Below are 57,671 nucleotides of genomic sequence, written 5' to 3'. Positions count from 1 at the left end.
CGGATCGGCGCTGCGTCCGTCGCACTGGCTGCGGCCGGCAGCTCCTCGACCCTGGCCGAGCTGGCCGGCTTCCGCCTGCCCATCCAGACCCGGCCGCTGCAGGCGCTCGTGTCCGAGCTGCACGAGATCGCCCACCCCAATGTCGTCATGAGCAACCACGTCCACGTCTACGTCTCCCAGGCGCAGAAGGGCGAACTCGTCATGGGAGCCGGAGTCGATGCCTACAACGGCTACGGTCAGCGCGGCTCCTTCCACGTCATCGAACGCCAGATGGCGGCCGCCGTCGAGCTGTTCCCCATCTTCGCCCGCGCCCACCTGCTGCGCGCCTGGGGCGGCAATGTCGACGTCACGGTGGACGCCTCCCCGGTCGTGGGCCTGAGCCCTGTCGAGCAGCTCTACGTCAACTGCGGCTGGGGCACCGGCGGCTTCAAAGCCACCCCCGGCGCCGGCTTCGTCTACGCCCACACGATCGCCACCGGCCAGCCGCACCCGCTCGCCGCTCCCTTCAGCCTCGAGCGCTTCACCACCGGCGCACTCGTCGACGAACACGGTGCCGCCGGCGTCGCCCACTGACCGGCGTCCAGACTTCAGGAGATCTCATGCTCATCATCGAATGTCCCCACTGCGGGCCCAGGATGGAGACCGAGTTCCACTACGGCGGCCAAGCCGATATCGCCTACCCGGCCGATGCTGCCGAGCTGACCGACGCCGAGTGGGGCCGCTTCCTCTTCTACCGCGACAACCCCCGCGGTCAGTTCCGCGAACGCTGGGTGCACACCGCCGGCTGCCGCAGATGGCTCACCATCACCCGCGACACCCTGAGCAATGAGTTCACCACCGCACCCGAGGCGGTCGGCACCTCGGGCACGGAGAACGCCCGGGAGGACGACCGCAGCCCTCGAGGCGTCGCCCACAGCCCCCGAAAGGAGGACCAGCCGTGACCTGCGACCCCCGCCTGCCGGCGACCGGCATCGACCCGGATGCCCCGATCACCTTCGAACTCGACGGCGAGACGCTCACCGGTGTCGCCGGCGACACTCTCGCCTCGGCTCTCATCGCCAACGGCCGGCTGCGCTGCGGCGACTCGCTGTACCGGTCCCGCCCGCGCGGCATCATCGCCTGCGGCACCGCCGAACCCAATGCCTTCGTCGAGACGAGAATCGACGGGGCGACCGAGACGATGCGTCAGGCCACCATGGTCGAGCTCGCCCCGGGCATCACCGCCCGGACGCTCACCGGTCTGGGCCGGCTGCTCGACGCCCCGCAGCCCGGCGAGCCCGCCGATCCGGGGGCGCGCACCATGGCCCGCTACGACAAGCGCAACACCTTCACCGATGTGCTCATCGTCGGCGCCGGCCCGGCCGGACTCGCCGCCGCGCGGGAAGCGGTGCGCACAGGAGCGCGGGTGATCCTGGCCGAACAGGACTTCCGCCTCGGCGGCCGCGCACTCGCCTCGCAGGAGACGATCGAAGGTCAGCCGGCAGCGGAGTGGATCGCCGAGGTGCGCGACGAACTCGACGCCGCCCCGGAATGCCGGATCCTGCTGCGCACCATGGTCGCCGGATCCTTCGACTCGAACTACCTCGCCGCCGTCGAGTCCCGCCGCGACCACCTGCGCGAACCGCACCCGGGCATCTCCAGGCAGCGGCTGTGGCACATCACCGCTGATCAGCTGGTGCTCGCCACCGGTGCGCTGGAGCGCCCGCTCGTCTTCGCCGACAACGACCGGCCCGGCATCATGCTCGCCTCGGCGGCGGCGAGCTGGCTGCACCGCTATGGCATCCTGCCCGGCCGGCAGATCGTCATCGCCACGACCAATGATGCGCCCTACGGCCTCGCCCTGGCACTCTCGCAGGCCGGCGCCGAGGTGACGGTCATCGATTCTCGGACCGCACCTGCCGCCGCCGAGGCGGTCGAAGCGGCCGGGAACACCGTGCACCGCGGGTGCGCGGTCACCGCCTCGCTGGCGGACGCAGGCGGCGCCGTTGGCGACCTTGCAGCCCCAGGCGAGACCGACGGCCGGGTGACCGGCGTGCGCTTCGGCCCCTTCGACGGCACCCTGGTCGCGGCTGCAGGGCAGCAGGAGACCGGCTGCGATCTGCTGCTCATGGCAGGAGGCTGGACACCGACCGTGCACCTGCACTCGCAGCGACGCGGACAGCTGCACTGGGATGAGGCGCTCAGCGGCTTCGTGCCGAGCGCTCCGGTGCGCGACCAGCATCTGGCCGGTGCCGTGCGCGGCACCTATGCCACCGCGCTGTGCCTGGCCGAAGGCGCCCGGGCCGGCGCGGCCGCTGCCGCAGCGACTGCCTGGGTGCGTGCACACGGCAGCCCGGCCGGCGCCTCGGGAGCGGTGCTCGCGGAGCCCACGGACGCTGACCGGTACGCCGCCTGCGGGGAGATCCGGCCGGTGTGGCTGGGCGCGACCCGCTTGCCGAGCAGCGACCGGGCCGATGACAACGCCGCCTTCGACACCTGCTTCCTCGACCTGCAGCGCGACGAATCGGTGAGCAACGCCATCCGGGCGGTCAATGCCGGCATGTGCAGCGTCGAGCACATCAAGCGCTACACCTCGATCGCCACCGGCGCCGAACAGGGCCGCCTGTCCTCGGTCGTGACGAACGGGGTCATCGCCCAGGCGCTCGGCGCCGAGATGGGAGCGCTCGGCGTCACGACCTTCCGCGCACCCTACTCGCCGGTGTCCTTCGCAGCCCTGGCCGGGCGCTCGCACGGGGAGCTCTACGACCCGGTGCGCCTGACGCCCACCCATTTCTGGGCGGTGGAGCGCGGGGCGGTGTTCGAAGATGTCGGCCAGTGGAAGCGCGCCCGCTACTTCGCCCAGCACGGTGAGGACATGGATGCGGCGGTCGCCCGTGAATGCGCTGCCGTGCGAGAGCGGGTCGGCTTCCAGGACGCCTCGACGCTGGGCAAGATCGAGATCCGCGGCGCGGACGCCCCGGAGTTCCTCAACCGCATGTACACCAACGGGTTTCTCAAACTCGCCGTCGGCAAGGGCCGCTACGGGCTCATGTGCGGGGCCGATGGGATGGTCATCGACGACGGCGTGTCGCTGCGCCTGGCCGAGAACCGCTACTTCATGTCGACGACGACCGGCAACGCGGCTGCGGTCCTCGAACACCTCGAGGAGTATGCGCAGACCGAATGGCCCGAACTCGATGTCACCCTCACCTCGGTGACGGAGCAGTGGGCGACGATCGCAGTCGCCGGGCCGTTGTCGCGCAGGGTCGTGGCGAAGCTGTTCCCCGACCTCGATGTCAGCCGGGAGGCCTTCGGGTTCATGGAGTTCCGCACCGCCCGCCTGCATGCACCCGGCACCGGAGCTGCCGGTCAGGATGGCGACTCGATCGAGGCGCGGGTCTGCCGGATCACCTTCTCCGGCGAGCTCGCCTATGAGATCAACGTGCCCGCCTGGTACGGCCGAGCGGTCGCCGAACTCGTCGAGGCCGCCGGCGCCGAACACGGCATCACCCCCTACGGCACCGAGACGATGCACGTGCTGCGCGCGGAGAAGGCCTTCCCGATCGTCGGCCAGGACACCGACGGCACCGTCAGCCCCCACGACCTCGGCATGGGCTGGGCGGTCTCGACGCGCAAGGAGTTCGTCGGCAGCCGCTCCTTCGCCCGCGCCCACAACCACGACCCCAACCGCAAGCACCTCGTCGCCCTGCTGCCGGCCGACCGGGACCTCGTGCTGCCGGAAGGCGCGCAGCTCATCGCTGCCGGTGATGCTCCCGCCGCCGAGGCGGTCGTCGCCTCCCGCGGCCGGGCCGAGGCGTCCGCGCCCATCCCGATGATCGGGCATGTGACCTCCAGCTACATGTCCCAGGCGATCGGCCGCAGCTTCGCGCTCGCCCTCCTCAAAGGCGGCCGCGACCGCATCGGCGAGACGGTCGTGGCGAGCTTCGGAGGCAGATTCGCCCCCGCCGAGGTGGCAGACGCGGTCGTCTTCGACCCTGAGAACACGCGCCGCGACGGCGTCGAAGGAGTGAGCTGAGATGACAGCAGAGATGAACGCTGCCGGCGGGCCAGGCACAGCGCCGCGGCTGCGGCCGGTGAGCCCCGCCGCCCACCGCCGGGCCGACATGGAGGCCGGGTCGAGTGAGCGCGTGCGGCTGCGGGAGATCCCGTTCGCGCAGATGCTCGCGATCCGCGCCGAGCCCGGTTCGCCGATGGCTGCGGCCGTCGAGGCTCACCTCGGGCCGCTGCCGGCTGCCGTCAAGCAGGTGACGGTCAGCGAGGCGGCGACGATCTGCTGGCTGGGTCCGGATGAGTTCCTCGCGGTGCTCAGCGATGCGGTGCTCAGCGATGCGGCGCTCAGCGGCGCTGCGCTGACAGCCGCAGCCGAGGCGGCGGAGACGATCATGGCCGCCGCCGGTGACGCTGCCGGTCACGTCATCGACGTCTCCGCCAACCGCACGATCCTCGAGCTCGACGGACCGGCCGCCCGCGATGTGCTGGAGTCGAGCGCCACGATCGACCTGCACCCGCGCATGTTCCCGACCGGTGCGGCGGTGGCGACGAATGTGGCACAGACCCAGGTGATCCTGCACAAGACGGGGGAGCAGACATGGCGGCTGCTGCCGCGGTCCTCCTTCGCCGACTGCGTCGTGACCTGGCTGCTCGATGCGATGGAGGAGCACCGGAACGCCGCACCCGAGGTGTGAACGAACCACCCGGAGCGCCGCACCCGAGGTGTGAACGAACCGCCCGAGGCGTGATTGAACGCTGCCCCGCACAGTCGGAACTGTGCGGGGCAGCGTCACCGGGCCTGCGCCTCGGGAGCGGCGGTCTGAACAGTCAGCGGTCCATGCCGTCAGCTGTGCTGGACGGTCAGTCGTCCTCGCCGCGCCGGCCCGCCCGGCGGGCGACGTCGGACTCGCCTTCTGCATCGCGGCGGCCGCGGCCGCGCTCCCAGAAGTTCTTCGTCGCCGACAGGCGGTAGTCGATCCGGTTGTCGACGCGGTGATCGACCTGATCGCCGAGCACATCGTCGAACTCCTCGGCCAGGTACTCCGAGACCTGGCGGCTCTCGATCGCACGCCGCAGCGCCTCCTGGCGGACATCTTCCTTGCGGAAGGCCTGCAGGGTGGCCACTGCGATGAGCACGAGGATGATGCTGAAAGGCAGCGCGGTCGCCAAGGATGCCGCCTGCAGCGCCTCCAGGCCGCCGGCCAGCAGCAGGCCGATGGCGATGACGCCCTCGAGCAGCGCGAACAGGACACGCGACCACATCGGCGGGTTCGGGTGGCCGCCGGAGGCGAGCATGTCGACGACGAGCGAACCGGAGTCCGAGGAGGTGATGAAGAAGACCGTCACAAGCAGGACCGCGATGACGGACATGACCGCACCCACCGGCAGACCGGAGAGCATGTCGAACAGCGCACGCTCGGCGACGACGCCTTCGGCCGGGTCGACGAGCTCCGCGTCGCCGAACAGCTGCTGGTGGAGGCCGGTGCCGCCGAGCACCGCGAACCAGAAGAAGCCGACGAGGGTCGGGACGATGAGCACACCGGCGATGAACTCACGCACCGTGCGTCCGCGGGAGATGCGGGCGATGAACACGCCGACGAACGGTGCCCAGGAGATCCACCAGCCCCAATAGAAGATCGTCCAGCCGGCGTTCCACTCTGCGCCCTCGGCGCCGGTGAAGGCAGCGGCGTCGAAGGTGAGGTTGAAGAAGTTCGCCAGGTAGATGCCGAGCGATTCGATGAAGTTCTGGAACAGGAACAGCGTCGGGCCGAAGATGAGGACTGCGATGAGCAGCAGGCCGGCGACCGAGAGGTTGATGTTCGACAGCCACTTGATGCCTGCGCCCACTCCCGAGACCACCGACAGGGTCGCGAGGAAGGTGATGCAGGTGATGAGGATGACGAGGAAGGTCTCGTCGAAGTCGCTGATGACGCCGATCTCGGCCAGGCCCGAGGAGATCTGCTGCACGCCCAGGCCGAGCGAGGTGGCGATGCCGAAGACGGTGCCGCAGACCGCGATGACGTCGATGACGTCACCGACCCAGCCGCGCACCCGGTCGCCGAAGAGCGGTTCGAGTGCCCAGCGGATCGACACCGGGCGGCCGCGGCGGTGGATTGCATAGGCCAAGGCGAGGCCGATGACGGCGTAGATCGACCACGGGTGCAGGCCCCAGTGGATGAAGGTCTGCGCCATCGCAAGGTGCTGCTGCTCGACTCCGCCGGTCGGCCAGCCCGGCTTGGGGCTGGTGGTCGCATAGGTCAGCGGTTCGCCGACGCCGTAGAACACCAGGCCGATGCCCATGCCAGCGGCGAAGAGCATCGAAAACCATGACAGCAGGCCGAACTCGGGCTTCTCATCATCGTTGCCGAGCCGGATCTTGCCGAAGCGCGAGATCCCGATGCCGATCGAGAAGAACACGAACGCGCCGATGACGAGCATGTAGTACCCGCCGAGGTTCTCGACGATCCAGTTCTGCGTGTTCATGAGAACTGTGCTCGTCGAGTCCTGGAACAGGATCGCGAGCGCGGCGACGCCGACGATGAGGATGAGGGACGGCCAGAACACGGCCGGGGCGATGAGGATCTTGGGGCTCAGCCGCACGCCCTGGGCTTTGAGCTTCGCGACGATCCGCGCATCGGCGTCCTCGTCTTCGATCTGCATGTAGTCCGGCAGCCGCAGATCTTCGGCCTCCTCGACCTCCTCGCGCAGATGCTCGGGTGCGGCTGCGACTGCCGCCGGCTGGTCGCTGCTGTGGTCGGGTTCGTTCTCGTGTTGCGTATCGTCAGTGCTCACTGTCGTTCATTCCTAGTGTCAGAGAATCTGCGTGTCGAATTACCGCCCTTTACCCTCCCGGAGTTCATGCCTGGCAGGCAAGTTCCAGCGGCGCTGACGTGAGGTGTCTCACATCTGTCAGCACTCCTCTACCCTAACGGTGCGAGCCGATCTGTTCGCGCTGCGTGGCCGGGCGGCCCCGCTGAAAGGCCCGTCTGCCCCGTCTGCGCGGCCCGTCGGCCCCTACTCCGCGGCCGGACGGCAGGGGGGGAGCCGGGGTGCGCTCGGGTGGTATCAACAGTTGCTGATCTTCCTGAACAGTGTTCGTTGCGGTTTCGTGACCGGTGGTGAAACAGAATCGCAACACTTTCGACACACAGAATCCCTAGACTCAGATTCGCTTCACGCGCCGCATTCCCATGCGGGTCCGTGCACCCATTCCTGGGTCTCGGACAGCAGACCGAATACGTTCCCCGAGGAATTCGCATGCATGTGTTTCGCCGCATCGTCCTGCCCATCAGCTACCTGGTGGTGCTGCTCATCATCGCCGTGACGCTGTCCTGGCTGGCCTTCAAGCCCCAGGAGAACGACTCGGTCGGCGGAGCCGCCACCGGCGAGGTGCTGCCCCAGCAGGCAACAGTCACCCGCGGCGATGTGACCAACACCCTCACCTTCGACGGTTCGATCGAAGTCGAGCCGTCCAAGGAGGTGAAGGCGACGAAGTCCGGCGTCCTCGTCCGCGTGTTCTCGCCCGCCGGCAGCGATGTCAAGAAGGGCGCGAGGCTCTTCCAGATCCGCAGCGAAGGCGAGGCACCCGATGACCCGGGTCCCGCCTCGGGAGCGGACGGTCGTGCCGGAGACAGTTCCGGCGGCGCTGGCGAGGGCGCCCCGGCCGATGTTCCGGCCCCGCGGCCGCGCTTCATCGACGTCGTCGCCCCGGCCGATGGAGTCGTCGCCGACTACGCGATCGAGGAGGGCGATGAGGTGTCCAACGGCGCTGTCGTCACAAGCCTCGAACAGAAGGCCTTCCGCGCGGTCGCCTCGATCGAACCGGTCCAGCTCTACCGCATCCCAGACATGCCCGACACCGCCACCGTCACCATCACCGACGGGCCGCAGCCCTTCGAATGCCGCGGCCTGCGCCTCAACCAGGCCTCCGGCAATCGCGGTGCTGGCGGCGCTGCGGGTGGTTCCGGCGGCTCCAGCGGTTCTGCAGGCGGGGCCACCGAGGAGGCGCCCGTCGATGAGGGCGAAGACGATTCCGGTGGCTCCGGCGGCGGCTCCGGGCCGTCGCTCAGCTGCGAAGTGCCCGATGACGTCACCGTCTACAACGGCCTGAGCATGTCCCTGGAGATCAAGGCGGGATCGGCCACCGATGTGCTCACCGTCCCGGCCACCGCCGTGCGCGGCACCACCGGCGAGGGCAGCGTGTGGGTCATCGACGAGGCCGGTGAGCAGGTCGAGACTAAGGTGGAGATCGGCCTGAGCGACGGCGAGATGGTCGAGATCGTCAAGGGCCTCGACGAGGGCCAGACGATCGCCGCCTACGTCCCCGGCGCGCAGCCGGAGGTCAACCCTGATGAGGGCTTCGATGAGCAGTACGTCGGCGAAGGCCTGTGAGCGCCCGATGACTGAACCAAACCTCGGCCCGACCACACAGCCTCTGCCCAGCGCTGACAGCGCCGGCCCGACCACACAGCCGCTGCCGGCCCCGATCCTGCAGCTGCGCGGCGTCACCCGCTCGGTGCGGCTGCCCAACGACAGCATCCTCGACATCCTCACCGGCGTCGACCTCGATGTCTTCCCCAGCGAGCACGTCGGCATCGTCGGCCGCTCCGGCACCGGCAAGTCGACCCTGCTCAACATCCTCGGCCTGCTCGACCGGCCCTCGTCCGGTGAGATGCACTTCGCCGGGACCGAGGTGTCGCGCATCTCCCAGCGCAAGGCCGCCGGGCTCCGGGGCCGGGACATCGGGTTCGTGTTCCAGCAGTTCAATCTGCTGCCCGGGCGCACCGCGCTGGAGAACGTCGAAGCGCCGCTGCTCTACGGCACGCCGGCGGAGTTCTGGCAGCGCCGCAAGCTCGCCACCGAAGCACTCGAACGGCTGGGCCTGGGCCACCGGCTCAACCAGCTGCCGATCTCCCTGTCCGGAGGTGAGCAGCAGCGGGTCGCGATCGCCCGGGCGATCGTGCGGTCCCCGCGGGTGCTGCTCGCCGATGAGCCCACCGGCGCGCTCGACGTCGACACCGGGCGCTCGGTCATGCGGCTGCTGGAGGAGATCACCGCCGAAGGCGACTGCTCCCTCATCACCATCACCCACGATCCGGCCATCGCCGCGATGGCCGGCCGGCGCTTCCAGCTCGCCGACGGCAGGCTGCACGCACTCGAGGCGAGCACGGCAGCAGAAGTCGCTGCCCACCTCGGCGCCGGCGCCGACCTCGAAACCGGCTCGCACCTCCCGGGAGGTGCGCGATGACAGCGATCGCTTCACTGCTGGCCGAAGCCTGGCAGGAGCTGCGCATCCACAAGCTGCGGGTGCTGCTCTCGCTCATCGGTGTGGGCGTGGCCGTGTGCGCGCTGACGCTCGTCGTCGCGCTCGGCGCGATCACCGAACGCGTGCAGATGGAGTCCTTCGAACGCCTCGCCGGCCGTCCGGTGACGCTGAGCTTCAGCGCCCCGAACCTGCAGAGCGCCGCCGACTACACGGCCTTCCGCAGGAAGCTCGAGACCGAGGCCGAGCGCTTCGACATCAGCTACATCACCGCAGTCTCCGAGGGCTTCGGTGCGGTGGCCATCAACGGCACCCCGCACGAGGTCGACCTCAGTGCCGTCGACCCGGACTACCGCGTCATGCGCCATGAGATCCTCGTGGCCGGTCGCTGGTTCGAAGCCAGCGACAAGGAGAACATGTCCCCGCCGGTGGTGGTGAGCACGAACCTGCTGGAGGATTCCGGCATCAGCCCGGCGGACCTGCCGACGACGCTGACGACCCCGGCCGGGACGACGGCCACCATCATCGGCGCGGTGCAGGGCGACAGCGTCTTCGGCGGCCGCACGGTGATGTTCATGCCCGAGCACATGCCGGTGATGAGCGAGCAGCCCGACTATTCGTCGCTGCGGTTCGAGCTGTGGGTGCCCGAGGACAACTTCGAGGAGCTGCAGAAGCAGGTGAGCGCGGCCTTCAAGGGCAGCCTCGGCGTCGCGAGCGTCGAGCGCAGCGACTACGGCGAGGACGGTGAGACCGGTCTGGAGCTCATCAAGACGATCCTGCTCGCGATCGCCGGCATCATCCTGGCGATGGGCGTGCTCGGCATGATCAACATTGCCGTCGTCACCATCCAGCAGCGCATCCGCGAGATCGGCATCCGCCGCAGCTTCGGCGCTACACCGGGCCGGGTGTTCTTCGCCGTCATGATGGAGAGCGTCGTCGGCACCTTCGTCGCCGGACTCATCGGCGTCATGATGGCGATCCTGCTGCTGCGCAACCCGTTCGTCGCCGCGGTGCTGTTCGAGGGGCTGGCCGAGGCGCCGCCGTTCCCGCTCTCGGCTGCGGCCGTCGGCATGGCCGTCGCGCTCGCGGTCGGCGGACTGGCCGGCCTCATCCCGGCCTTCTTCGCCACCCGCATCCGGATCATCGACGCGATCCGCACCTGACCGGCGCCCGCCTCGGGAGGCGAACCCTCACCTCGGGTGCGGGATAAGCCACCTCGGGAAGGGCACAGCCAGAGCTAGCCCCTGCCTCGGGCGCGGGATCCCCGCCTCGGGCGTGGGAGTCGCAGCCGCTCACATGACGGTCGCGGCGACCGTGGCGGCCATCTCGGTGACCTGCCCGAGGTGCTCCTCGCCGACCTCGCCGGTGAAGGCGATCGGCGCGTGGGCCTTCTGCCAGCCGAATCCGGTGGTGATCGCCTCCATTGCCTTCTCCGCGCCGGTCGTGTCGTAGCCGCCGTGGATCCAGTAGCAGAACGGCCGCCCGGCGGTCTGCTCGCGCGTGGCGTAGTAGGTGGTGTCGAAGAAGTGCTTGAGCGCCCCGGAGATGTAGCCGAAGTTCGCCGTCGTGCCGAGCACATAGGCGTCGGCGGCGAGCACATCGGCGGCGGTGGCCTCCAGCGCGGGGCGTTCGACGACCTCGATGTCCTCGAGCTCGGGCATGCTGAGCCCGGCGCGCGCGGCCGCGGCGAGCCGCTCCGTTGCAGGCGAAGGCGAATGGTGGACGAGCAGTACACGTGCCATACCCCCGCTGTACTGACGACCGCGCCCGAGGTGAATGCTCGCTCCCGGCCGCCCGGCCGCCCGGCCGCCCGGCCGCCCCGGCTGCCCCGGCCCCGAGGCCTCGGCCCGCTTCCGGCTGCCCCGGCCCCGAGGCCTCGGCCCGCTTCCGGCCGTCCCGCACCCGAGGTGGGGGCGCGTCTGCCGGCCTCGGTAGACTGCCGTGCATGGCCGTCATCCGCGATCCGCTGCGCGGGGCCCGCACCCCGCAGCCGAGCCACAGCGATGAGCAGATCGCTGCCGTCATCGCTGCTTCCCTCGCTGGCCAGCAGGTCGGCGCCGCCTCGGCCCAGACCGCCTCGGCGGCGCACCGGCAGTCGTGGACCGTGCTCACCGGCGCGGGGATGAGCACCGATTCCGGCATCCCCGACTACCGCGGCCCGAACTCTCCGCAGCGCACTCCGATGAGCTTCCAGACCTTCCTCTCCCATCCCCGGCAGCGCGCCCGCTACTGGGCACGCAGCTGGGTCGGCTACCCGCGGATGCGCCAGGCCCGCCCCAACCGCGGGCACGCACTGCTCGCCCGCCTCGGGCTCGGTCCGCTCATCACGCAGAACGTCGACGGGCTGCACACCGCGGCCGGCTCCCGCTCGGTCATCGAACTGCACGGCAGCCTCGACCGGGTCATCTGCCTGCAGTGCGGGCGGGTCTTCGCCCGCGCCTGGCTGCAGGAGGAGATGACGGCGCTCAATCCCGGGTTCGGTGAGCAGCTGGAGGTCGAGCTGGCCGATATCGAGACGGCCCCCGACGGCGATGTCGAGCTCGATGAGACCGCCGGATTCCGCTACCCGGACTGCCCGATCTGCCACGGCATCCTCAAACCCGATGTCGTGTACTTCGGTGAGTCCGTTCCCCGCGACCGCGTCGATGCCGCCACCGCTGCGGTCGCTGCCGGGGCCGGGTTGCTGGTGGCCGGCACGTCGCTGGCGGTGCACTCGGGGCTGCGGTTCCTCAAGCAGGCGGCGGAGGACGGCAAGCCGACCGTCATCGTCACCGACGGCCCGACCCGCGGTGACGATCTGGCCGACTACCGGTCGACGAGCCGGGTCGCCGAATTCCTGGAGACGCTGCGCACGGCGGTCGAGGACTCATTCAGTGAGAAGATCGCCAGACACTCGCCTGCAAGTGTGGACGCTGTGGCCGGCCAGACGGCAGACTGAGTCTATGAGGAAGAACTACGCTCGCGACGAACGGCTCAGCCTGGCTGGGCTGATGTTCGATGTCGGACCGGATGCGCCGACCCTGTGCGAGGGCTGGACGGTCCGGGATCTGGCGGTGCACCTCGTCATCCGCGACCGGCGCCCGCTCGCGCTGCCGGGCAATGCGGCGCCGCAGCTGGCGGAGCGCTTCCCGCCGCTGGAGCGGTATGCGAGCTCGGCGGAGTCGGAGTTCACGGAGATGCCCTTCGAACAGCTCGTCGGGCTCATGGCCGAGGGCGCGCCGATGTGGTCGCCGGCGAAGCTGTCCTCGGTCGACCGGGTGATGAACACCGCGGAGTTCCTCGTCCACCACGAGGATGTGCGCCGCGCCGCCGATGAGTGGAAGCCGCGCCGCCTGTCGTGGGATATGCAGATGAGCGTGTGGCCGCTGCTGAAGATGCTCGTGCTGCCGCAGGCGCTGTCGATCGGCAAGCACCTGATCTTCGATGCTCCCGGTTTCGCCGGCACGACGGCCGGGCCCAAGGCCAAGGGCATCCTCAAGGTCACCGGCGAGCCGCTGGAGATCCTGCTGTGGGTGTACGGCCGCAAGGATCACGCCGTCGTTGACGTTGAGGAGTTCGATCCGCCGGAGGGCACCGACCCCGAGGCGGAGGTCGACATGCAGACCGGTGTCCTTCCCGTCGTGGAACCGTGCCCCGGCGACGACGGTGCCAGCGGTGCTGACGGTGCCGACGGCGATGACGGTGCCGACGGTGCCAGCGGTGCCAGCGGTGCCGACGCCTCGGCGGAGGAGGGTGCGTCCTCGGCCGGCGGAGACGCCGACCGCTGAGGGCCGCTCCTGCTGCGTGGCTACTTTTGCGGGTCGTCGGACCCGCGCTCACCGTGGTCCGGCTGCTCAGATGTGTCAGACCCACCGTCGTACGACTCTTCAGCCGCCGACTCGCCAGCCGCCGACCCGCCAGCCTCCGTGCGACGCCGCTCCTCTTCCAGCAGGCGGCGCTCCTCTTCCAGCAGGCGGCGCTCCTCTTCCAGCAGGCGGCGCTCCTCTTCCAGCAGGCGGCGCTCATTGGCATGCATGCGGGCGCCGATATAGGCATCAGGCCGGTTCATCGTGCGGTAGATGAGGTACCCGCCGCCGAACAGCGTGATGAAGAAGAAGGCAATGACGATGAGCACTGCCAGCAGCTGCGGCTCAGCCACGGTGCGGCCTCCAGTCCGAACGTAAGAGATCGACGTGCGTCCCGCTCACAGACATCCCGCTGTCAGGCTCGCAGGGGTGAGGGGAGGGCATGGACACCATGGTGCCACACACCCGACCGCGCGGGACCCGCCCGGCCACCACATTCAGCCCCCACCTCGGGCGAGGACGATCCACAGCACCAGCTGAGGGATGTCCGCGGTTGCCAGTAGGGTAGGGGATGTGTCTACTGCACTGTACCGCCGCTACCGCCCGGAGACTTTCGACGAGGTCATCGGCCAGGACCATGTGGTCACCCCGCTCATGGCCGCGATCGCCAATGACCGCATCAACCATGCCTATCTGTTCTCCGGCCCGCGCGGCTGCGGCAAGACCACCTCGGCGCGCATCCTCGCCCGCTGCCTCAACTGCGTCGAAGGCCCCACCGCGCACCCGTGCGGGCAGTGCCCCAGCTGCCGCGACCTGGCCAACGACGGCCCGGGCTCGCTCGATGTCGTCGAGATCGACGCGGCCAGCCACAACGGTGTCGACGATGCCCGTGACCTGCGCGAACGCGCGGTCTACGCGCCTGCCCGCGACCGCTACAAGGTTTTCATCCTCGACGAGGCGCATATGGTCACGCCGCAGGGCTTCAACGCGCTGCTCAAACTCGTCGAGGAGCCGCCGGCGCACGTGAAGTTCGTCTTCGCGACCACCGAGCCGGAGAAGGTCATCGGCACCATCCGCTCGCGCACCCACCACTATCCCTTCCGCCTCGTGCCGCCCGAGGTGCTGACCGGCTATCTCGAAGAGCTGTGCGCGCGCGAGAACGTCCCGGTCTCCAAGGGCGTGCTGCCGCTGGTCGTGCGCGCCGGCGGCGGTTCGGTGCGCGATTCGCTCTCGGTGCTCGACCAGCTCATGGCCGGCGCCGGCGAGGACGGCGTCGACTACCACACGGCGATCGCGCTGCTGGGCTACACGCCGGATTCGCTGCTCGGCGACATCGTCGATGCCTTCGCCGCCGGGGACGGGGCGGCCGTGTTCCGCGTCGTCGACCGGGTGATCGAGTCCGGCCAGGACCCCCGCCGCTTCGTCGAAGACCTGCTGGAGCGCTTCCGCGACCTGGTGGTCGTGGGTGCCGCGCCCGAGGCGGCTGCGTCGTTCCTGCCCGAGGTCCCGTCCGATCGTCTGGAGCGGCTGGTCCAGCAGGCCCGGTCGTTCGGGCAGGCGGAGCTGTCGCGGGCGGCGGATCTGTTCAATACGGGCCTGTCGGAGATGTCGGGTGCGACCTCGCCGCGGCTGCAGCTGGAGCTCATCTGTGCGCGCGTGCTGCTGCCGGCTGCCGAGAAGTCTCGGCGGTCGACGCTCAGCCGGGTTGAGCGGATCGAACGCCGGATCGGCATGGGTGCCACGGGCACGCTGCCGCCTGGTGCAGTGCCTCCGGTGGCTGATGCCGGTGCTGGCGGAGCTGTTGGCGGTGGAGCTGCTGGAGGAGGGCCGGCAGTACGAGGCCCGGCCGCTGGTTCGGGCCAGGGCTCGGATCAGCAGTCGCAGGGTCAGCCGGCGCAGGGGCAGGTGCCGGGACAGTCGGCGCAGCAGTCGAAGTCCGCGCCGGCACGCAGTGTTGATGACGACCTCGATGAGTTCGCTGCCGCTGCCGCCGCTGCAGAATCCATGCTCAGCGACGAACCGCAGACGGCTGAAGATGCTCAGGGCGCGTCGCTTGCTGAGGAGTCGCCGAAGGGTGACTCTGCGCAGCCAGCACCCGCTGTCGAGCCACAGCCAACCGAGGGACAGTCATCTGACTCGCACCGCGCCGAACAGTCGGCGGCTCAGCAGGCCACTGCACAGCAGCAGCCACCCGGACAGGCGCAGCCACCCGGACAGGCGCAGCCCCCTGCTCAGGATCATCAGCCTGCTCAGCCGCAGCAGCCTGCCCAAGGCCAGTCGACGCAGGGCAACGCGCCGAGCCGGGCGCCACACGATCAGACCCCGCAGGGTCAGGGTGGGCCGGATCAGGCCACACAGGGTCAGGGCGCACCGGACCAGACCCCGCAGGGTCAGGGTGGGCAGCCGGGCGCCGAGATCGACGCGATCCGGCGCGCATGGCCCGACATCCTCGAATCTCTCGGCCGGACGGCGAAGCTCGCGCGTGCGATCGTGAGCAACAGCGCGGTGCCGTATGGATTTGCCAATGGAGTCTTCTACCTCGGCTTCGACAACCCCGGCGCCCTCAACTCCTTCAATCGCGGACACAATGCGCAGAAGCTCGCCGAGGCGCTCAATGAAGTCCTCGGCATCCAGGCGCGCATCGAAGTGGGTCCTGCCACCGGCAATGTGCCCGGCGGCGGAAACCCGCCAGCCGGAAACGGCGCACCGGGTCCGCAGGGTCAGGCTGGTTCCCAGGGCCAGGCGGGAGATCAGCTAGGCGGCGCAGGATCGGTTGCGTCCGCCCGCGGCGGCAATCAGCCGCCTCGCGGTCCCGAGCAGTCGGGTGTCGTCAACCGACCGCGTCCGACGCAGGAGGAGATCGACTCCGTTGTCGGGCCCCGTGAGGCTGACCGCGAGCCGATCGACCACGAGCGCTTCTGGCAGAGACCCGGCGATTCGGCAGCTGCCGGATCCGCTGAGGACGATGCGGAGGAAGGGCAATCAGCCGGGCCGGCGGTAGATGAGCAGCAGGTGCCGCCTACCTCATCATTGTCTGCGCCCGCGCCTGGTGTTCCTGCGCGGCAAGCATCGGCACCGGAACAGCCCACCCAGGAACCGCCCACCCAGGGGCAAGCAGCTCCCGAGCAGCCAGCCCCTCAGCAGTCGACCCCAGAACCGACACAGCAGCAGTCGGCTCCGGCCGCTGATTCCTCCGATGATGACGGCCCTCCGGAATACGATCACGGGCCGCCGCCGGAAGAGGACTACTACGGCGGTGCCTTCGCTGACGACCCCTATGCGGCAGATGAAGGTGTTACCAGCGCCGGCTCCGGCGCAGTCGATATGCCGGCTGTCGTCGTGCCGCCGCCCGCGGCCATTGACGATGAACCCGACGGCTCAGACGGGGCCGCCGCCGAGACCAGCACTTCCGCAGGTGGCGACAACAGCGATGGCGGCAGCGGCGAAGGTGCCGGCGGCAGCACCAGCGGCGACAGCAATGACGACGACAGCAGCGACGACGACCTCGACTTCCTCGGCGCCTACGCTGATCCGAACATCGCCTTCACCACCAATGACGGCCCGGAGACCCCGCTGCCGGCAGCCGATGAGAGCTCCGAGCCGAGCAACCCCTATGCTGGCTTCGCCGAACGCGCCCAGCGCAACGGCCAGGCCCGCACCAGCGCCAACGCCGCCGGCGAACCCAGGGGAGAGGGCACAGCCCAGGCGAGCACTGCCTCGGGAGCGGCAGCCGCAGCAGGCTACGCAGCTGGTCAGCCAGCCGGCACCTCTGGGGCGGCAGCCGGCCAGCCCGGCGGCGAGGACACCCAGCCGGGCAGCCACGGCGCCGCCAGCCAGCCCGCGGCAGCGACCGGCCCCGACGACGGATTCGAGGGCTTCGACCCGGACTCGGACCTGGACCTCACCGAAGCGCCTGACGTCGGCGTGCCCGTCGTCAAGCGGATCCTCGGCGGCGTCGTGATCGAGGAGACGGACTCATGAGCATGCTCTACGAAGGTGCCCTGCAGGATCTGGTCGACGAGTTCGGCAAGCTGCCGGGCATCGGGCCGAAGTCCGCCCAGCGCCTCGCCTTCCACATTCTGCAGAGCCCGTCCGAGGACGTCGCCGAACTCGCCCGCGCCCTGACCGAGGTGAAGAAGAAGGTGCGGTTCTGCGAGACCTGCGGCAACGTCGCCGAGGACACCCAGTGCGTCATCTGCAAGGACGCCCGCCGCGACCAGACCGTCATCTGCGTCGTCGAGGAGCCCAAGGACGTCATCGCCATCGAGCGCACCCGCGAGTTCCGCGGGCTCTACCACGTGCTCGGCGGCGCGATCGACCCGATGGCCGGCATCGGGCCCGACGAGCTGCGCATCAAGAGCCTGCTGCCCCGGCTGCAGAGCGGCGAGGTCACCGAATGCGTCATCGCCACCGACCCGAACCTCGAAGGCGAAGCGACTGCGACCTATCTGGTGCGGCTGCTCTCCAGCCTCGGCATCACCGTCAGCCGCCTGGCCTCGGGCCTGCCGGTCGGCGGAGACCTCGAATACGCCGATGAGGTCACCCTCGGCCGCGCCTTCGAAGGCCGCCGCCCGGTGACGTGACCCGCGCGGTGACGTGACCCGCGCGGTGACGTGACCCGCGCGGGGCACCTCATCCCTGCCCGCAGCACACCTCCTGACCTCGGCTGAGATTTTTTTCAGCTGCCTCACCAGGCACAACGCCGTTTATCGACTATCGATAAGCCGAGTCCCCTTGACACCTTATCGTTTCTCGATAAGTATATTGATTGTCGATATATCGAAAGTCGATATACGCCAGGGCTCGCCAGGAGCAGCCCGCCGAAGCCGGGACCCACCGAACCCGACCAGGCGGCCGCACCTCGACAGCCGCACAGCTCACGAACCGAAGGAGTCACCGTGAACAGCGCAGCATCCGCCGGAAAGCCCACCGGTCCGGCAGCCAAGAAGCGCAACTGGTCAGGATTGGAGTTCTACCCGATCGTCGTCGTCGCCCTCGGCCTCGGCTACCGACTCACCGACCTGTTCCGCGCATTCGTCGACCGCACCTTCAATGTCAGCCTCGAACTGACCGGGAACGACACCATCACCACCCGGCTCGGCGATCACGAGGTGTTCGCCCAGGGCGTTATGAACCTCCGCCTGCCTGCCGAGGATCTGGCCGGCGCCACCCAGGGGCTCCTCATCGCAGCCGACCTCGTCGTCGTCATCGGCCTGCTGCTGGCCGGTTGGTTCGCCGTGCGCATCATCCGCCTCGTCAGTAAGGGTCTGGCCTTCGAGCGACGCACGCGGCGCGCGATCTACGGCCTGTTCTTGTCCGTCCTCGTTGCCGGATTCGTCGCTGCAGCCCTGCAGCTCCTCGGCGACAACCTCGTCATCCGCGACCTCGGCCTTGCCGACCTCCCGGTCGACAACAGCATCGGAACGGGCGTCATCTGGGGATGGCTCGGCATCCTCGGCGGCATCGGCACCATCGGCGTGCTCATCGACCGCGGCGCCCGCGTGGAGTCGGAGCTCGAAGGGGTGATCTGATGAGTGCCGCGCCGACTGTCCGCACGGTGCGCTGCCACCTCGACGAGCTGCTCACCGCCCGCAACAAGACCCTGACCGAGCTCTCCAACGAGGTGGGGGTGACCCTGGCCAATCTATCGGTGCTGAAGAACAACCGCGCGAAGGCCATCCGCTACACCACCCTCGTGGCCCTGTGCGAGGCCCTCGACTGCCAGCCCGGTGACCTCTTCACCGTCGCCGAGGTGCCGGTCACCGATTTCTGAGCCGCAGCCTCTGGGACGTCCGAGCCTCGCCCGACCACACCGCCCCCATGCCGACGCGGGATGACCCTCGCCCGGTCACACCGCCCCTTGCCGGCCCGCGCAGATCAGCGCGGGCCGGCTTGGCTGTTGCGGCGCTCGGCAGCGTTCACCGCTGCGACGCCAGGGCTTCACGCCCGAGGCGTTCGGGCAGGGTATCCTCATGGCAACCCGTTGCGGCAGCCTGCCGCGAGTGATGCGAGCTCCGGAGGTGCGTCTGTGAAGAAGAAGCACAGAGACAAACTCGGCGTGCTCGTGGTTCTGGTCGCCGCGGTGGCGCTCTTCGCCGTGATCTTCTTCCTCATCGGATATGCGCTGCCGTGGTTCTCCGAAACCGCCCGCGAGATCCCTTGGATCTCAAGCCTCGTCATCCTGGTCGGCTTCCTCATCGCTGTGCTGTGGAGGGCACGGCCGGGCTGGACGATGCGCGGCATCATCGTGCTCTTCTTCACGGTGCTGGCCGGGGCGATCCTCGACATCGCCGGCAACCCGATCCTGTATGCGCCCTATGAACAGCTGTTCCTGGAGCCCGGACAGAAGCTGCGTGGCGCGGGCCTCGTGGAGACGATCGGCGGTGAAACCCACATGACCGGGCGCACAGTCGTCGTCAACGCCGATGCCGAGGAGGTGCGCACTGTCAGCTTCTGGTTCATCGGCACCTACCGCCTCGTGTGCTACGCCATGTTCTACTCGATTCTGCTGACTGTGCTCGGCGCCTTCGCGAACCGACGCGCAAAGGCCGCGGCGTAGCCCCGGGGCCTTCCCGTAAGCAACCCAACCCTCACCTCGGGCGCGGCAGCCAGCCTCGCCGTCGTCCAGATGACGGGGGATGCCCGTGCCCCGGCGCGGCGGTGTTTACAATTGGCTGTGGCGTTGAGACCAACGCGACTGTACTCGGACGAAAGTGAGAGCCGTGAGCCTAGTTGTGCAGAAGTTCGGCGGGTCCTCCGTAGCCGATGCCGACTCCGTCAAGCGCGTGGCCAAGCGGATCGTCGAATACCGCCAGGCTGGCCACGATGTCGTCGTTGTCGTCTCGGCGATGGGTGACAGCACCGACGATCTCATCGACCTGGCCCAGGAGATCTCCCCGGTCCCGCCGGCGCGCGAGCTCGACATGCTGCTGACTGCCGGTGAGCGCATCTCGATGGCGGTGCTTGCGATGGCGATCGCCAACCTCGGCTATCACGCGCAGTCCTTCACCGGCTCCCAGGCCGGCGTCATCACCGACGAGACCTTCGGCAAGGCCCGCATCATCGACGTCACCCCCGGGCGCATCCGCTCGGCCCTCGACGACGGCAATGTCGCGATCGTCGCCGGCTTCCAGGGTGTGTCGCAGACGACGAAGAACATCACCACGCTCGGCCGCGGCGGTTCCGATACGACCGCCGTTGCGCTCGCCGCCGCGCTCGATGCCGATGTCTGCGAGATCTACTCCGACGTCGACGGCGTCTTCACCGCTGACCCGCGGATCGTGCTGAGCGCGCACAAGATCGGGCTCATCAGCTACGAGGAGATGCTGGAGATGGCCGCCTCGGGCGCGAAGATCCTCATGCTGCGCTGCGTCGAGTATGCCCGCCGCTACGGCGTGCCCGTCCACGTCCGCTCCTCGTTCTCCCAGCACCAGGGCACCTGGGTGACGGACGACCCCATTCCCGAGGCGTTCCGCACCGCACAGACTGAAGAAACGGAAGAGAAAATGGAACAGGCAATCATCTCCGGTGTCGCCCACGACCGTTCGGAGGCCAAGCTCACGATCGTCGGTGTGCCCGATATCCCGGGCAAGGCTGCTGAGATCTTCCGCACGGTCGCGAGCCAGGAGATCGACATTGACATGATCGTGCAGAACATCTCCACCCGCGACCCGGGCCGCACCGACATCTCCTTCACCCTGCCGATGGACGACGGGGCGAAGGCGATCCAGGCGCTGGAGGCCGCCAAGTCCAGCATCGGCTTCGACCACATCCAGTACGACGACCAGATCGGCAAGCTCTCGGTCGTCGGTGCGGGCATGCGCTCGCACCCGGGCGTGACGGCCACGCTGTTCGATGCGCTGGCTGAAGCCCACATCAACATCGACATGATCTCGACCTCGGAGATCCGCATCAGTGTCGTCACGAGCGCCGAGCTGCTCGACGACGCGGTGCGTGCCGCCCACACCGCCTACGGCCTCGACGCAGAGGAGACCGAGGCGATCGTCTACGGAGGGACCGGCCGATGACCGCAGCGAACCCCGCGCCGAAGGCGCTGCACATCGGCGTCGTCGGCGCCACCGGCCAGGTCGGCGAGGTGATGCGCGATCTGCTCGCCGACGACCCCGGCTTCGAGATCGCCTCGATCCGCTTCTTCGCCTCGGCCCGGTCGGCCGGCAAGGAGCTCGATTTCAAGGGCGAGACGATCGTCGTTGAGGACGCCGCGACCGCGGATCCGAGCGGCCTCGACGTGGCCCTGTTCTCCGCGGGCGGGGCGACCTCGCGGGCCCAGGCGGGCCGCTTCGCCGAGGCGGGGGTGATCGTCATCGACAACTCCTCGGCTTTCCGTTCCGATCCCGAGGTGCCGCTCGTCGTCTCCGAGGTCAACCCGGAGGCCATCGCCGAGCTGCCGAAGGGCATCATCGCCAACCCCAACTGCACGACGATGGCAGCGATGCCGGTCATCAAGGCCCTGCACGATGCGGCCGGTCTGGAGCGGATGACGGTCGCGACGTATCAGGCTGTCTCCGGCTCGGGCGTGGCCGGCGTCGCTGAGCTCACCGGCCAGGTGCGCGCTGCCGCGGATGGTGCGGAGAAGCTTGTGCGCGACGGCGCGGCGGCTGATCTCCCCGCTCCCGAGGTGTACGCCGAGCCGATCGCCTTCAACGTCCTGCCCTTGGCCGGGTCGATCGTCGACGACGGGCAGGGGGAGACGGACGAGGAGAAGAAGCTGCGCAATGAGAGCCGCAAGATCCTCGGTCTGCCGGACCTGCGCGTGGCCGGCACCTGCGTGCGCGTGCCCGTGCTCACCGGCCACAGCCTCAGCATCCATGCGGAGTTCGCGCGGGAGATCACCCCGGAGGCCGCGCGCGAGGTGCTGGCTTCGGCTGCCGGCGTAGAGCTCGCCGATGTGCCGACCCCGCTCAAGGCCGCCGGCCGCAATGCCAGCTTCGTTGGCCGGATCCGGGCGGACCAGTCCGCGCCGGAGGGCCGCGGTCTGGTGATGTTTATCTCGAACGACAACCTGCGCAAGGGCGCTGCCCTCAACACCGTGCAGATCGCCCGGCTCATCGCCGAACGCGGCTGACCGACCCCGAGGTGGGGGAGGATGGGAACCAGCCCCCGCCTCGGGAACCTGCCCCCGCCTCGGGAACCTGCCCCCGCCTCGGGTGCGGCCGGGAACCTGCCCCCGCCTCGGGCGCGGCCCGTCCTGAAGTGGTGCGCACCTTTCGAGCCTGGAACCGGCGCGGGTTCAGCAGCCGAAAAACATAAAAGAATCGCAATGAATCCATTAGCGCTTGCTTGATGTGTAGGAGTAGTCTCCCAGCTGATTGACAGTCTCAGTCTGGAAAGGAGCTTCATGCGCTCACTTCGCACTCCCGCCCTTGCCGTGCTGGCAGCCGGTTCTCTCGTCGCGCTGGCTGGTTGTGGGGATTCCGACAACGCGGCCGCTGATGGCGACTTCACGATTGTGACCTCGACGAATGTCTACGCCGACATCGTCAAGAGCGTCGTCGGTGATGCTGCCGAGGTGACGCCGGTCATCGACGATCCGTCGCAGGATCCGCACGACTATGAGGCCACTGCGCAGGACCAGCTGACGCTGTCGAAGGCGGACCTCGTCGTCGTCAACGGCGGCGGCTACGACGCCTTCATGACGACGATGCTCGAAGCTGCCGATCATGAGCCGACCGTCATCGACACCGTCTCGATCTCCGGTCTGCCGGGATCCGAGGGCGTGGAGAACGCGCCGCACGATCATGACCATGACCATGAGCATGGTGATGAGGAGGGCGCGGAAGGCCACGACCACGATCATGACCATGACCATGAGCATGGTGATGAGGAGGGCGCGGAAGGCCACGACCACGATCACGGTCATGACCATGAGCATGGTGATGAGGAGGGCGCGGAAGGCCACGACCACGATCACGGTCATGACCACGGCCACGACCACGATCACGGTCATGACCACGGCCACGACCACGATCACGGTCATGACCACGGCCACGAGCATGACCACGGCCATGACCATGACCACGGCCATGACCATGACCACGGCCATGACCACGGCGCCTTCAATGAGCACGTCTGGTACTCGGTGCCGACGATGACGAAGCTCGTCGACGAGGTCGCTTCGACACTGAGCGAAGAGCTGCCCGACGCCGCCGATGACATCAGCGCCAACGCCGATGAGTACAAGGCTGAGCTCGACGAACTGCAGTCCCAGCTCGATGAGGCGAAGGCCGAACACGAGGGTGAGAAGGCTGCCGCCACCGAGCCGATCGCGCTCTGGCTGTTCCACGACATGGGCGTGGAGAACATCACCTCGCAGGAGTTCCTCGCTGCTGTCGAGCACGGCGACGATGTGCCGCCGCTGGTGCTGAAGGAAGCCAAGGAGCAGATCAAGAACAAGGAAGTCGTCATCCTCGCCTACAACTCCCAGAACGCCGGCCCGCAGGCCGATGAGCTGAAGGCCTCGGCCGAGGACGCCGGAGTGCCGGTCGTCAACCTGGCGGAGACGATGGATGACGACGAGACATACATCGACTGGATGGGCGCCTACATCGGCGACGTCCAGGAAGCACTGGCAGGTCACGATCACTGATTCCGCACCAGCTGCCACTGCCGTAACAGGCACCCGCCCGGTCCTCGAGCTCAGCGACGCACAGCTGCGCTTCGGGGACCGGGTTCTGTGGCATAACCTCACAATCGACGTCGAGCCCGGCGAGTTCATCGCCATCCTCGGCCCCAACGGCTCGGGCAAGACCTCGCTGCTCAAAGTGCTGCTCGGGCAGTACCAGCTGCATTCCGGTTCCGTCCGCGTCAACGGCCACCGCGTGCACCGCGGCGACCCGGACATCGGCTACATCCCGCAGCAGCGCGGCATCGATGACGACACCCCGATGCGCGGCCGCGACCTCGTGCGCATGGGCCTTGACGGCCATCGCTGGGGGCCGGGCTGGTTCAACCGCGCGCGCAGCCGCAAGGTCGATGCGCTGCTCGCCGAGGTCGGCGCCGAAAGCTACGCGGATTCGCCGGTCGGGATGCTCTCCGGCGGTGAGCTCCAGCGGCTGCGCGTGGCACAGGCACTCGGCTCGGACCCGCGGCTGCTGCTGTGCGATGAGCCGCTGCTGCACCTCGACATGACGCATCAGCGCCTCGTCGCGCGCCTGCTGCACGAGAAGCGCGTCGCCCGGCAGACCGCGATTCTCTTCGTCACCCACGAGATCAACCCGATCCTGCCGTATGTCGACCGGGTCCTCTACATCGCCGGCGGCCACTTCCTCGTCGGCACGCCCGATGAGGTCATCAGCTCCGAAGCGCTGACCGAACTCTACGGCTCACCCATCGAGGTCGTGCGCGCCGGCGGGCGGGTCGTCATCGTCGGCGGAAACTCCGACTACCACCCGATCCGCCACCCCGAGCCCCCGGCCGGGGCGATCTGAGCAGAGCGAACATGACACATCTGACCGCGATGACGCACCTGGCTGCGAACACCACGCACCTGGCTGCGAACATCACGCACCTGGCTGCGAACATCCTCACCGAGTACTTCACCTTCGAGAACTACGGCGAACTCGTCGTGCTCCTGCAGAACTCGCTCATCGCCGCCGCCCTGCTCGGCGTCGTCGGCGGGCTCATCAGCGTCTTCGTCATGGCGCGCGACATCGCCTTCGCCGTCCACGGCGTCGCCGAGCTGTCCTTCGCCGGCGCCTCATTCGCCCTGCTCATCAGCTTCGATGTCGTCTACGGCTCGATCATCGGCTCGCTGCTCGCCGCACTCGTCATCGGCGTCGGCGGCGCGCGCAGCAGTGAGAAGAACACGATCACCGGTGTCCTCATGCCCTTCGGCCTGGGCCTCGGCATCCTGTTCCTGGCCCTCTACGACGGCCGCGCGGCGAACAAGTTCGGCTTGCTCACCGGCCAGATCGTGGCGATCAACGCAAGCCAGATCCGCACCCTCGTCATCTGCGCGATCATCGTCCTCATGGTGCTGCTGATTGTCTGGCGGCCCCTCACCTTCGCAAGCATCGACCCGGCCGTCGCCCGCGCCAAAGGCGTCCCGGTCACCGCGCTGACGATCATCTTCATGCTCGCCCTCGGCCTCGCCGTGGCGCTGTCCGTGCAGGTGGTGGGCGTGCTGCTGGTGCTCGCCCTGCTCGTCACCCCGGCGGCTGCGGCGACCCAGGTTTCGGCCTCCCCGATCCTCGTGCCGGTGCTGTCGATGGCCTTCGCCGTCACCGCCTCGGTCGGCGGCATCCTCATCGCCCTCGGCTCGCCGGTCGTGCCGATCAGTCCCTTCGTCACGACGATCAGCTTCCTCATCTACCTCATCTGCCGCCTCATCGGCCGCCGCCGCAAATCGCGCCACACCCGCGCCCGCATCCGCCGCGAGGCGGATATCCACCGCCACCCCTCCCTCACCGGGCCCGAGGCGGGGGTCGCCGGGGCTGCCGCGGAACGTTCCGCCGCCGAGGAGGCGGTCGCCGGGGCGGGCCCCGCCTCGGGTGCCGAGCCTTCCATCGCCGAGGCGGGTCCCACCTCGGGAGCGGAGCCGCGCTGACCGTTCGCCCGGCGGCGCTAGGATAGGGCAGATGAATCGAAGCTTAGCCACCACGATCACTGCTGCCGGCGCTGTCGGGGCGATCGGCTTAGCCGGGGCTGTGTGGGCCGCCGGCATCGAGCCGACGCTCTTCCGCATCCGCCGCAGCACCCTGCCGGTGCTGCCCGCCGGAGCCGAGGATCTGCGCGTTCTGCACATCTCCGATCTGCACCTGTGCCCATGGCAGAAGCGCAAGATGGCGTGGGTGTCGCAGCTGGCGGAGCTGGAGCCGGACCTCGTCGTCAACACCGGCGACAACCTCTCGGCGCCGATGCTCGAGGAGCTGCTCGACGTCTATGCTGGGCTGCTCGATGTGCCCGGGGTGTTCGTGCTCGGCTCAAACGACTTCTATGCCCCGCAGCTGAAGAATCCGCTGCGGTACCTGCAGGCACCGTCGGAGGTGAAGCATTCGACGAAGAACGCCGCCATGCCGACGCTCGAACTCGTCGACGCCTTCGCCGAGCGCGGCTGGATGTTCCTCGACAACCGTGATGCCGAGCTCGAGCTGCGCGGCACCCGGATCGCCTTCGCCGGGACCGGGGATGCGCATATGGACAGGGATCGGATCGATGAGCAGTGGCCGCGCTTCGACTCCACCGAGGCCGATCTGCGGATCGGGGTGACCCATGCGCCGTACCTGCGGGTGCTCGATGCCTTCGCTGCTGCCGGCGCCGACCTCGCCTTCGCCGGCCACACCCACGGCGGGCAGCTGTGCGTGCCGTTCTACGGGGCGCTCGTGACCAACTGCGATCTGCCGCCGCGGCATGCCAAGGGCGTCTTCGACTATGCGGGAATGACGGTGAATGTCTCGGGCGGACTCGGCTTCTCGCCGTTCGCTCCCGTGCGCTTCGCCTGCCCGCCCGAGGTCTCCCTCCTCACGCTGACCGCCCGCACCTGAGCGGCCGGGCGGGGACTGTCGCATCGGGAACGGCTGAGCCGCCTCGGGAACGGGCGCGACGCATCGGGGACGGTTGCGCCGCCTCGGGAACGGTTGCGCCGCCTCGGGAACGGGCGCGGCGCCTCGGGAACGGAACAAAAGTGCGCCGAACCGCTGGGCGGTTCCTGAAGAAGCCGACTTGCGTCCTTCGTTAGAATAATTCGCATGGTGTCTTCTGTCTCGGAATCATCCCCCAACAAGGTTGCGGCACTCTTCCAGTTCATCGCCGTCAGCGTCATCGCGGGCGTGGTCGGTGCCGGTCTGGCGATCCCGTCCGTCGGCGTGGCGTCGATGGGCGCCGATGCCGGCGTGGAGCTGTTCAGCGCCCTGCCGGCCGAACTCGAAGAGCGTCCGCTCGCCGAGCAGTCGCGTATGCTCGCGGCCGACGGTTCGGAGATCGCGACCTTCTACTGGCAGAACCGCCGGGAGGTCGCGCTCGACGACATCTCCGAGCGCATGCAGGAAGCCACGGTCTCCGTTGAGGACGAGCGGTTCTTCGAGCACGGCGGCGTCGACCTGCAGGGCATTGCGCGTGCAGCGATCTACAACCTGCTCTCCGAGGACACCCAGGGCGGTTCGACGCTGACGCAGCAGTACGTCAAGAACGTGCTGTCCGAGAACGCCAATGCAGAAGACGAGAACAACCGCGAGGCCATCGCCGAGGCGACCGAGAGCTCGGGTGCGGCCGGTTATGCGCGCAAGATGCGTGAGGCGAAGCTCGCTGCCGCGGTGGAGAAGAAGTACGAGAAGCACGAGATCCTCAACCGCTATCTCAACATCAACAACTACTCCGGTACGCCGCGTGTGTACGGCGTTGAGGCGGCAGCGCACCGCTACTGGGGAATCCCGGCGAAGGAGCTCAACCTCCAGCAGGCGGCGACCCTGGCCGGCGTTGTGAAGAACCCGGCGGCCTTCAACCCGCAGACCAAGCCGGAGAACACGATCGAACGCCGCAATGTGGTGCTCGGCCTCATGCTCAAGCAGGGCAAGATCACGCAGGAGGAGTACGACGAGGCGAGCCAATCCGACCTCGACCTCGATATCCACGAGACCCCGAACGGCTGCGCGGCTGCGGGGAACAAGGGCTACTTCTGTGACTATGTGCAGCGCGTCATCGAGAACGATCCGATCTTCGGTGAGACGACGGAGGAGCGCCGCAATCTGCTGCAGCGCGGCGGCCTGACGATCACGACGACTCTGGAGCCGAAGCTGCAGGACCAGGCGGACAAAGCTGTCAAGAAGCGCGTGCCGGTCGGTGATCCCTCGGGAGCCGGTCATACGGCGGTGACTGTGGAGCCGGGCAGCGGCAAGGTGCTGGCGATGGCGCAGAACCGCAACTACACGGCGTCTGAGGGTGAGAAGGGCACCGATACCCAGATCAACTTCAACGTCGACAACTCCCACAACGGCGCCAACGGCTTCCAGGTGGGTTCGACGTGGAAGCCGTTCGTGCTGACGGAATGGCTGAAGGAAGGCAAGACGCTCGGTTCGACGGTGAACGCCTCGAAGCGCGAGTACTCCGCCTCGTCGTGGAAGTACAACGGCTGTGACAACAACGGCGCGAAGTGGAACCCGAACAACGCCGGTGACGGCGCCGGCAGCTCCTCGATGTCGGCGCTGGACGCGACCCGCAAGTCGGTCAACACCGGTTATGCGGCGATGGCGAACCAGCTCGATATGTGCGGCATCATGAAGACCGCCACCGACCTGGGCATCAAGTACGGAAACGGCTCGCCGCTGGACACCAAGCTCAAAGACGGCACGACGGATGCCCTCAAGCCGGCCTCGGTGCTGGGCATCGTGCAGGTTGCGCCGATCGATATGGCCAGCGCCTACGCCGTGTACTCCGCTGGCGGCACCTACTGCCGTCCGACGCCGATCACCGAGATCAAGGATTCGGAGGGCGAGAAGGTCGACATCCCGCAGGCCGACTGCAAGCGGGTGCTCGACAAGGAGGTCGCCGATGCGGTGGCCTGGGCGCTGTCGCAGACCTTCAACGGCGGCACCACCTCGTCGCTGAAGATCGGTGCGCCGGCGGGTGCGAAGACCGGTACGACGAACTTCGAGGTCGGCTCGACCTGGCTCGTCGGCTTCACCCGGACGCTGTCGACTGCGGTGTGGACCGGCGACCCGGACCGCAACCGCGACTGGCGCAAGAACTCTAAGGGCAAGGTCCGCGGCCGCGTCTACGGTGCGACGATCTCCGGCCAGACCTGGCGGGAGTACATGTCGTCGGCGGTCAAGGAGACGAAGGGCAACACCTCCTTCGCCAAGCCGAAGGGCACCAGCACTGACAACAGCAAGAGCAGCAACAACAGAAGTGGTGGCAGCCGCGGCGGCGGCGGAAACGGCGGCGGCGGAAACGGCGGCGGCGGTAACGGCGGCGGCGGTGGCAGCCGCGGCGGCGGCGGTAACGGCGGCGGCGGCGGTAACGGCGGCGATGACGGCGGAGACGAGCCGCCATCGCTCGGCGGCTGATCGCGTGGCCTGACAGAGGCGGTGCAGGATTCGATCCTGCGCCGCCTCTGTGCGTCTGGTGGGGCCGCTGCTCCGGAGACGGCTGGGCCCTTCACCGGCAGAGGGGAGAGCCGCCTCGGGAGCGGTAGCCGCGGCCGCGGTGGCTGAACTACGCTGAGAGCAGTCGAACAGAAAGGGCTCGCACATGCAGAAGTGGGAGTATGTCACCGTACCGCTCATCGTCCACGCCACGAAGCAGATCCTCGATCAGTGGGGCGAGGAAGGCTACGAGCTCGTTCAGGTCATCCCCGGCCCCGATGGCAACGGCCTCGTGGCATACCTCAAGCGTCCGAAGGCATAAGGAGAAAGCACATGGCACGGATTGAACAGCAGCTGGAGAAGCTCGGCGTCACCCTTCCCGAGGTGGCGAAGCCGGCGGGTGCGTATGTCCCGGCCGTGCAGTCGGGCGAGTACGTGTACACCTCCGGGCAGCTCCCGTTCGTCGATGGCGAGCCGCAGGTCACCGGCAGGCTCGGTGATGGTATGAGTGTCGAGGACGGCTATGAGGCTGCGAAGATCGCGGCTGTCAACGCCCTTGCGGCGATCAAGTCGGTCATCGGTGATCTCGATGATGTCGAGCAGGTCGTCAAGGTCGTCGGGTTCGTCAACTCGGCGGCGGACTTCACTGATCACCCGAAGGTCATCAACGGGGCTTCGGAGTTCCTGGGTGAGGTCTTCGGAGCGCGCGGCAAGCATGCCCGCAGTGCTGTCGGCGTCGCCGCGCTGCCGATGGGCACCCCGGTCGAGGTCGAGATGATCGTCAAGGTTCGGTCGTCGGAGACGAAGCCGGGCCTGTGATCGACGGGATCGCAGGGCTGGCTGGTCGGCTGGTTGCGGGTCCGGTTGCTGGTCGGACGGCCGGGCTGGTTGCGGGTCGGACGGCCGGGCTGGTTGCGGGTCGGACGGCCGGGCTGGTTGCGGGTCGATGAGTCCGCATCGACTGAGACGGGAACGCCCGGCTCGAGAGCTGCCGGTGTCGCAGGATCTTGCGCACCTGCTCAATCTCTTCGAGTCGGGCGAAACCACGCCGACTCCTGCCGTGCCGACGCCGGCCGCGGCAGTGGTGTGCGTGCGCGACACTCCTGGCGGGATCCAGGTGTTCGTGACGCGGCAGGCCGATGCGCCGGGGCTGACCGAGAAGAACCGGTGGGCCTTTCCGATTGCGGAGCTGCATCCGGATGACATCCACCATCTGCCGCTGGCGGTGTGGGATGCGCAGAAGTGTGCGCGCATGCTGCGGATGGACAACTCGACGAAGGCGCTGAACTACTTCGCCACTGCTGCTCGGGCGGCGCTTGAGCTGCTGGGTGTGCTGCTGGCTGAGGACGTCGACGGCCGCATCATCTCCTCAACCGATACCCCGCTGTGGGAGGAGAGTCGGCGCAAGCTCGTGACCGGGAAGAAGACCCTGGGGCAGCTGATGAGCGAGCGCGACCTCAAGGTGCGCTTGGATCTGCTCTCGCCGTGGATGCGGTGGGTCAACACGCGCTGGCAGCTGCGTCGGCACGATGTCATCTACTTCATCTGCGCGGTGCCGCATGGGCAGACGGTGTCGTTCCGCTCTGCCAATGAGTCGTGGGGTGGCTGGATGACCCCAGCTGCCGTGCTTGAGAGCGCTGGACAGGCTGGAGCGGGGAAGCTTGCAGCCAGCCAGGCTGGAAAAGGGCAGGCCGGAAAAGGGCAGGCCGGAAAAGGGCAGGCTGGAGTCGAGCAGGGCGATGCTGACTACATTTCAGCATCGACACGGCTCGTCTGCGAGAGCCTGGCAGAGACCCCGACCGTGGGCTCGGCAATGGCGCGCGTGCGCGACGTGTCTCCGATCCTGCCGGAGATCGTCAGGCACGACGACCAGTGGTGGGTCTCGCTTTCGGATCGGGCTGATCCGTCCGAACGCGGCCAGGTGCGGGACGTCGAGAAGATCGTTGCCGAATCTGATCTGGAGTACAGCGTCGGGCTGCTCAGCTCAGAAGACTGACAGGCCTCGCGCCTCGGCCCGGTGCCTCAGTCGGGGAAGAGCGTGTCGGGATCGTGGAGTTCGGCGCGGAAGCGCGAGTGGAAGATCGGCCGCTGATCTCGGTCGAGTGTCTGCGGAGGTATCCATGCCGGAAATCCGTTGAGCATCACCGATCGCCAGCCGTGTTTCTCGTGCCATCCATGATGGAACCGACACAGCAGTGTCAGATTGTCGAGATCCGTTGGCCCGCCGTGCCGGTGGGCGCGCATATGGTGTGCTTCGCACCATCCGACCGGGATATCGCAGTCAGGGAAGCTGCAGCCGCGGTCGCGGGCCTTGAGCAGTGTCATCTGCGTTGGCGTCGCGAACCGCGCTTCCGTGCGCACCCGCACCTCGCGCGTGCCCGGCGCCGTCGATGCGTAGTAGAACCGGCCGCCGGGAGACAGCTGGAGGACATCTTCCAGCCGGGTGTGGCCGCCAGCGGCCTCGACCTCGCCTTCACCTCGTGCCACTTGGTCGGCGGTTGCCGTGACGACAAGCGCATAGGAGCCTGCGCCGGTCGGTTCGCACGCGCCGCGGGTGATGAGCACTGAGAAGCGGTCATGCCGTCTGGCGCCATCGGGCCGGCTGTCGTCGAAGATCTGCGCAACCGTCGGGCTGCCGTTGGCGTGGGCAGCGTTGGGCCGGCATCCCTCGTCCGTCCATGAGTCTGCGAACGGTGCCGGGGCCGGCGGGCCGGCCGAAGCGCCATCCGCATCGAGGAACCCAAATCCAGTCGCATCCAGGTGTTCGCGCGGCTGGGCTCCCGCGGCTGCGCCGGTTCCCGGAGCCTCGGGTGCGGTTCCGGCGTCGGTTCCCGGCACCTCGGGCGCGGTGGTCTCACCCGTGCCAGCCCCGGCGCCGCGGACGGCGTCGACGATCTGGGCGGGGTTCTGGCTGCGGTTGGTCAGCAGCGCGTTGAGGGTCAGACCGGTGGTGGAATCGAGGAGCCCGCGCAGGATCCAGTCGCCGTTGGCCTTCTGATTGACGGTGACGAAGTAGTCGTTCGGGTGGCTGGGCTCGGTGGCGAGCCTGCCATCGGGATCGAGATAGCCGCGGATGCGATTGCCGAGCACGCGGAACTCCTCCACGCGCAGCGACGGAGCGTTCTCCAGCAACACCCGCTCGACGGCCGGCTCATACTCCGCGCGCACCTGCGGTGGCAGGGAATCGACCTGCTTCATGATCGCCTGGGTCTGATCCACAGATATCGTCCCCGCCTGCAGACAGTCAGCGACATGGGGCAGCCGCGCCGGAATGGACTCGCCGGTTGCGGTGCGCTCGCCGGTCAGCGTGCGCGCCATCGAGAGCCGGCGGCGCGCCTCGTGCGAGGTGATGCGCATCCGCTGCTTCAACAGCGCCGGAAGTTTGCGCACGCCGTACCGGCTCGGCTCGATCTGCTCTGTCATCAGGCGCGTGCTGCGCGCGGTAGCGGCTTCGAGCTTGCGTCGGACGAGCTCGAGGCCCTTGCCGATGGCGAAGGCGGCAGCGCTGTCGACGGCGGCGTTGTCGGTCATCGTGGAGCTGGCGGAATCGAGCGCATCGATCGCGGACAGTACCTCGGGGCAGTGCATCTTCAGCTGCTCGATATCGGCAGCATCGAGGAACTCCGGGTGCGCCTCACCGGGCTGCATGTTCGCTGACGAAACAGAATCGGCGGTCATGGGGATCACCTCCTTTGGTGGTTGTGCTTCCACGCTAGATGGAGGCACGGACAACGCTCGCCTGCAAACAGCTCCAAAACGTTGTTATCCACACCGATGTACGACGATTTCGCGGTATCGCCCCAGGTCAGGGGATTAGAAAAAAGTTTCTAAAAATTTTTCCCGAAGCGGTGCGGACTGGCCGTCGCGGCCGGGTTAGCGGCCGTGCCCGAGGTGGTGCGCGGCTGGGATCGGGGCCGTTCCCGAGGTGGTGTTCACCGATTGTGGCGGGCTTCCGATGCGGTGGCCGTGCCGGTCGCTAGAGTGGAATGAACATCCCGGCCCGCCTCGGCCGGAACCGGAACCATCAGCACCACCTGGACCACTGCCGCGCTCGGCATGGAAGGCGACGATGCCCCCGCAGAACCCACAGAACCCGCAGAACCCACAGAACCCGCAGAGCCCACAGAACCTGCAGAACCCACAGAACCCACAGAACCCGCAGGCCACTCAAGTCGTTCGGATCACCGCAGACAACCCCTCGGCGATGACGCTCGACGGGACGAATACATACCTGCTCACCAGCGCAGACGACAGATCGGCCCTGCTCATCGATCCGGGCCCGAAGCTTCCCGCGCACCGACAGAACATCCTCGACGCGATCGGCGACCGCCGGCTGAATGCGATCGTCTTCACGCACCGCCACGCTGATCACACCGAGCTGTTCCACACCGTCAGCGAATGGGCTCCCGACGCTGCCTGCCACGCGGTGCTGCCGGAGTTCTGCCGCGGTGCCGAGCCGCTGGTGGATGGCCAGCAGCTGGTGTTCGGGCCTGCGCCGCAAGATGTCGCGACGGTCCTCGCGACCCCCGGCCACACCTCGGACTCGGTGAGCCTGCTGTTCGGCACCACGCTCTTCACCGGCGACACCGTTCTAGGGGAGGGGACGACGATGATCGCGCATCCCGAGGGATCGCTGGGCGACTTCATGCGCAGTCTTGAGCGGATGCGGAGTCTCATCGAAGAGGGGCGTGTGCAGCGCATCGAGCCGGCGCACGGGCCGGCGCGCGAGGATGTGGCAGCCCTCGTCGACTACTACATTGCGCATCGACAGCAGCGCATCGACCAGGTGCGTGGGCTGCTGACCAGCGGATTCAGGTCAGATGAGGAGATCTGCGACGAGGTCTACGCCGATGTGCCTGACTCGGTGCGCCCGGCGGCCCTGCAGATCGTGCGCGCGCAGCTGGCATACATCGGCGAACTCGATCGGGCCGACTGACCCCAGGTGCCGCGGCATGTCGCGAGGGCCGTGCCCGAGGCGCCGGGCACGTTCCGTGTGCCTGCCCCGGCCGCGTCGTTCCCGCTCAGCCGCGCCCGAGGCGCCGGGCGCCAGACAGCAGAACGCCCGGACAGCAGGTGTCCGGGCGTTCGAAGCCGGTTTCGGGCTGGCGCCGCCGCGCAGCGGGGCACCTGGCCCCAGCGCCGCCGCGCAGCGGGGCACCTGGCCCCCAGCGCCGCCGCGCAGCGGGGCTACCAGGCACCGCCGCTCAATGTGCGCGGTTGCTCAGGCGCTCCTGGTCGAGGATGACGACGGCACGAGCCTCCAGGCGCAGCCAACCGCGGGCAGCGAAATCCGCGAGGGCCTTGTTGACGGTCTCGCGCGAGGCGCCCACTAGCTGGGCGAGCTCCTCCTGCGTCAGATCGTGGGCGACGAGGATGCCGTCCGGGCCCTGCTTGCCGAAGCGCTGAGCGAGGTCGAGCAGCGCCTTCGCGACGCGGCCGGGGACATCGGAGAACACGAGGTCGCCGACGGTGTCATTGGTGCGGCGCAGACGCTGAGCCAGGGCGCGCAGCAGGTTCATCGCAGCCTGCGGGCGGTCCTTGAGCCAGGTCATGAGGTCGTTGTGTTCCAGGCTCAGCAGCTCGGTCTGGGACACAGCGGTCACCGTCGTCGAGCGGGTGCCCGGATCGAACAGGGTCAGCTCGCCGATCATCTCACCAGGGCCGACGACAGAAAGCAGATTCTCGCGCCCATCCGGCGATTCGCGGCCGACCTTGAGCTTGCCGCTGGAGACGATGTAGAGCTCGTTGCCGGAATCTCCCTCGCGGAACAGCACGGTGCCGCGGCGCAGGCTGCGCGGCTTCATGAACTTCAGCAACGCGCTCGTCGACTCGTCATCAAGGCCTGCGAAAAGCGTGGCATTCCGGACTACTTCGATATCCACAATTTCCTCCTGAGGGTTCCCTCGAATCATCACGTTCGTCGCTGATGTGTCTCACCGCACACCTTACTGGATGCCGCGCACAGCGTCATGCCGTGCGAGCGGCTACCCGCGCGTAACGCCCCAGAGATCGTAACAGGCGGATCGGCCGCGCTCTTCCTGCTGGGCGTGCTGCGGGGCAGAGTTCTCCACGAGCTGAAACGGCCCGTTCCCGAGGTGGCGCCCGGCTCCCGAGGTGGCGCCCGGCTCCCGAGGTGGCGCCCGGCTCCCGAGGTCGCTGCCCGGCTCCCGAGGCGACCCCGCCTCGGGCGCGGAAAGCAACCCCCGCCTCGGGCGCGGAAAGCAACCCCCGCCTCGGGCGCGGAAGGCGACCCGCGCCTCGGGCACGAAGGCAGCCCCGCCTCGGGCGCGAAGGCAGCCCCGCCTCGGGCGCGGGAAGCGAGGTGCGGACCTGGGTGTCACGGCGAGTGGATAGGGTTGGGGGCATGCTGAGTGTCGCTGAGAAGAGTGCGCGCCGGTTTGCCAAGGAGACGCCGCTGGGGCGGACGCGGCGGGCGCGGAAGATCCACCGGATCCTCGCCGAGGTGTACCCGAATGCGCGGTGCGAGCTCGACTTCGAGACGCCGTTCCAGCTGCTCGTCGCCACCGTGCTGTCGGCGCAGACGACCGATATCCGCGTCAACTCCGTGACCCCTGGGCTGTTCGCGGCCTTCCCCGATGCCGAGTCGCTCGCCCACGCCCGGATCGAGGACGTCGAGCAGCTCATTCGCTCGACCGGGTTCTATCGCTCGAAGGCCAAGAACATCGTGCGGCTGGCCGGTGAGCTCGTCGAACGCTTCGGCGGGGAGGTGCCGGCGAGCCAGAAGGACCTCGTGAGCCTGCCGGGAACCGGCGTCAAGACGGCCAACGTCGTGCTCGGCAACGCCTTCGACATCCCCGGCCTCACGGTCGATACGCACCTGGGCCGGCTGTCGCGCCGGATGGGGTTCACCACGCATGAGGATCCGGCGAAGGTCGAGGCCGATGTGGTGGCCCTCTTCCCCAAGAAGGACCTGACGCTGCTGTCGCACCGGATGATCTTCCACGGCCGGCGGATCTGCCATTCGCGGCGGCCGGCCTGCGGCGCCTGCCCGATCGCCAAGCTGTGCCCGAGCTTCGGGATCGGCGAGCTCGACCCGGTCAAAGCCGAGAAGATGCTGCGCTTCGAGATGGCGCCCAAGGCCGAGGTGGAGCCTGAGGCGGCTGCGTCAAAGGCTGAGGCGACCGCGCCCGAGGCGGGGCGCACCTCCCAGCCGGGACCGGCGCCTCGGGAGGGGCGGGCGTGAGTCTGTGGGTGCCCGGGCCCGGTGACCCGGCCCGCACCGCGCTTGAGCGGCTGGCGGCCTCCGGCGGCAATGAGAAGTGGCTGCGGCGCGGGCAGAAGAAGGACGACAAGCCGGTGCGCGATGCCTCTGTGCTCATGCTGTTCGGCCGTGGCCAGCAGCCGCGCACTCCCGGCGGTCAGCGCGAGCACGAACGGCTCTCCCGCCTTGGCGTCGCCGATGTCGATGTGCTCCTGCTGCAGCGCTCGGCGAACCTGCGCCACCATCCCAATCAGGTGGCCTTTCCTGGCGGCGGGCGCGACCCGGAGGACGCTGATGAGATCGCGGCGGCCCTGCGCGAGGCGGAAGAGGAGACCGGGCTCGACCCGGATGGGGTGGAGATCGTCGGCACCCTCGACCCGCTTTACATTCCGGTCAGCTCCTTCGAAGTGACCCCGGTGGTCGCATGGTGGCAGCACCCGACGAATGTGTGGGCTGTGGATCGCGGGGAGTCGGCGAGCGTCTACCGCGTGCCGGTCGCCGATCTCGTCGCTCCGGAGAACCGCGGCACCTTCGCCGCTCCGGACCGGTCCTATGTCACCCCGGCCTTCGACGTCGGCGTGCTGCGCGTATGGGGCTTCACTGCCGCGCTGCTGGAGTTCGCGCTCGACGAGATGGGGTGGGCGCGCGACTGGGATCGCGCCGCCCGGATCGACATCGAGCTCTGAGCTGCAGGCCGCTCTGCTGGCTGCTGGGTCTGTGGGGGCGCGGCACACGCCCGCCGCGCCGAGCCCGGCGGCCCCAGCACACGACTGAAGCCTGCGTCCACACGTGGGGATGCAGGCTTCAGCCAGTGGTTCAGTCGGTGCCTCAGACGCGCGGGCCGGAGGGGTTGGTGAGCGCCCGCCTGATGGCATTGAGTGCGGACTTGCCGGAGCTGATCGCCGACTGCGGGGTCGGGTTGCCGTTCTTGAGGAACGGCACTGCGACGCCGACGAGGATGAGCGCGAGGACGAGGAAGATGCCGAACACGACGAGCGCGCTCAGCCACCACGACAGGCCGACGGCTTCGTGGAAGACGGCGACGAGCAGGAAGGTGATGACGAGCGAGCCGAGGAACAGCAGGAACAGGGCGACGATCGCCAGACCGGCGCCGATGCCGAGCTTCTTGGCGCCGTCGGTGGCTTCGGCCTTCGCGAGTGCCGTCTCTTCCTGGACGAGCGCCTGGCCATCAGCTTGGATGTCTTTGATGAGCTGGGAGATCGACCGCTCGGACATGCTGGCTCCTTCATAGGTGCGTCAGTGGGTACAGCTGCTGGACTCTAGCCTAATGCGTTCTGCCGGGCTGACAAACGACCGGGCGCGCGGACCGCGCCGAAACGCGGATCGGCGGCCCGCACCGGATGCTTCCGGCACGGGCCGCCGCTCCCGAGGTGGTGGCTGGGCAACCGCCAGCCGGGTCAGCCCTCGGCGACCTGGCTGGCGATAACGTCCATGACCGAGGCGTCGGCGAGGGTCGTCGTATTGCCGACGCCGCGGTTCTCGGCGACGTCCTTGAGCAGACGGCGCATGATCTTGCCCGAGCGGGTCTTCGGCAGCTCATCGACGATGTAGACCTGCTTGGGCTTGGCGATCGGGCCGATCTCGCGGCGCACATGGTTCTGCAGCGCCTCGGCGGTGCCCTCCTCCTTCGTGGCCTTGCCGCGCAGCACGACGAATGCGATGACCGCCTGGCCGGAGGTCTCATCAGCCGCGCCGACGACCGCCGACTCGGCGACATCCGGATGGGAGACGAGTGCCGACTCGATCTCAGCGGTCGACAGACGATGCCCGGAGACGTTCATGACGTCGTCGATGCGGCCGAGGAACCAGATGTCGCCGTCCTCATCGAAGCGCGCGCCGTCACCGGCGAAGTACTGCCCCTCGACCTGCGACCAGTAGGTCTCCTTGAAGCGCTCGGGGTCCTTGTAGATGCCGCGCAGCATCGACGGCCACGGCTCGGTGACGGTGAGGAAGCCGGCCGCATTCGGCTCACACGGCTGGCCGGCGTCGTCGACGACGGACACGCTGATGCCCGGCAGGGCGCGCTGGGCGGAGCCCGGCTTGAGGTCGAGCGCACCGGGCAGCGGCACGATCATGTGTGCGCCGGTCTCGGTCTGCCACCAGGTGTCGACGATCGGGCAGCGGCCCTGGCCGATCACCTCGTGGTACCACAGCCACGCCTCGGGGTTGATCGGCTCGCCGACCGAGCCGAGCAGGCGCAGCGAAGACAGATCGAACTTCTGGGCATGCTCGCGGCCCCACTTCATGCATGCGCGGATCGCCGTCGGGGCGGCGTAGAAGATCGACACCTTGTGCTTCTCGACGACCTCCCACCAGCGGCCGCGGTGCGGCGTGTCCGGGGTGCCTTCGTAGATGACCTGGGTGGCGCCGGCGGCCAGCGGGCCGTAGGCGACATAGGAGTGGCCGGTGATCCAGCCGACGTCGGCGGTGCACCAGAACACATCGGACTCGGGCTTGATGTCGAAGCTTGCCTGCATCGAGTACAGCACCTGGGTCAGGTAGCCGCCCGAGGTGTGGAGGATGCCCTTGGGCTTGCCGGTCGTTCCCGAGGTGTAGAGGATGAAGAGCGGATGCTCGGAGTCGAAGAACTCCGGGGTGTGGGAATCCGACTGCTCGGCCATGAGCTCGTGCCAGTACTGGTCGCGGCCCTCGACCATCTCGATGTCGTTCTGCGCGCGCTGCACGACGACGACATGCTTGACCGGGGTGTCGCCGCGGCCGACCGCCTCGTCGACGGCCGGCTTGAGCGGGGAGGGCTTGCCGCGCCGGAAGCCGCCGTCGGCAGTGATGACGACCTCCGCCTCGGCGTCCATGATGCGCGAGTGCAGGGCGTCGGAGGAGAAGCCGCCGAAGACCACGGAATGGGCGGCGCCGAGGCGGGCGCAGGCGAGCATCGCGATCGTCGCCTCGGGCACCATTGGCATGTAGATGGCGACGCGGTCGCCGGAGGTGACGCCGAGGCTCGTGAGCATATTGGCGGCCTTGCACACCTCGGCGGTGAGCTGGGCGTAGGTGTAGGTGCGGGAGTCGCCGGGCTCGCCCTCGAAGTGGATGGCGACGCGGTCGCCGTTGCCAGCCGCGACGTGGCGGTCGAGGCAGTTGTAGGCGACGTTGAGCCGGCCGCCGATGAACCACTTGGCGAACGGCGGGTCGGACCAGTCGAGGGTCTCGGTGAAGTCGGCCTCCCAGTCGACGAGCTCGCGGGCCTTCTCAGCCCAGAAGCCGAGGCGGTCGGAAGCGGCCTTGTCGTATTCGTCGATGCCGATGTTGGCGTTCTTCTTGAACTCCTCCGGCGGCGGGAAGATCTGGTCTGCGCTCTGCTGGCTCTGCTCTGTCATGACGATTACCTCCGACATCTTCGGCGTGCAGGGAAACGTGGCCACAGGGAACTCTCGGCCCCTCACAGGGAGCAATCGACCCCTCACAGGAAACTATCGGCCCCTGTGGTGCACCTTACATCCATTCTTCTGGCCGGTTAAGCCCGCCGGTCTCAGAGGGTCACAGTGTGGGAAATCGGTGCAGAATGGCCGAAATCCGTCGCAACTGGCATCTGCATGGGGCGTTATCGGTAAGCTAGCCAACGACATGTGTACGTGCAGCGAGGCTCTGCGGGGCGTCGGTCGGCTCCAGAGGTCAGCCGGCGCCTGCGGGCCTGAGGCCCGGCCACAGCGCCAGGTCACGACGACTGAGGAGAACTTCCGATTATGAGCACTCCCTACCAGCCTGGCGGTCAGCAGCCGGACCAGCATCCGGTGGCGCCTGCATACGGCAGTCAGCCGCCGCAGCAGCAGTACGGCAGCCAGCAGCCCCAGCAGTACGGCGGCCAGGGTCAGGCGTATGGAAGCCAGCAGCCCCAGGTTCAGCAGCCGGCGTATGGCAGCCAGCCGCAGCAGTTCGGCAGCCAGCCGCAGGCCGGATTCGGGGCCGCAGGCTACCCGCAGCAGCAGGCGGCGCCGAAGCCAGGCGGCGCACTCCTCGGGCCGCTGACGCTGCGCGACATCCTGCTTCTCGTGGGCGCTCTGTTCGGACTCATCGCCCTCATCATGCCGTTCTATCGTGATTTCTCGTACGGCTACCTGGGCGGCGCGTACTCCTTCCTCGTCGGCACGCGGTACGGCTGGACGGTGCTGCTCATGTGGCCGCTGCTGCTCCTCATCGTCGGTGTGCTCACCCTGCTCAACAAGACTGTCAGCGGTTTCCCGCAGCGCATCGGATCGCTGAGCCCAGACCAGCTCATCTCGGTGCTCGCCTCGGTGGCCTTCGCCACCTGCGTGATCGAGATCGCGCTGTCCCCGAACTCCATGGCTGCCTGGCACGTGGGCGCCTACTTCGCCTTCTTCGGCACCCTCATCACGTTCTTCGCGGGCGTCTTCACGAAGGTGCCGTTCTTCGCGCAGGAGTTCGCTGCCCGTCCCGAGGTGTCGGCCCACCCCAAGGCACGTCCGGTCGCCCGCGCTGGCGCGCAGGTTGGTTTCGGTGCGCCGGCTGGAGCCGCAATGGGCCAGCCCGGAGCTCCGGTGGACCCGGTCGCCCCAGCCGCTGAACAGGGCCAGCCGGTTCAGGGTGCAGCCGGACAGGCTGACCAGTACGGACAGCAGCCCGTGCAGCAGGCCCCGTACAGCCAGCAGCCGCAGCAGGCTATGCAGCAGCCGGCGCAGGATCAGTACGGCCAGCCGGGCGTGGCAGATCAGCAGAACCAGTACGGCCAGCCCGCCCAGGACTTCGCGGCGCAGCCGGCTCAGCAGGACCCGTACGGTCAGCAGGCCTACGGTTCGCAGCCGGACGCCTACGGTTCCCAGCAGAATCCGTACGGCTCGCAGCCAACCGCTGCCGACACCTCGGCGGAGGAATCCGGCAGCCAGGGTGCCGGCGCGGTCGCAGGTGCCGTCGGTGCCGGTGCGGCCGGCGCTGCAGGAGCGGCTGCTGTGGGCATGGGCATGAACGCCGGCGACGACAGCGCACAGGCTGGCGACTTCGCCGCCGGTGAGGAACCGCGCCAGCAGCAAACCTCCGATGACGGCCAGGCCTACCTGGGCAACCAGACGCCGGAGTCGCCACAGCACACGCAGAGCGAACCGACCCAGGCCTTCATGGCGGGCGGCCGCACCCACGGTGAGGACTTCTCAGCCGCGGACGCTGGCGTTGCTGATGAGAGTGGTGCCGCGGACGCAGGTTTCGCGGACGCTGGCGTTGCTGAAGAGACTGGTGCCGCCGGCGCAGCTGCCGAGGCGGAGGCGACTGACGACAGTGCTGCTGACGCCGCTGTTGCTGACTCCGACAGCACTGCCGTCTCGGACTTCGACAGCACTGCCGGTGCGGATGCTGCAGCGTTCGGCGCCGGCGCAGCCGCTGCCGGAATGGGTGCGGCCGGAATGGGTGCGGCCGCCGCATCCACCGATGACGCCGACGCTGCTTCGCCCGAACACGCGGGCGCTGAGGCGGCCGAGCATTCGGACGCTGACTCCTCCGCAGTTGTGGATAGCTACCAGGCGAACGCGGTTGCTGCTGATGCGGCGGCCTCCGAGGACTCCTCCGCCGACAGCGCAGCGGCTGCCCCGCTCGCTGACACTGCAGTTGAGACCCCGGCTGTGGATACCGCCGCCGAGGCGCCGGTCGCCGACACCGTTTCCGCGGACGCGGGTGCCCCGGCACCTGGCGCAGAGACCGCGGGTGCGGCAGAGAGCTTCGGCACTGAATCGCCCAGCGTCGAGGCTCCTGTCGCGGAGACTCCTGGCACTGAAGCCCCCGCCGTGGAGACTCCTGCTGTGGAGACTCCCGCCGCGGACAGCTCGTCCTCCGCGAGCGCCGCGGTCGCGGCCGGCATCGAGTCGGAGGCTGGTCAGCCCGCAACCCGCCGCGAGGCTCGGGTGCGCGGCGAACAGCAGCAGGCCACCGATGATCCGAATGAGCCGACCCAGTGGTTCCGCGCCTATGAGCGCGACAGCTCCGGCACCGCAGCCGCAGTGACGGACAGCAGCTCCATGACGGACGACGTCACTGACACCAGCTCCGCGACCGGCCAGGCCGAGGATCCGGAGCAGACCGCAGCGGCAGGCGCACCGGCCGTGTCGGGCGGATACGTTTCCGACGAGCCGACTCAGGCCTGGAGCCTGGCCGACCACGCGCAGGCGCACGACGCGCAGGCGCACGATGCGCAGGTCCACGACGCGCAGGTGCCCGGCACCTCGGGCGCGGTGGCAGCGGCAGGCGACGTGCAGGACTACAACCAGCCGACCCAGGCCTGGAGCCCGGCCGCCGAGTCGACGATCGACACCGGCGAGTCCGAGCACGCGGTTCCGAGCGGACAGGCGCAGCCTTTCTGGTTCGCCGTCCCGGAGCCGCGCGAGGCGATCGACCCGAGCACCGGCCGCCCGCTGTTCACCGTCACCCCGGGTGAGTGGTTCCTGGCGCTGTCGGACAACGGTTCGACCTTCACCGTCCGTGACGCCACCGGCCAGGAGGGTCTGCTGCGCAACCTGGAGGGCATCCAGCGCGGCTGATCTGACCGCCTGACGGCGCTCACTTGGACTGCGCGCCCTGGCACGTGTGACACATGCGAGCCAGGGCGCGCAGTCGTGTCTCGGCTGGTTCGCGAGGTGTGGATACCGGCCCGTGCCCGAGGTGCCGGGGAGGTGACCTGCGTGCCGGGGCCTGTGGATCGACGGCCGGTCAGCCCATGTGGATGCGCGGCCGGAGCGCCCGGCCGACGCGCAGCATCCCTGCTGCGGCGCGCTGACCTGCAGCAATGCCCAGCCAGTTGAGAGCCGCCGACCTGTGGTCACAGGTGCGGGAAGCGAAGCCGACCATCCACAGCCGAGGCGGCCGGCACCTCGGGCGCGGGAGCTTCCAGGAAGCCTGGAGGCATGTCCCGCATCGCACTCGTCACCCAGCTGACCAGTCTTGCCGAGCAGTGCGCCGCGCTCGCCGACGGCATCGGCATCCGCCTCGACGTGCTCGCCCCGCACACCGGCGGCTGGCAGGACGCCGTCCTCGTGCTCCTCGGCGAAGACGTCGCCGACCCGCTGCCGGCCCTGTCAGCGCCGACCGTGCTCGTCGCCGTCGACCACGGGGCCGAGATCTGGCAGCAGGCCGCTCGCCTGGGTGCCGACACTGTCGCGGTGCTCCCGGCCGCAGCCGAATGGCTGACCCAGCAGATGATCCACGCCGTCGAACCGCCCGGCAGCCCAGCCACGACGATCGGGGTCGTCGCAGGTTCGGGCGGGGCCGGCGCCTCGGTCCTGGCCTGTGCGCTCGCCCGCCATGCCGCCGCCGAGGCGGTCGAGACGGTGCTGCTCGACGCCGACCCGCTGGGCGGGGGAGTGGACTTGGTGCTCGGCTACGAGAACATCGACGGGCTGCGCTGGCCGGCGCTGACGACCTCGCGCGGGCGACTGCGCCCCTCGACTCTGCCGCAGGCGCTGCCGCGCAGTGAGGGGCTCTCGGTGCTGTCGTGGGATCGGGAGAGCCACGCGGATCTCTCCGGTGATGTCTTCGATGCCGTCATCACGGCCGCTCAGCAGGCCTTCGACCTCGTCATCGTCGATCTGCCGCGGCATGCTCCGGTTGAATGGGCCTCCAGCTGCCACCACCTCGTCCTCGTCACGCCGGCTCGCGTGCGCGCAGTCGTTGCGGCCTCATGTGTGGCCAGTCGGCTGCGCACGGTTCACCCGGCTGTCGGCTTAGCCGTGCGCAGCGTCGACCGCAATGGGCTCGACCCCGCGCTCGTCGCCGAGAGCATCGACCTTGAGCTGCTCGGCAGCTATCGGGACGATCCCGCGCTGGCCGGGCAGGTCGACCGCGGTGAGGGCATCCCCTATGCCCGCACCAGGCTCAAGCGCTTCGCCGCCGAGGTGTTGGAAGGGATCCTCGCCGGCGGCTCGGTGCCGGGTGGCGGGTTGTCCGGTGGCGGGTTGGTCAGCAGCGCAGCGCGGGGAGGCGGGTTGTCCGGAGGTGGGCTGTCCGGTGCCGGCCGCGAAAGCCGTGGCCTCGCAGGCAGCTCTGTTGGCCGCCGGATCTTCGGCGGTTCGAATGCCGTGGGCGCTGGTCGGCGATGAGCGAATGGATCGAACCGGGCCTCATCAATGATGTGCGCGCCCACCTGCTGGAGAATCCCGGCCCGATCACCGCCTCGGCCGTGGCCACCGCGGTGCAGCGCACCGGCCGCGTCATCGGCTCGGCCGCGCTGCTCGAACTCGTCTCTCGGATCTCCGCGCAGCTGGCCGGGGCAGGACCGCTGCAGCCGCTGCTCGACGAACCCGGGGTCACCGATGTGTTCGTCAACGGCCCGCGCGACATCTGGGTCGACCGCGGCACCGGGCTGGTGCCGGTGCGCTTGTCGCTGGGCGGGGAACCGGATGTGCGCACCCTTGCCGTTCGGCTCGCCGCACTCGGCGGCAGGCGCCTGGACGATTCGACGCCGCTCGTCGATGTGCAGCTGCCCGATGGGGTGCGGCTCAATGCGGTCATACCGCCGCTGTCGGGTGAGCACACGGTCATGTCCTTCCGGATTCCGCGCCCGCGCGGGTTCACCCTGGGCGAGCTCATCGACTCCGGTGCGGTTCCGGCGGCGATCGCCGAACTGCTCCAGCAGGTGCTCACCCGCCGGGCGAATTTCCTCATCTCCGGCGGCACCGGCTCCGGCAAGACCGCACTGCTCGGGGCGCTGCTGGCCGAATCGGCCGCTGATCAGCGGCTCGTCATCGTTGAGGACTCCCGCGAGCTGACCCTCGATCATCCACATGTCGTGCAGCTGTCCTCGCGGCAGGCCAATGTCGAAGGAGCCGGAGCCGTGACGCTGACCGATCTCGTGCGCAATGCGCTGCGCATGCGCCCGGACCGGCTCGTCGTCGGCGAGTGCCGCGGCGCCGAGGTGCGCGATATGCTCACCGCGCTCAACACCGGTCATGAGGGCGGATGTGCGACCATCCACGCCAACACCGCCGAGGCGGTGCCCGCCCGCCTGGAAGCGCTCGGCGCCCTGGCCGGGATGGCGCCGGCCGCGGTGCGTTCACAGGTCGCCAGCGCCATCGACGTCATCATCCACATCCGCCGACTGCGCCCCGGAGACCCCGCCGCCACCGGCTCGCTGCGGCAGGTGAGCGAGCTCAGCGTTCCGCGCGCTGATCCCACGAACGGCCGCATCACCATGCACCCGGTCTGGCATGCCGCCACCGGCTTCGACGCAGCCGGACTCGAGATGCTCACCACTCTCCTGGCCGAACGCGGCAGCACAGGTGGAAGCACCAGCAGCACGCCGGGAACCGGCAGCACGCCGGGAACCGGCAGCACGACGGGAACCGGCACATGACCGGCCTCCTCATCACCGTCATCGGGGCGCTCGCCGCTGTCGGCTGGTGGCTCATAAGCACCGACACTGCCGCGCGGCGCCTCGGCCAGCTGCTGCCCCAGCGCGCCGTCGAGACCCGCGCCGTCGCATCCCAGACGCCCGGTGCCAAGGCGCGGGCCACCTCGGGCGCGGACGCCGAAGCAGCAGCGATCGCCCTCATCGACCGGGCCGCCGAGCTGCTGCGCGTGGGCATGCCGCCTGAGGAGATCATGAGCCAGCTGGGCGAGCTCAGCGACGACCCGCGCACGGCCGTGGTGCTCGCCCGGATGTCGCGCTCACTGCGGCTGGGCGAGCGCCCGCACGAAGCGATCCGCCGCCACGCCCGCCAGCTGCCGGCCGCCCAGCACGACATCATCGACGGCATGGCCGCCGTGTGGTTCGTCGCCGAAACCGCCGGCGCACCGGCCGCCGATATGCTCGCCCGCTATGCCGCCTCCAGCCGCGAGAAGGCCGATGCCGCCCGCGAACGCGCCGTCGCCCTGGCCGGACCGCAGTCGACGGTCACAGTGCTCACCTGGCTACCGGTGTTCTCCCTCGGCCTCGGCGCGCTCATCGGCGCCAACCCGCTGCGCCTCATCGCCACTGTGCCCGGGGCGCTGAGCCTCGGCGGCGGTGTGGCGCTGCTGCTCATCGGGCGGATGTGGATGCGTTCGATGCTGAGGAGAGCCCAATGAGCTGGCCGCTCATCCTCGCCATCGGCGGGCTCGTCGGCGCGGCTTTCGTGCTCTTTGACCCGGGCACCGCCGGCCGCCTTTCGCGGCTGACGAGCGCGCTGTCCGGTTCCGGTGCGCTGTCTGGTTCCAGCGCGTTGTCCGCTTCTGACACGCTTCCTGACGGCCGCGCCCGAGGTGGCGAGCAGCAGCCGAATCCCGGCACGGTGCGTGCCCGCTCCCGTCGCGGCGGGGGTGAGTCGGCGGCCGATCATCTGGCCTTCGACCTGGAGCTCGTGGCGATCTGCCTGCAGAGCGGTCTGACGACCGAACGTGCGCTCATCCTCGCCGCACAGGCAGGCGGGGACAGGTCGGGTCTCGGCCGCCTCGGGCATGCGATCGCCCTCGGACAGAACGGCCCGGACCGGAAGTCTGTGGCCGCCGCCGAGGTGGACGAACAGTTGCGGCCGGTCGTGGCGCTCATCGACTTCAGCCGTCACACCGGTGTCGCGCTCGCCCCGCTGCTGCGCGGGCTGTCGTCTGATCTGCGGCGCAGCGAGCATCGGCGTCGGCAGCTGGCGGCAGCGCGGCTGGGTGTCACGCTCGTGGTGCCGCTGGGCGTATGCATTCTGCCGGCATTCATTCTGCTGGGCATTGTGCCGGTCGTCATCACCCTGATCTCCGATATGGCCGGAGTGTTCCAGTGAGTCCCGCGGCGTGCGCTGCCGCGGTGCGGATCGTGGCCAGACATGCACGCACAGCGGTGTGGATCATGCCAGCGGGTGCGTCCTGCCGCATGTGGACAGATGCGCGGCATCCACAGGCCGCAGGCGGTCTCTGTTCGCTGCAGCCGGCTGCCGGAATCCTGGAATCAGCTCGCCGGCCAGGGGCGAAGGCCGTCCCGGCCGGCGCAGCATCGCCCGCGAAGGCACACAGTGAGGAGACACCATGAAGAACACACCCCAGAGCTCAGCCGAGCCGCTCGACCGTCCGGAACCACAGTCGAAAGCTGCACAGCCCACCCGGCTGCTGAGCCAGCAGCTGGCATCGGATGAGGGAGCGACGACAGCGGAATACGCAATTACGACGCTTGCAGCCTGCGGTCTGGCCGCGCTGCTTGTCACACTGCTCAAGAGCGAGACCCTGTTGGAGCTCGTGACCGGCGTCATCACCTCGGCATTCGGGCTGGCAGGCTGAGATGACCTCAACAGCCTGCGAGGAGCGCCGGCGGTCCCGGCCTCGGGATGAGGGCGCGGCCACGGCGGAGTTCGCGATGGTGTTGCCCGCATTGGTGCTGCTGCTGGCGCTCTTCGCAGGCGCGACCACGATCGGGATGACCCAGCTGCGCGCCTACGACGCCGCGCGCGCCGCAGCCCGGGAGGCCGCTCGCGGAGAACCACAGCACTCCGTCGTCGCCGAGGCGGAGAAGCGCGCGGGCAAAGGATCAGATGTCACCGTCACCACCGATGGCGGTTACACACGCGTGGCAGTCGTCATCGGTCTGCCCCGGCCGATCAGCCTCGTGCAGGACCGCGTCGAATCCTCGGCAACCGCTCGCACGGAGGGCACGGGATGACGACGGAGACGCAACAGCAGAAACAGCTGCGCGATGCCGGCCCGCGCCACGAAGCTCGGCCGCATAGTGATCTCAGCCTGCACAGTGATCTCAGCCTGCGCAGTGATGCAGGTTCGACGAGCGTCGCGGCGATCATGATCGCTGCTGCAGCGTTCGCGCTCGTCGCCGGCCTTGGACTCGGCGGGCAGGCGTTCCTCGTCCATGCGCAGGCAGCCGGTACCGCCGACCTGGCGGCATTGGCCGCCGCAGATGCCGCGCGCGGCATCGCCCCAGGTGATCCCTGCGAAGTGGCAGCCGAAACAGCGAGCAGAGCAGATTTGGAGCTCAGCGAATGCATCGCCCGCCCAGATCTGGGCACAGCCACCGTCACCGTGAAAGCGCCGTTGCCCGGGCCGCTGCCAGCACTTGAAGTCAGGGCTGTCGCCGGCAGCTCCGGCGGGCCTTGAGGACGTCTCAGCTCGCTGGTCTGTGTCTCAGCTACCCTGCGGCGGGATGGTGCCGCGCAGCAGCTCGGTGAGGATCCGTTCGGCAGCATCCTTGTCCAGCGGGTTGTTGCCGTTGCCGCACTTCGGCGACTGCACGCACGACGGGCAGCCGGAGATGCACTCGCAGGCCTCAATCGCCTCCAGCGTCGCAGTCTGCCACGCATCGAAGGCGTGGAAGCCGCGTTCGGCGAATCCGGCGCCACCGGGCTGGCCGTCATAGACGAACACCGTCGTCTTCCGGGTATCGGCGTGGCGGTCGGTTGAGACGCCGCCGATGTCCCACCGGTCACAGCCGGCGAACAGCGGAAGCAGGCCGATCGAGGCATGCTCAGCAGCATGCACGGCACCCGGCAGGTCGCCGGTGCTGATCTGGGCGTCGGCGACCAGCGCCTCGGGCACGGTCCACCACACTGCAGAGGTGCGCAGAGTCCGCTCGGGCAGATCGAGGGCGTGCTCAGAGAGCACGACCCCGGTGCCGTTCTGCCGGATCTGGTAGCCGGTGACCTGTTCGAGGACCTCAACCATGCCGAGGTTGACCTGCCCGCCGGAGGGCAGCGGCCGGCTGGCGGTGACCGATTCGATGCTGATCTCGGTGACGGATTTCGGCTGAGTGGTGTAGTCGACGGTGCGCGGTTCGACGAGCGCGACCCGCTCATCGAGATCCAGGCTGGTGACGACGAAGGTCTGTCCCTGATGGACGTAGACCGCGCCCGGATGCGAGTGGCGCTGCGCGCCGGCGTCGTCGACGGTGCCGAGCACCGTTCCGGTCGCTGCGTCGACGAATCGCACAATGCCGCCGCCGGCATCGCGGATATCGGTCAGCGCGGCAGCCGGTTCCCGCTTCGTCCAGTACCAGCCGGTGGGTCTGCGGCGCAGCAGATTCGCCGCCGTCAGCTGCTCGATCGTCTTCTCCGCGGTATCGCCGAAGAGACTGAAATCCGCCGCGGTCAGCGGGCGTTCGGCAGCGGCAGCACACAGATGCCCGCCGAGCACATACGGGTTCGACGGGTCGATGACACCGCCGTCTACTGGGGAGCCGAAGACGGATTCCGGATGGTTGACGACATAGGTGTCGAGCGGATCGTCGCGGGCGATGAGGACCGCCAGCCAGTCCGAGCCTGCACGTCCGGCACGCCCGGCCTGCTGCCACAGGGATGCCAGAGTCCCTGGCCAGCCGGCCATGACGACGAGGTCGAGGCCGGCGATGTCGATGCCGAGCTCCAGCGCATTCGTCGACGCGACCGCGCGCAGCCGGCCGGTGCGCAGACCGGTCTCCAAGAGGCGGCGCTCCTCGGGCAGGTATCCGCCGCGGTAGGCGGCCACGGTGCGGGTGAGCTCGGGGTAGGAGCGTGAGACCGCCGACCGGGTCGCCTCGGCCAGGGCCTCGGTGCCGCGTCGGGAGGCGATGAAGGCAATGGCGGAGAAATCAGCGCACACCGCATCGGCGAGCAGATCAGCCGCCTCGGCGATCGTCGACCGGCGCTGCGGACCATCGGTGAGCACGCCGAGCGGATCATCGACGCCACCCCCGTCGAAACTGCCCCCGAGGCCCCCACCCCCGTCGCTCCAATCCCCGTCAGCCCCATCCCCGATGCCCAGCGGATCGTCCACACCCAAGGCGGCGAACACCTCGGCGTCGGGATCACCGGCAGCATGGGGGACCAGCGGCGGCTCCCACAGCACGAAGTGCCCGGCCGCCCGCGGCGATCCGTCCTCCGTCACCGCGGTGCAGGCGCGCCCGGTCAGCCGGGCGAACGCGGTGGCCGGATCGGCCATCGTCGCCGAGGCCCCGATGACCACCGGAGCAACCCCATAGTGGGCGGCCAGGCGCAGCAGCCGCCGCAGCACGAGCGCGACATGCGAGCCGAAGACACCTCGGTAGCGGTGGGCTTCGTCGATGATGACGTAGCGCAGATTGCGCAGCCAGCGCGCGAATCGGGCGTGCTGCGGCAGGATCGTGCGATGCAGCATGTCCGGATTCGTGTAGATGAGGTTGGCGTGCGCCCGCGCCCAGTCCTTCTGCGCCTGCGAGACATCCCCGTCGTAGGCCGCCGGGCGCAGCCCCGCGAGCACGAGCTGGCTGACCGTGTCCATCTGGTCGTGGGCCAGCGCCTTCGTCGGCGCGAGATAGATGGCCGTCGCCTGCTGCCGGGGCACCGCCTCGCGGGTGGCAGCGAAGGACTCGAGCACCGGCAGCAGGAACCCGAGCGACTTGCCCGAGGCCGTCCCGGTCGCGATCACCGTGTCGTCACCGGCGAAGGCCGCATCGGCTGCCGCCACCTGGTGCGTCCACGGCCGCTCGACACCCAGCGACTGCCAGGCGGCGACCACCTCGGCGGGCACCCACTCCGGCCAGTCGGCGTGCTGAGCGGAGCGCGCCGGAAGTGTCTCGATATGGCGGATCCGGTCCTCGCGCTGACCGAACCCGCTGACAAGGTCGAGCAGCCGGCTGTCCCCGGCCGCATCCTGCCGCTGCGTCATAGGGATCCATTGTCCCACCCGTCCCGGACATCGCCCGCCACCCGGGCTGCATCGCGCCACCCGCCCCGGACACCGCCCGCGGCCGGCCGCGGCCTCGTACAGTGGAACCCGTGAGTAACGACAGCCAGCCACCTGCCTCCAGCCGCACCTCGGCCCCGGTCCCGGCCTCCGACCCGCAGACCCTGCGCGCGTTCGCAGAGCTGCTGCGCCGGGCCGCGCCCTTCGACTCCCACGCCGCCCCGCTGTGGGACTCGCACGCGCAGGCCGCCTTGGAACGCTCGAACGCCGCCCCGGCGATCGTCCAGGTGCAGGCGCGCGTGAGCGCCGGTGCGGTGGCCGCGCCCGAGGCGGTGCTCGCCCTGCTCTTCCTGCTCGACCAGCCCGTCGACGCCGGCCTCGTCGCCGAGGCGTGCGGGCCCGACCTCTGCGCCGCGCTTCAGGCTGATGGCTGGCTCATCGCCACCGACGCCCGGGAACCCACCAGCACCCCCGAACCCACACACCACCTGCGCGCGGCCCTCACCATCACCTCCTTCGACGGGCTGCTCATCGCCGCCGACTGGGGCACCCTCACCCGCGAGGAACCGCTGGCAGGCGACCACGTCCTCGGGCTCGGGGGAGCAGGCCGCACGCTGGCCGCGATCACCCCGCGCATGCCCGTCGACCTCGCCTGCGACATCGGCACCGGCTGCGGCATCCAGGCACTGCTGCTCGCCGCACACAGCGAGCGCGTCATCGCCACCGACATCTCCGCCCGCGCGCTCGCCATCGCCGAGCTCAACGCAGCCCTCAACGGCATCGCGAACATAGAGTTCCGCCGCGGCGACATGCTCGAACCCATCGACGAACCTGTCGACCTGCTCGTGGCCAATCCGCCCTTCGTCATCACCCCGCAGGGTGAGACCGAGACCTTCGAATACCGCGACGGCGGCCGGCCGGGTGATGCGATCATGGCCGGGCTCATCGCCGGCATCCCGCAGCTGCTGCGCCCCGACGGCCACGCGGTGCTGCTGGGCAACTGGGAGTACCACTTCGCCGGCCGCCACAGCGCAGATGGTCCCGGCGCTGCCGGTGACGTGGCCGCGCCCGAGGTGCCGGACGCCCAAGTGCCCAACCCGCAGCTGCCGGACGCCCAAGTGCCCAACTCCCAAGTGCTCGACGCCCAGGCGCCGGCCCCGGTCCGCTGGCTCGACGAGCTGAGCACGCCCGGCAGCGCTGCTGCGGAGACCTCGCTGCTGCTCATCGAGCGCGAGAGCCTCGACCCGGTGGCCTATGCTGAAACGTGGATCCGCGATGGCGGCGTGGCGCGGATGAGCCAGCGCTGGGTGCGCGACACTGCCGCCTGGCTGGCGGACTTCCGCTCCCGAGGTGTCGAGCGGATCGGCTTCGGATGGATCCGTCTGCACCGGCTCCCGGAACCCGCCGGCCCTGCGGCGGAGAGCACGCACCGCCGCCGGGCGGTGCACTACCGCAAGGAGTCCGGCCCACTGGCCGGAGACGTTGCGTCTCTGGCAGCCGTGCTCGACACCCGGCTGGCGGTGCTCGAATGGCTCGCCGAGACCGATGACGAGACCCTGCAGGCCACTGCGTTCATCCGCGGACAGGACCTCGTCGAACACCGTCACCACACCCCGGGCGAGGACCAGCCGCACACCATCACCTATGAACAGGGCACCGGATTCGGCCGCACCATCACCGCCGACACCGCCCTGGCCGGGCTGCTCGGCGTCAGTGACGGCAGCCTCGACCTCGCCTCGATCAGCGGCGCGCTCGCCCAGCTGCTCGACGTCGACCCGGCTGCTCTGCGCACGCAGCTCACCGCGCAGGTGCGGCAGCTGCTCGCCGACGGTTTCCTCTTCCCCGTCTTCGACGGCGCGAACGGGGAGTAGCGGCCGGGGTGCTGGCGGTCAGCACCCGCGCGCCCACCGCCTCGGGCACGGACGATCTGCGCGCAGGTGTGCGGACGATCTGCGCGCAGGTTCGACCGGCTGTGTCACCCTGGGTGCTAAGTTCTGTAAGGTGTAAGCCACCGTGCGGCCTGCCGTCACCGTCCGGCCGCTGCGGTGCCGCCTTCCGGACCGCGTCCATCGTCTTCCGTCGAAAGGGAACCTCGTGGCACACACGGCTGCGCACCCGCGCCGACTCGTCATCGTCGAGTCTCCGACCAAGGCCCGCACGATCGTGGGCTATCTGGGAGACGGGTACGACGTCGAGGCGTCCGTCGGTCACATCCGCGACCTGCCCCAGCCCTCCGAGCTGCCGGCGGACATGAAGAAGGGACCCTTCGGCAAGTTCGCCGTCGACGTCGACAGCGACTTCGAGCCCTACTACCGGGTCGCCCCGGACAAGAAGAAGAAGGTCACCGAGCTCAAGCGCCTCCTCAAGGACGCCGACGAACTCTACCTGGCAACAGATGAGGACCGGGAGGGCGAGGCGATCGCCTGGCACCTGCTCGAAGTCCTCAAGCCCACCATCCCGGTCAAGCGGATGGTCTTCCACGAGATCACCCCCGAGGCGATCGCCCGCGCCCTGGAGAACACCCGCGAACTCGACTACTCACTCGTCGACGCGCAGGAGACCCGCCGGATCCTCGACCGCCTCTACGGCTACGAGGTCTCCCCGGTGCTGTGGCGCAAAGTCCGGGCCGGCCTGTCCGCCGGCCGTGTGCAGTCGGTGGCCACCCGGCTCGTCGTCGAACGCGAACGCGAGCGCATGGCCTTCGTGCCCGCCCACTACTGGGACCTGGACATCGACCTCGCCGTACCCGGCTCCGGCGCTGAGTTCGCCGCCCGCCTGGCCACGTACCACGGGCAGCGGGTCGCCGGTGGCCGCGACTTCGACGACGCCGGCCAGCTGAAGAAGAAGGCCGCAGCCGAGGTGGTGGTCCTGACCGAGGAGATGGCCACCGAACTCGCCGGCCAGCTCACCACCTCGGCGAAGGACAGCCTGAGCGTCTCCGCCCTGGAGACCAAGCCCTATTCGCGCCGCCCGGCCGCCCCGTTCACCACCTCGACCCTGCAGCAGGAGGCCGGCCGCAAGCTGCGGATGACCGCCCGGCAGGCGATGCGCACCGCCCAGTCGCTGTACGAGAACGGCTACATCACCTATATGCGCACCGACTCTGCGGCCCTGTCGACCCAGGCTGTCACCGCTGCGCGCAACCAGATCGCCGAACTCTACGGCCCCGAGTACGTGCCCGAATCCACCCGGGTCTACGCCAAGAAGCAGAAGTCCGCGCAGGAGGCCCACGAGGCGATCCGCCCGGCGGGCGACTCCTTCCGCACCCCGGCCCAGGTCGCCGGGAAACTCTCCGGCGATGAGTTCCGCCTCTACGACCTCATCTGGAAGCGCACCGTCGCCAGCCAGATGGCTGATGCCAAGGGCAAGACGGCGACCATGCGGATCACGGCGGACCTCGGCGAGTCGAAGACGGCAGGCTTCACCGCCTCGGGAACGGTCATCACCTTCCGCGGCTTCCTCGCCGCTTATGAGGAGGGCCGCGATGCCGAGCGCTACGCCGCCAAGGAGAGCGGCCGCCTGCCCGAGGTGACCGAAGGCCAGGCGCTCTCCGTCGCCCGCGCCGAGGCCGATGGCCACACGACCGCCCCGCCGCCGCGCTACACCGAGGCGAGCCTCGTCAAGCGGCTCGAAGAGCTCGGCATCGGCCGCCCCTCGACGTATGCGGCGATCATCTCGACGATCCAGGACCGCGGCTATGTCACCGAACGCGGCAGCGCGCTCGTGCCCAGCTGGCTGGCGTTCTCCGTCATCCGGCTGCTCGAAGAGCACTTCGGCGGGCTCATCGACTACCAGTTCACCGCGGAGCTCGAAGCCGATCTCGATGCGATCGCCGGAGGTGCGAAGGAGCGCAGCCAGTGGCTGAGCGACTTCTACTTCGGCACCGGGGCTGAGGGTGCGCATGAGGGGCTCAAGCCGACTGTCGACGACCTCGGCGATATCGACGCCCGGGCGATCAACTCCGTCGACATCGCCGAGGGCATCGTGCTGCGGGTGGGACGCTACGGTCCCTATCTGGAGGTCACGCCCGAGGCGGCAGCCGCCGCTGGTGCGAAACCGGCCGCAGGTGCCGGGTCGGGCGCTGCTGCGGCCAGCGGCGAGCCGGCGCAGGTCCGCGTCTCGGTGCCCGATGATCTGGCCCCCGATGAGCTGACTGCTGAGAAGGCCCGCCAGCTCATCGCCGAACAGGGTCAGGGCGACCGGGAGCTCGGTACCGACCCGGAGACCGGGCACACGATCGTTGCGAAGTCCGGCCGGTTCGGCCCCTATGTCACCGAGGTGCTGCCGGAGCCGGAGGAGAAGCCCAAGCGCGGGGCCAAGAAGCCCAAGCCGCGCACGGCCTCGCTGTTCAAGACGATGGACCCGGCCACCGTGGACCTGGCGACGGCGCTGCAGCTGCTGAGCCTGCCGCGCGAGGTCGGCAAGGACGCTGAGGGCGAGGTCATCACCGCGCAGAACGGCCGGTACGGACCGTACCTGAAGAAGGGCAGCGATTCGCGGTCGCTGGAGTCTGAGGAGCAGATCTTCTCGATCACGCTGGAGGAGGCGCTGGCGATCTACGCCCAGCCCAAGCAGCGCGGCCGGCGGGCGGCGGCTGCTCCGCTCAAGGAGTTCGGCGAGGATCCGGAGTCGAAGAAGCCGGTGGTGCTCAAGGACGGCCGCTTCGGCCCCTATGTCACCGACGGCACGACGAATGCGACCCTGCGCAAGGACGATGCGGTCGACTCGATCACTGCCGAGCGGGCCTTCCAGCTGCTCGCGGAGAAGCGGGCGAAGGGGCCGGCGAAGAAGCGCACGACCACCCGCAAGTCCCCGGCGAAGAAGACGACGACGCGCTCGAAGTCGACGACCTCACGCACGACGGCAGCGAAGAAGTCGACCTCGCGCACGACTGCGGCGAAGAAATCGACCTCGCGCACGCCGAAGACGCCCTGACCTGGGCGATCACTGAGCCGCCGTCATCCGCAGAGCCCCCGTCAGCCCCACCGGCTGGCGGGGCTCTCGGCATCAGACCGGGAACATCGGTGACGCCGCTGCCGCAGCTGAGCGGCGCATCGAGCGGGTGCCGAGTCGTGCGAGCAGGGTGCGCGGCCTCCCTGAGGAGAAGGCCTGACAGGCGGCGACGGCGACGTTGTCGGCGAGCTCATTGCCGTACACCCGGGCGTGCGCAGGCACTTTCAGCAGCGTGATGTTCCGTCGGCTGAAGGCCCGGTGGATCTCCGGCAGCTGCGATGCGCAGGTCTGGTCATGGTGCCGTTGCTGTGCCTCTGCGCCCGCAGCCGCGTCTTCGCACGCCGACCGGACGATGGCGAGGACTGATTGGGAATCGGTGCATATGATGGTGGGCCGGTCCTGCGGGGCGGCCTCAGCCGCCAGGCATACAGCGCGCAGCTCCAAAGCGGTGATGTTGACTGGAGCATCAGCGGGCCCGAATTCCACCTCCCACACTCCGCCGTCGGCCGACACCACAGCTGCGCAGCCGATGTTCTCGTGTTTGATTCTGGCGGCGTCGGTGAACAGCACCGTCGGCTCCCGCCCGTCCGCAGAGAACCGGGAGACGGTTGCGTGGAGCCGGTCGGTGAATGCCATTCCGGCAACCCGTCGCTGCAGGACGGAAGCGCGGTCGTCGACGGCGGGATTCGTGGGCGCGCGGAACTCGATCGCGTCCTCCGGGATCCGGTTCGGGCGGATGCCGCGCAGCTTGTCGATCACAGCAGGTGCCGCGCGGATCGTGACCAGACGGTCGTCGGGACCCTGCCGCTTCCGGTGCAGTCGCCTCATCTCGTACCCGATGATGTCGGCGATCTGATCGGCGAAGTCATACTCCGTATCGAGCGGCGACCGCCCGCAGCGCACCTCGACGACCTGGCCGTGCGCGATGCGCGCGGCCGCATAGGTCAGGCGGTACTGTCTGTCGACCGTGAGCCAGAAAGCCATGTGCGTCGGGTCGGGCGCGAGGCCTGCCGCCACCGCCCGCCGCTCCGGTAACTCCAACATCTGCTGCCTCCTTCAGTCGCAATGTGTCTCCGATCGTAAATGGAGGCTCAGACATCGCCGCGGACGAGAAGCGCGGAAGGGGAGCTGGGCTGTGTGCGCAACAGGCAGCTCAGGCGCTCACAGCTCGTGCTTGTCCCGATACCCCGCACACGCCGCCAGCGTCGCCTCGCCGAACGAGGCGTCCACCACCGCGTACGCGGCGCCGTAGGCGGACTCGACGGCCGCAGCGACCGCCTCGACCGTGACTTCGGGATGGACTTCGCTGATCGACCCGCCGGTCGCCGGATCCCATTCGACCCCGAGTGCGTCCTCGACATCGGTGAGCACCGCGCGGATCGGCTCCGGGTCGGTCACGACGATCGAGGAGGAGAACAGCCAGCCGTCTGCCGTCACCCGCTGCGCGGTGCCGATCGCCTTGATCTTTCCGGCGACATTGACGCTGTGCTCACCCGGGCAGTATTCACCGGGAATCTCACCGAGCCGCGCATCGATGCCGATCGAGCGCAGCACCTCGGCATACATCTGCCCGAAATCCGTGAACCGGCCCTGCGTGCCTGAGAGCAGCGTCGAGGCCGGCTCGATGTGATCGATGACGAGGCTGCCGCGGTGATACGGCGCCACCCGCCCGCCGAGCGAGCGCAGCACCGGGGTGAAGCCGTGTGCTCGCGCCGCAGCGACCGCCTCGGGAAATCCGGGCAGGAACCGGTCGCGGGCGCCGAAGGCGACCGTCGGCTCCGGCCGGTAGATCCGCAGCACTCCGGGCCGGTCGCCGGCGCGCACCTCATCGAGCAGCACTCGGG

General features: G+C 69.0%; 47 protein-coding genes (2 of these 47 only partly in view). 37 read left to right on the top strand and 10 right to left on the bottom strand.

What is annotated here, in order from left to right; translation table 11 throughout:
• The 4 genes in view from ACFFN1_RS03305 to ACFFN1_RS03290 are tightly spaced (at most 26 nt apart) and all read left to right on the top strand, a layout consistent with a single transcriptional unit that may run on beyond the window.
• A protein-coding gene (locus tag ACFFN1_RS03305) for a sarcosine oxidase subunit beta family protein (RefSeq protein WP_376838568.1) crosses the window boundary here: on the top strand, nt 1-573 show its 3' end. It extends 651 nt beyond the left edge of the window; 573 of the gene's 1,224 nt are visible here — the last part of the coding sequence; its start codon lies beyond the left edge, outside the window; the stop codon is at nt 571-573.
• A gap of 26 nt (nt 574-599) precedes the next feature.
• A complete protein-coding gene (locus ACFFN1_RS03300) occupies nt 600-941 on the top strand; it encodes a sarcosine oxidase subunit delta (RefSeq protein WP_376838566.1) in 342 nt (113 codons plus the stop codon).
• The gene (locus tag ACFFN1_RS03295; protein WP_376838564.1) at nt 938-4,015 is read left to right on the top strand and encodes a 2Fe-2S iron-sulfur cluster-binding protein; all 3,078 of its coding nucleotides are present in this window, start codon (nt 938-940) and stop codon (nt 4,013-4,015) included. Before ACFFN1_RS03300 ends, ACFFN1_RS03295 begins: the two co-directional genes overlap by 4 nt.
• 1 nt (nt 4,016) lies before the next feature.
• Complete coding sequence (locus tag ACFFN1_RS03290) at nt 4,017-4,685, top strand: sarcosine oxidase subunit gamma (RefSeq protein WP_376838562.1); 669 nt, start codon at nt 4,017-4,019, stop codon at nt 4,683-4,685.
• Nucleotides 4,686-4,851: 166 nt separating this feature from the next.
• Here ACFFN1_RS03290 and ACFFN1_RS03285 read toward each other — a convergent pair whose 3' ends face one another.
• Nucleotides 4,852-6,699, bottom strand: coding sequence for a BCCT family transporter (locus ACFFN1_RS03285; protein WP_376838608.1), 1,848 nt, complete (start codon nt 6,697-6,699; stop codon nt 4,852-4,854).
• A gap of 549 nt (nt 6,700-7,248) precedes the next feature.
• On the opposite strand from ACFFN1_RS03285, the gene ACFFN1_RS03280 reads away from it, so the two are divergent.
• The 3 genes from ACFFN1_RS03280 to ACFFN1_RS03270 are packed head-to-tail and all read left to right on the top strand — an operon-like array spanning nt 7,249 to nt 10,416.
• The gene (locus ACFFN1_RS03280; RefSeq protein ID WP_376838560.1) at nt 7,249-8,382 is read left to right on the top strand and encodes a permuted SH3 domain-containing protein; all 1,134 of its coding nucleotides are present in this window, start codon (nt 7,249-7,251) and stop codon (nt 8,380-8,382) included.
• A 7-nt stretch (nt 8,383-8,389) separates the two neighbouring features.
• Nucleotides 8,390-9,238: an ABC transporter ATP-binding protein gene (locus ACFFN1_RS03275; RefSeq protein WP_376838558.1), complete on the top strand. Its 849-nt coding sequence runs from the start codon at nt 8,390-8,392 to the stop codon at nt 9,236-9,238.
• Nucleotides 9,235-10,416, top strand: coding sequence for an ABC transporter permease (locus ACFFN1_RS03270; RefSeq protein ID WP_376838556.1), 1,182 nt, complete (start codon nt 9,235-9,237; stop codon nt 10,414-10,416). Before ACFFN1_RS03275 ends, ACFFN1_RS03270 begins: the two co-directional genes overlap by 4 nt.
• A gap of 129 nt (nt 10,417-10,545) precedes the next feature.
• Here ACFFN1_RS03270 and ACFFN1_RS03265 read toward each other — a convergent pair whose 3' ends face one another.
• Nucleotides 10,546-10,995: a flavodoxin family protein gene (locus tag ACFFN1_RS03265; protein ID WP_376838554.1), complete on the bottom strand. Its 450-nt coding sequence runs from the start codon at nt 10,993-10,995 to the stop codon at nt 10,546-10,548.
• Between the two features lie 203 nt (nt 10,996-11,198).
• On the opposite strand from ACFFN1_RS03265, the gene ACFFN1_RS03260 reads away from it, so the two are divergent.
• Entirely contained in the window at nt 11,199-12,191 is a 993-nt protein-coding gene (locus tag ACFFN1_RS03260) for a Sir2 family NAD-dependent protein deacetylase (RefSeq protein ID WP_376838552.1), read from the top strand.
• Between the two features lie 4 nt (nt 12,192-12,195).
• The gene (locus ACFFN1_RS03255) at nt 12,196-13,020 is read left to right on the top strand and encodes a TIGR03085 family metal-binding protein (protein WP_376838550.1); all 825 of its coding nucleotides are present in this window, start codon (nt 12,196-12,198) and stop codon (nt 13,018-13,020) included.
• Between the two features lie 20 nt (nt 13,021-13,040).
• On the opposite strand, the gene ACFFN1_RS03250 is transcribed toward ACFFN1_RS03255, so the two are convergent.
• Nucleotides 13,041-13,391 (bottom strand): hypothetical protein, encoded by a 351-nt coding sequence (locus ACFFN1_RS03250; RefSeq protein ID WP_376838548.1) that lies wholly within the window; start codon nt 13,389-13,391, stop codon nt 13,041-13,043.
• 220 nt (nt 13,392-13,611) lie between these two features.
• Between ACFFN1_RS03250 and ACFFN1_RS03245 the strand changes: the two genes are divergently transcribed.
• The 15 genes from ACFFN1_RS03245 to ACFFN1_RS03175 all read left to right on the top strand — a co-directional run bounded on the left by ACFFN1_RS03245 (nt 13,612) and on the right by ACFFN1_RS03175 (nt 31,071).
• Nucleotides 13,612-17,019, top strand: a complete 3,408-nt coding sequence (locus ACFFN1_RS03245; RefSeq protein WP_376838546.1) for a DNA polymerase III subunit gamma and tau — start codon at nt 13,612-13,614, stop codon at nt 17,017-17,019.
• Nucleotides 17,016-17,621: a recombination mediator RecR gene (gene recR / locus ACFFN1_RS03240; protein ID WP_376838544.1), complete on the top strand. Its 606-nt coding sequence runs from the start codon at nt 17,016-17,018 to the stop codon at nt 17,619-17,621. Before ACFFN1_RS03245 ends, recR begins: the two co-directional genes overlap by 4 nt.
• A gap of 315 nt (nt 17,622-17,936) precedes the next feature.
• Entirely contained in the window at nt 17,937-18,569 is a 633-nt protein-coding gene (locus ACFFN1_RS03235; RefSeq protein WP_376838542.1) for a hypothetical protein, read from the top strand.
• A complete protein-coding gene (locus ACFFN1_RS03230) occupies nt 18,569-18,811 on the top strand; it encodes a helix-turn-helix domain-containing protein (protein WP_376838541.1) in 243 nt (80 codons plus the stop codon). Before ACFFN1_RS03235 ends, ACFFN1_RS03230 begins: the two co-directional genes overlap by 1 nt.
• Before the next feature lie 255 nt (nt 18,812-19,066).
• Complete coding sequence (locus tag ACFFN1_RS03225; RefSeq protein WP_376838540.1) at nt 19,067-19,597, top strand: hypothetical protein; 531 nt, start codon at nt 19,067-19,069, stop codon at nt 19,595-19,597.
• A gap of 163 nt (nt 19,598-19,760) precedes the next feature.
• A complete protein-coding gene (locus tag ACFFN1_RS03220) occupies nt 19,761-21,065 on the top strand; it encodes an aspartate kinase (RefSeq protein ID WP_376838539.1) in 1,305 nt (434 codons plus the stop codon).
• Complete coding sequence (locus tag ACFFN1_RS03215) at nt 21,062-22,123, top strand: aspartate-semialdehyde dehydrogenase (RefSeq protein ID WP_376838537.1); 1,062 nt, start codon at nt 21,062-21,064, stop codon at nt 22,121-22,123. Before ACFFN1_RS03220 ends, ACFFN1_RS03215 begins: the two co-directional genes overlap by 4 nt.
• Before the next feature lie 273 nt (nt 22,124-22,396).
• Nucleotides 22,397-23,644 (top strand): metal ABC transporter solute-binding protein, Zn/Mn family, encoded by a 1,248-nt coding sequence (locus ACFFN1_RS03210; protein WP_376838534.1) that lies wholly within the window; start codon nt 22,397-22,399, stop codon nt 23,642-23,644.
• A complete protein-coding gene (locus ACFFN1_RS03205) occupies nt 23,565-24,485 on the top strand; it encodes a metal ABC transporter ATP-binding protein (RefSeq protein ID WP_376838532.1) in 921 nt (306 codons plus the stop codon). Before ACFFN1_RS03210 ends, ACFFN1_RS03205 begins: the two co-directional genes overlap by 80 nt.
• A 29-nt stretch (nt 24,486-24,514) precedes the next feature.
• The gene (locus tag ACFFN1_RS03200) at nt 24,515-25,603 is read left to right on the top strand and encodes a metal ABC transporter permease (protein WP_376838606.1); all 1,089 of its coding nucleotides are present in this window, start codon (nt 24,515-24,517) and stop codon (nt 25,601-25,603) included.
• Nucleotides 25,604-25,634: 31 nt separating this feature from the next.
• Complete coding sequence (locus ACFFN1_RS03195; protein WP_376838530.1) at nt 25,635-26,540, top strand: metallophosphoesterase; 906 nt, start codon at nt 25,635-25,637, stop codon at nt 26,538-26,540.
• A 204-nt stretch (nt 26,541-26,744) separates the two neighbouring features.
• The gene (locus ACFFN1_RS03190; protein ID WP_376838528.1) at nt 26,745-29,057 is read left to right on the top strand and encodes a transglycosylase domain-containing protein; all 2,313 of its coding nucleotides are present in this window, start codon (nt 26,745-26,747) and stop codon (nt 29,055-29,057) included.
• Nucleotides 29,058-29,241: 184 nt separating this feature from the next.
• Entirely contained in the window at nt 29,242-29,397 is a 156-nt protein-coding gene (sp36, locus tag ACFFN1_RS03185; RefSeq protein ID WP_376838527.1) for a Sp36 family protein, read from the top strand.
• A gap of 11 nt (nt 29,398-29,408) precedes the next feature.
• Complete coding sequence (locus ACFFN1_RS03180; protein ID WP_376838526.1) at nt 29,409-29,894, top strand: RidA family protein; 486 nt, start codon at nt 29,409-29,411, stop codon at nt 29,892-29,894.
• Nucleotides 29,895-30,069: 175 nt separating this feature from the next.
• Nucleotides 30,070-31,071: an NUDIX hydrolase gene (locus ACFFN1_RS03175; RefSeq protein WP_376838525.1), complete on the top strand. Its 1,002-nt coding sequence runs from the start codon at nt 30,070-30,072 to the stop codon at nt 31,069-31,071.
• A 26-nt stretch (nt 31,072-31,097) separates the two neighbouring features.
• Here the strand turns inward: ACFFN1_RS03175 and ACFFN1_RS03170 are convergent, their stop codons facing one another.
• On the bottom strand, nt 31,098-32,753 hold the full coding sequence (locus tag ACFFN1_RS03170; protein ID WP_376838524.1) for an HNH endonuclease signature motif containing protein: 1,656 nt from the start codon (nt 32,751-32,753) through the stop codon (nt 31,098-31,100).
• Nucleotides 32,754-33,144: 391 nt separating this feature from the next.
• Here ACFFN1_RS03170 and ACFFN1_RS03165 point away from each other — a divergent pair, with 391 nt between their 5' ends.
• A complete protein-coding gene (locus ACFFN1_RS03165) occupies nt 33,145-34,011 on the top strand; it encodes an MBL fold metallo-hydrolase (protein ID WP_376838522.1) in 867 nt (288 codons plus the stop codon).
• 268 nt (nt 34,012-34,279) lie between these two features.
• Here the strand turns inward: ACFFN1_RS03165 and ACFFN1_RS03160 are convergent, their stop codons facing one another.
• Nucleotides 34,280-34,957 (bottom strand): Crp/Fnr family transcriptional regulator, encoded by a 678-nt coding sequence (locus tag ACFFN1_RS03160; protein ID WP_376838521.1) that lies wholly within the window; start codon nt 34,955-34,957, stop codon nt 34,280-34,282.
• 482 nt (nt 34,958-35,439) lie between these two features.
• On the opposite strand from ACFFN1_RS03160, the gene nth reads away from it, so the two are divergent.
• Nucleotides 35,440-36,279 carry an endonuclease III gene (nth, locus tag ACFFN1_RS03155; RefSeq protein ID WP_376838519.1) on the top strand — a complete coding sequence of 280 codons (840 nt, stop codon included), beginning with the start codon at nt 35,440-35,442 and terminating at the stop codon, nt 36,277-36,279.
• Nucleotides 36,276-36,983, top strand: coding sequence for an NUDIX hydrolase (locus tag ACFFN1_RS03150; protein ID WP_376838517.1), 708 nt, complete (start codon nt 36,276-36,278; stop codon nt 36,981-36,983). The genes nth and ACFFN1_RS03150 overlap by 4 nt, the downstream gene beginning before the upstream one ends.
• Nucleotides 36,984-37,125: 142 nt before the next feature.
• Here the strand turns inward: ACFFN1_RS03150 and ACFFN1_RS03145 are convergent, their stop codons facing one another.
• Nucleotides 37,126-37,533: a phage holin family protein gene (locus ACFFN1_RS03145; RefSeq protein WP_376838515.1), complete on the bottom strand. Its 408-nt coding sequence runs from the start codon at nt 37,531-37,533 to the stop codon at nt 37,126-37,128.
• Between the two features lie 182 nt (nt 37,534-37,715).
• On the bottom strand, nt 37,716-39,656 hold the full coding sequence (gene acs / locus ACFFN1_RS03140; RefSeq protein ID WP_376838513.1) for an acetate--CoA ligase: 1,941 nt from the start codon (nt 39,654-39,656) through the stop codon (nt 37,716-37,718).
• 366 nt (nt 39,657-40,022) lie between these two features.
• Between acs and ACFFN1_RS03135 the strand changes: the two genes are divergently transcribed.
• The 8 genes from ACFFN1_RS03135 to ACFFN1_RS03100 all read left to right on the top strand — a co-directional run bounded on the left by ACFFN1_RS03135 (nt 40,023) and on the right by ACFFN1_RS03100 (nt 48,336).
• Complete coding sequence (locus tag ACFFN1_RS03135) at nt 40,023-42,818, top strand: hypothetical protein (RefSeq protein ID WP_376838511.1); 2,796 nt, start codon at nt 40,023-40,025, stop codon at nt 42,816-42,818.
• 363 nt (nt 42,819-43,181) lie between these two features.
• Nucleotides 43,182-44,372 (top strand): septum site-determining protein Ssd, encoded by a 1,191-nt coding sequence (gene ssd, locus ACFFN1_RS03130; protein ID WP_376838509.1) that lies wholly within the window; start codon nt 43,182-43,184, stop codon nt 44,370-44,372.
• Nucleotides 44,369-45,625, top strand: a complete 1,257-nt coding sequence (locus tag ACFFN1_RS03125; protein ID WP_376838507.1) for a TadA family conjugal transfer-associated ATPase — start codon at nt 44,369-44,371, stop codon at nt 45,623-45,625. The genes ssd and ACFFN1_RS03125 overlap by 4 nt, the downstream gene beginning before the upstream one ends.
• The gene (locus ACFFN1_RS03120; RefSeq protein WP_376838505.1) at nt 45,622-46,338 is read left to right on the top strand and encodes a type II secretion system F family protein; all 717 of its coding nucleotides are present in this window, start codon (nt 45,622-45,624) and stop codon (nt 46,336-46,338) included. The genes ACFFN1_RS03125 and ACFFN1_RS03120 overlap by 4 nt, the downstream gene beginning before the upstream one ends.
• Complete coding sequence (locus tag ACFFN1_RS03115) at nt 46,335-47,021, top strand: type II secretion system F family protein (RefSeq protein WP_376838504.1); 687 nt, start codon at nt 46,335-46,337, stop codon at nt 47,019-47,021. The genes ACFFN1_RS03120 and ACFFN1_RS03115 overlap by 4 nt, the downstream gene beginning before the upstream one ends.
• 241 nt (nt 47,022-47,262) lie before the next feature.
• On the top strand, nt 47,263-47,511 hold the full coding sequence (locus ACFFN1_RS03110) for a DUF4244 domain-containing protein (RefSeq protein ID WP_376838502.1): 249 nt from the start codon (nt 47,263-47,265) through the stop codon (nt 47,509-47,511).
• A gap of 76 nt (nt 47,512-47,587) precedes the next feature.
• Nucleotides 47,588-47,890, top strand: a complete 303-nt coding sequence (locus tag ACFFN1_RS03105) for a TadE family type IV pilus minor pilin (protein WP_465251190.1) — start codon at nt 47,588-47,590, stop codon at nt 47,888-47,890.
• Entirely contained in the window at nt 47,887-48,336 is a 450-nt protein-coding gene (locus ACFFN1_RS03100; RefSeq protein WP_376838498.1) for an Rv3654c family TadE-like protein, read from the top strand. Before ACFFN1_RS03105 ends, ACFFN1_RS03100 begins: the two co-directional genes overlap by 4 nt.
• 27 nt (nt 48,337-48,363) lie before the next feature.
• Here ACFFN1_RS03100 and ACFFN1_RS03095 read toward each other — a convergent pair whose 3' ends face one another.
• Complete coding sequence (locus tag ACFFN1_RS03095; RefSeq protein ID WP_376838496.1) at nt 48,364-50,856, bottom strand: DNA 3'-5' helicase SftH; 2,493 nt, start codon at nt 50,854-50,856, stop codon at nt 48,364-48,366.
• Nucleotides 50,857-50,966: 110 nt separating this feature from the next.
• On the opposite strand from ACFFN1_RS03095, the gene ACFFN1_RS03090 reads away from it, so the two are divergent.
• Nucleotides 50,967-52,745: a methyltransferase gene (locus ACFFN1_RS03090; RefSeq protein ID WP_376838494.1), complete on the top strand. Its 1,779-nt coding sequence runs from the start codon at nt 50,967-50,969 to the stop codon at nt 52,743-52,745.
• A gap of 223 nt (nt 52,746-52,968) precedes the next feature.
• Nucleotides 52,969-55,809, top strand: a complete 2,841-nt coding sequence (gene topA / locus ACFFN1_RS03085) for a type I DNA topoisomerase (RefSeq protein WP_376838492.1) — start codon at nt 52,969-52,971, stop codon at nt 55,807-55,809.
• A 72-nt stretch (nt 55,810-55,881) separates the two neighbouring features.
• Here topA and ACFFN1_RS03080 read toward each other — a convergent pair whose 3' ends face one another.
• Together ACFFN1_RS03080 and ACFFN1_RS03075 are read right to left on the bottom strand one after the other, a co-directional pair.
• On the bottom strand, nt 55,882-56,871 hold the full coding sequence (locus ACFFN1_RS03080) for an RNase H family protein (protein ID WP_376838490.1): 990 nt from the start codon (nt 56,869-56,871) through the stop codon (nt 55,882-55,884).
• Between the two features lie 117 nt (nt 56,872-56,988).
• On the bottom strand, nt 56,989-57,671 hold the 3' portion of the coding sequence (locus ACFFN1_RS03075) for a lipoate--protein ligase family protein (RefSeq protein ID WP_376838488.1). Its footprint extends 88 nt past the window's final position; 683 of the gene's 771 nt are visible here — the last part of the coding sequence; the start codon falls outside the window, past its right edge — the gene reads right to left on this strand; it ends in the stop codon at nt 56,989-56,991.

This window comes from Brevibacterium otitidis, from assembly GCF_042429315.1.
Lineage (GTDB): Bacteria > Actinomycetota > Actinomycetes > Actinomycetales > Brevibacteriaceae > Brevibacterium > Brevibacterium otitidis.
Note: the sequence above shows the minus strand (reverse complement) of the source record. Positions and strands in the feature narration are given on the sequence as shown.

Coding starts and splice junctions, on each gene's coding strand:
- ACFFN1_RS03300 (WP_376838566.1), top strand. CDS start 600: ATGCTCATCATCGAATGTCCCCACTGCGGGCCCAGGATGGAGACCGAG.
- ACFFN1_RS03290 (WP_376838562.1), top strand. CDS start 4,017: ATGACAGCAGAGATGAACGCTGCCGGCGGGCCAGGCACAGCGCCGCGG.
- ACFFN1_RS03280 (WP_376838560.1), top strand. CDS start 7,249: ATGCATGTGTTTCGCCGCATCGTCCTGCCCATCAGCTACCTGGTGGTG.
- ACFFN1_RS03275 (WP_376838558.1), top strand. CDS start 8,390: ATGACTGAACCAAACCTCGGCCCGACCACACAGCCTCTGCCCAGCGCT.
- ACFFN1_RS03270 (WP_376838556.1), top strand. CDS start 9,235: ATGACAGCGATCGCTTCACTGCTGGCCGAAGCCTGGCAGGAGCTGCGC.
- ACFFN1_RS03265 (WP_376838554.1), bottom strand. CDS start 10,995: ATGGCACGTGTACTGCTCGTCCACCATTCGCCTTCGCCTGCAACGGAG.
- ACFFN1_RS03260 (WP_376838552.1), top strand. CDS start 11,199: ATGGCCGTCATCCGCGATCCGCTGCGCGGGGCCCGCACCCCGCAGCCG.
- ACFFN1_RS03255 (WP_376838550.1), top strand. CDS start 12,196: ATGAGGAAGAACTACGCTCGCGACGAACGGCTCAGCCTGGCTGGGCTG.
- recR (WP_376838544.1), top strand. CDS start 17,016: ATGAGCATGCTCTACGAAGGTGCCCTGCAGGATCTGGTCGACGAGTTC.
- ACFFN1_RS03230 (WP_376838541.1), top strand. CDS start 18,569: ATGAGTGCCGCGCCGACTGTCCGCACGGTGCGCTGCCACCTCGACGAG.
- ACFFN1_RS03215 (WP_376838537.1), top strand. CDS start 21,062: ATGACCGCAGCGAACCCCGCGCCGAAGGCGCTGCACATCGGCGTCGTC.
- ACFFN1_RS03210 (WP_376838534.1), top strand. CDS start 22,397: ATGCGCTCACTTCGCACTCCCGCCCTTGCCGTGCTGGCAGCCGGTTCT.
- ACFFN1_RS03205 (WP_376838532.1), top strand. CDS start 23,565: ATGACGACGAGACATACATCGACTGGATGGGCGCCTACATCGGCGACG.
- ACFFN1_RS03200 (WP_376838606.1), top strand. CDS start 24,515: ATGACGCACCTGGCTGCGAACACCACGCACCTGGCTGCGAACATCACG.
- ACFFN1_RS03195 (WP_376838530.1), top strand. CDS start 25,635: ATGAATCGAAGCTTAGCCACCACGATCACTGCTGCCGGCGCTGTCGGG.
- ACFFN1_RS03190 (WP_376838528.1), top strand. CDS start 26,745: ATGGTGTCTTCTGTCTCGGAATCATCCCCCAACAAGGTTGCGGCACTC.
- sp36 (WP_376838527.1), top strand. CDS start 29,242: ATGCAGAAGTGGGAGTATGTCACCGTACCGCTCATCGTCCACGCCACG.
- ACFFN1_RS03180 (WP_376838526.1), top strand. CDS start 29,409: ATGGCACGGATTGAACAGCAGCTGGAGAAGCTCGGCGTCACCCTTCCC.
- ACFFN1_RS03170 (WP_376838524.1), bottom strand. CDS start 32,753: ATGACCGCCGATTCTGTTTCGTCAGCGAACATGCAGCCCGGTGAGGCG.
- ACFFN1_RS03165 (WP_376838522.1), top strand. CDS start 33,145: ATGCCCCCGCAGAACCCACAGAACCCGCAGAACCCACAGAACCCGCAG.
- nth (WP_376838519.1), top strand. CDS start 35,440: ATGCTGAGTGTCGCTGAGAAGAGTGCGCGCCGGTTTGCCAAGGAGACG.
- ACFFN1_RS03145 (WP_376838515.1), bottom strand. CDS start 37,533: ATGTCCGAGCGGTCGATCTCCCAGCTCATCAAAGACATCCAAGCTGAT.
- acs (WP_376838513.1), bottom strand. CDS start 39,656: ATGACAGAGCAGAGCCAGCAGAGCGCAGACCAGATCTTCCCGCCGCCG.
- ACFFN1_RS03135 (WP_376838511.1), top strand. CDS start 40,023: ATGAGCACTCCCTACCAGCCTGGCGGTCAGCAGCCGGACCAGCATCCG.
- ssd (WP_376838509.1), top strand. CDS start 43,182: ATGTCCCGCATCGCACTCGTCACCCAGCTGACCAGTCTTGCCGAGCAG.
- ACFFN1_RS03125 (WP_376838507.1), top strand. CDS start 44,369: ATGAGCGAATGGATCGAACCGGGCCTCATCAATGATGTGCGCGCCCAC.
- ACFFN1_RS03120 (WP_376838505.1), top strand. CDS start 45,622: ATGACCGGCCTCCTCATCACCGTCATCGGGGCGCTCGCCGCTGTCGGC.
- ACFFN1_RS03115 (WP_376838504.1), top strand. CDS start 46,335: ATGAGCTGGCCGCTCATCCTCGCCATCGGCGGGCTCGTCGGCGCGGCT.
- ACFFN1_RS03110 (WP_376838502.1), top strand. CDS start 47,263: ATGAAGAACACACCCCAGAGCTCAGCCGAGCCGCTCGACCGTCCGGAA.
- ACFFN1_RS03105 (WP_465251190.1), top strand. CDS start 47,588: ATGGTGTTGCCCGCATTGGTGCTGCTGCTGGCGCTCTTCGCAGGCGCG.
- ACFFN1_RS03100 (WP_376838498.1), top strand. CDS start 47,887: ATGACGACGGAGACGCAACAGCAGAAACAGCTGCGCGATGCCGGCCCG.
- ACFFN1_RS03095 (WP_376838496.1), bottom strand. CDS start 50,856: ATGACGCAGCGGCAGGATGCGGCCGGGGACAGCCGGCTGCTCGACCTT.
- ACFFN1_RS03080 (WP_376838490.1), bottom strand. CDS start 56,871: ATGTTGGAGTTACCGGAGCGGCGGGCGGTGGCGGCAGGCCTCGCGCCC.